This window comes from Mesorhizobium sp. CNPSo 4688, assembly GCF_057784295.1.
Window position 1 is genome coordinate 275,749 of sequence record NZ_JBWLUY010000010.1, and the last position, 44,149, is coordinate 319,897.

The window sequence follows — 44,149 nt, forward strand, 5'->3', positions numbered from 1 at the left end:
CGAGAAATTCGCCCAGGTCGACGGCTCGTCGACGCGCCGCCATGAAGGCACGGGCCTCGGCCTTGCCATTGCCGCCCGCCTCGTCGACCTGATGGGCGGCAAGATCGGCGTCGAAAGCGAGATCGGCCGCGGCTCGGTGTTCTGGTTCGCCGTGCCGCTGCCGGCGCATCAGCAGGATACACGCGACGAGATCGTGCCGGTCGACGTCACCGGCGCCCGCGTGCTGGTCATCGACGACAATCCGGTCAACCGCGAGATCCTGCTGGAACAGCTCAGAAGCTGGAGCTTCGACTGCGCGGCCGCCGAAAGCGGCGCGGTCGGCCTCGCCTTCCTCGACCGGGCCAGCCAGCTGGGTGCGGGGGTTGATTGCATCATCCTCGACTACCAGATGCCCGGCATGAACGGCGCCGACGTCGCCAAGGCGATTGCCGCCGATAGCCGTCTCTCCGCCATACCGATGGTGCTGCTGACTTCGGTCGACCAGGTCGATTTCGGCAAGATGGTCATCGATTTCGGTATTGCCGCGCACCTGACCAAGCCGGCGCGCTCGGCCATCCTGCTCGGCACCGTCATCTCGGTCATCCAGAAGGCGCGGGCCCAGATCGGCAAGGCCCACTTCGTTCGCGAGCCGGTTGTTGCGCAGGCGGCACCCGTGGCACCACCGGCCTTCACCGTCATTCGCGGCCCGGTGATGCCTGCGGCCACCGTGCCCGAATCGATGACCACGCCGAACGGCCCGATCGATATCCTGATTGCCGAGGACAATGACGTGAACCAGCTGGTGTTCGGCCAGATCCTCAATGGGCTTGGCCTAAGCTACCGCATCGCCGGCAATGGCCGCACTGCCGTCGAGATGTACCGGGCGCTGCGGCCGAAGCTGATCCTGATGGACGTCTCCATGCCGGAGATGAACGGCTACGAGGCGACCCGCGCCATTCGGGCAGCGGAGGCGGGGACCGGCAACCATACGCCGATCATCGGCGTCACCGCGCACGCGCTGAAGGGTGACCGCGACAAATGCATCGAGGCCGGCATGGACGACTATCTGCCCAAGCCCGTTTCGCCCGACCGCCTCGGCAGCAAGATCGGCACCTGGCTCAGCGAGACTGTGGCGGCGAAGACGGCTTAGACGGCCGCGTCCAGGCGAAAGCGCCGCATCCAGTCGAGACTGGTTTCGTCCGAGAGCCTGGCTACGCCAGGCTTTACATCGCCGGCATTGGGCGATGGGACGCCCAGGGCCTCGCAGATGGCCGCCAACGTGGCGGCCGGATCGGCTGAGAGACGCTCGTAGCCGATACGCAGCGGTACGATCCCCTGCTCCGCAAACCATGTGTTCCAGGCCGCGTCATAGGCTTCGAGTTTGGCGAGCTCATGCTGGATCCGCTCGAAATCGTATCGGGGTTCCTGCGGCGGTGCGACCCTTTCGACCTCGGTTCCGTCGGGCGCGATATGCCAGAGACCGGTCTGCTCCGCCTTGATCAGCGAGACCGCCTGCGCCAGCTTGTTTTCGCGCGAAAGGTGGATGTAGAGAACGCGGCCGAAGGCCTTTTCAAAGCGCGCTTTGTCCGACGGCAGATCCGGGAAAATCCGGTCGAGGATCGCCGAGAGTTCATCCAGATTCTCCCGCATCAGACGCAGGCCGAAGACGCCTGTTCCGCCCGTTCCGGCCCGGATTGCCTCTTCGAGATAGGCGACATCGAATTCATGCGCGCTCATTGTATCGCGACTGGGCAGGCCCCACTCTTCGGCCCATTCCGCTATATTCTGCCGCCGGTAGAACGAGTGCGGATCGCCGGCTGCCTTCGTCGATGCCAACAGGCCGCACAGCAAAGTGCTTCCGGTTCTCGGCGTACCGCAGATTATGTAGCCGTCTAACATTCACTGCTCTTGTCGTTCGTCAGAGCCAAGGCAAGCCCGGCCACTTATGCGCCGGCCTATAGCTGAAATTCCTGCTGGATGCGACGGGCGCATTCGAGCGGCGTAAGTTGGCTGGTGTCGACTTCGAGGTCGTAATCCATGTGGACGCGAGGATATTGCCAGCGTGCCAGGCCGGGCAGCCTGTCGGCACGCGCGGCTTCCCGCGCTTCCAATACGTCCAACGGCGCCATAACGCCGACGACATGTAAGTCGAAAGCGGACAGCAATTCGCGATACTCCGCTATCCCGTCACTGACGATCACGTCGTCGACGATAAGATCGTTGCCTTGCCCGGCCATGGCGGCGATGGCGTGGCGCATGCCACGCATGGCGCGCGCGCCGACCGGCCCGCTCTTGATCACCACCGACGGCTTGCCGTCTTCCAGCACGGTCTCAAAAGAAAACCCGTCGGCATGATCCTGAAGCGCCTCCGGCAGCATGTCGATGAAGGCATCCATCTGGACATGCAGGAAGGGCGTGGAGGTGATCGTCTGCAGGGCCTTGGCGATCGAGCTCTTGCCGGCGCTGCCGACACCATTGAGCAGGACAATCCTGGCTATCATGTCGCACACCTTCCAAAGAGCCGCCGCGTCTCGCGCATACCTACCGGTTGCGCACGACGATACAGGCGCCGCCGATGCTCTGCAGCTTTTGGCAGATGACATTGGCCGCAGCGCGGTCGTCGACACCGATCCTGACCGCATAAATGCCCCGCCGGCCGATCGGCGTACGCACCCGGCTGACCACCGGATCACGACCGGAAAGCAGCGCCGGAAACCGGCTCCTGACCCGCAGCCACTGATTGATCGCAGCACCGCGGCGGAAATTGCCGGCCACCTGCACGCCCCATGGCTTCACATTGATCGAGGCCATGGCGACGGTTCTCGACATGATCACCGGCAGCTTGCGGCAGGCGACGGCAAAGCTTGTCTTGGCATCGAGCGGCTCGACCGTTCCGGCGTAGGCGCTGTCGGAGAACTTGTCGACCGGCTCGCCCATGACGTCGAAGACGTAAGATTCGGTTTCCATCGGCAGGAAGCCGCCGGAGCCGAGCCAACGCGACACCCGGTTCTCGCCGGCATTGTAGGCGGCGGCCGCGAGGCCGAGATTACCGTAGCTGACCTTCATCTCACCGAGATACTTTGCCGAGGCCGGGATTGCTTGGTCGATGTCGAAGGGGTCGGCCAGCCCGCGCATCTTGGCCGTGCCCGGCATGAACTGGGCGATGCCTTCGGCGCCGACAGGGCTCACCGCATTGGGGTCGAAGCGGCTTTCCTTCCAGATCAGCCTGGCGAAGTAGTCCTTGGGCAGGCCGTTTTGCTCGGCATGCGCCTCGATCAGGTCGCAAACGCGGCCGATCAATCGTTTCGCCGCCGAGCGCGATTGCGGTGGATCGGCGAGTGCCTGTCCGGCAGAGCCCAGCCCGCAGAGCAGGATCACACCGGCTTTGAGAAACGCGCGCATCGGCCTATTCGGCCGCGGCCTTGCCGTGCTGTCCAAACCGCTGCTCGATATAGTCGGCGACCATCTTCTCGAAATCGGCGGCGATGGACGGGCCGCGCAACGTCGCCGACTTCTTGCCGTCGACGAAGACGGGCGCCGTCGGCGTCTCGCCGGTGCCGGGCAGCGATATGCCGATATCGGCATGCTTGGATTCGCCGGGGCCGTTGACGATGCAGCCCATCACCGCGACCTTGAGGTTCTCGACGCCCGGGTATCTCTCGCGCCACACCGGCATGTTCTTGCGCAAATCGGCCTGGATGTTCTGCGCCAGTTCCTGGAACACGGTCGATGTGGTACGGCCGCAGCCGGGGCAAGCGGCGACGATCGGCACGAACTGGCGAAAGCCCATGGTCTGCAAGAGCTCCTGCGACACCTGCACCTCGCGCGTGCGGTCGCCATTCGGCTCCGGCGTCAGTGAAATGCGGATGGTGTCGCCAATGCCTTGCTGCAACAGAATGCCCATCGCGGCCGACGAGGCGACAATGCCCTTGGAGCCCATGCCGGCTTCGGTGAGGCCGAGATGCAGCGCATGGTTGGAGCGCGTCGCAAGCTCGGTGTAGACGGCAATCAAATCCTGCACGCCGCTGACCTTGGCCGACAGGATGATCTTTTCGCGGGCCAAGCCGATTTCTTCGGCCATTTCGGCCGACAGGATCGCCGACTGCACGATCGCCTCGCGGGTGACCTCCTGCGCCGTCAGCGGAAAGCCTTGGCGCTGGTTCTCGTCCATCAGCCGGGTCAAAAGCTCCTGGTCGAGCGAACCCCAGTTGACGCCGATGCGCACCGGCTTGTCGTGCTTGATCGCCATTTCGACGATCGCCGCGAACTGGCGGTCCTTCTTGTCCTTGAAGCCGACATTGCCGGGATTGATGCGGTATTTGGCCAGCGCCTCGGCGCAAGCCGGATGATCGGCGAGCAGCTTGTGGCCGATATAGTGGAAATCGCCGACCAGCGGCACATTGATGCCGAGCCGTTCGAGCCGCTCGCGGATGCGCGGCACGGCGGCAGCGCTCTCGTCGCGGTCGACGGTGATGCGCACGATCTCGGAGCCGGCGCGGTGAAGGGCTGCAACTTGCGCCACGGTCTGGTCGATATCGGCTGTGTCGGTGTTGGTCATCGACTGCACGACGACCGGCGCGCCACCGCCGACGATCACGCCGCCGACATCGACACCGACCGAAGCCCGGCGCGGAAAGGGGGAGGAAAAATATCCGGTCATGCCGGCAGCCTCTTGAGCTCCTGAGCGACCTGCGTTTGCTTTGACGCGCAAACCTACGCTCAAACAGTTATCAGCGCATTGCGCTGAGGTTCGGGCATGAGGTGGAGGAGCAAAGATGGCTTGTCAATGGCGACAGCCGGGTAGAGCCGCCAAATCGCAACGGCGCGGCGACCCGTCACAGACGGTGTCGACCGTTCAATAGTGTCGGAAACAGTAACAACAACTATCCTCCGGCGGCCTGTCGCCACCGGAGCGATGGATAGGCGCCGGAGCGGCGCGTCTAATCTAGGAAGGGCGTCAGTGTGTCGTCGGTTTCGCCTTCAGTTTTTCAATCTCGTCCTTGAGTGCCAGCTTGCGTCGCTTGAGATTCACGATTTCGAGGTCGTCTACCGATGGATGGTTCATCGCATCATCGATTTCGCGTTCGATATCACCGTGTTTCCGCTGCAACTCATCAAGATGGGATGCAAGAGACATGATTGGTTCTCCCTTTCATGGTTTCCTCGATTGCAGCCGTCAAAGGCACGTCCACCGCAGGTCGTTCTGTGACGGCACAATGACACTCTGCCACCATCCAACTGAGATGTCGAATGCTGCGTGGTAGCATTCCACGACAATGTGAAATGTGGTATGGGCTGCGCGCCGGCTACAAAACCCCGCCGGTCCCGCCCAATCAGGCCCATCATTGGGCGCCGCAGACGTGCAGACGGTAGATAATGTCCGAACAGGAACAGGCTGATATCCGCCTCGAATTTTCTCGGCTGAAACAAGAGCATGCCGATTTCGACGCGGCCATCAATGCGATGATAGCCATGGGTTGTGATCCCTTGCAGATCCAGCGCATGAAGAAGAAAAAACTGTTCCTCAAGGACCGGCTGATGGCGCTGGAAGACAAGATCATTCCGGACATCATCGCCTGAGCGGTAGCCTCGGAGCCTGACCCCTTATCCCGGAATCGAAAGCCTTGCGGCGCGTTCACGCAACAGCGCGATAAGCTCGTCGGTCTTTTCCTTCGCGGTGTCGATCGGAACCACCAGGCACATCGTTGCCTCGACCTTGCCCGTGACGGAAAAGACCGGAGCGGCCAGGCATTTGGTATAGGCGTCGACCAGCCCCGAAGTGATGCAATAGCCGGTCGTCCTGGCCGTCGCGATATCGGCGATGAAATCGTCGAGCTGCAGCCTGCGGCCATCCGGCAGCACAAGGTCGTCGTCCGACACCATGTCCTGGATGGCGGCCCTTTCCAACCCGGCCAGAAGCAGTCGCCCTGATGCCGTCCATGGCAGCGGGATCTGCAGGCCGGTGGCCGAGCTGATGCGGAACGGCCTGGTGCCGGGGCTGGAATGGACGATGGTGTAGCGGCCGCTTTGCAGCATGCACAATTCGGAGGTCTCGCCGGTCTCGCGCGACAGATTGTCGACCTCCTGGCGGCCTCGCCTGAGCAGGTCGTTGCCCCGGACGTAGTCCATTCCGTAGAGGTAGAGTTTCTTGCCGAAATAGACGCGGTTGCCGTCACCCTCCATCTCCAGCAGCCCGGCATCGACCAGCGAACGCACCAGCGTGTAGGTGGTCGAGCGCGGTGCATTCACCCCCTTGGCGAGGTCGCCAATGCCGATGGCGCGCTGCGTGACATGCAGGAACTCCAAGATCTCCAGCACCCGGTTGAGACCCTTCTCGCGCGAGCCTGAGGTCTTGTCCGCCACTGGGCCAAGAACTGGCTGATCGGTGATCCCATTGCTGTCTTGCATAACTGATTCCTGATGTTAGTATCTGTCTTGTATAGGATACATGTGTCTTTTGTAAGAGACAATTCGTGGAAGCGACACATGTGCCTGTAAGGGGAACTCAAACGAACAGGAGGTCGCAGTGAACGACACATCCAAGCGAGATTTTCTGAAACTGGGCATGGCCGGGCTGGCAACGGCCGGCGTTATGACCGCGGTCAGCGCCGAGAAGGCGGCAGCACAAGCCGCATCCGACAGCGTGCTGCGCACCGCGCTCGACCGCGGCAAGCTGATCGTCGGCACCGGCAGCACCAATGCGCCGTGGCATTTCGAGAACGATGCCGGCGAGCTGGTCGGCATGGACATCACCATGGGCCGCATCCTGGCCAAGGGCCTGTTCGACGACCCGAGCAAGGTCGAGTTCGTCATGCAGGATCCGGCGCAGCGCATCCCCAATGTCACCACCAACAAGGTCGACATCACCATCCAGTTCATGACCATGACCGCGCAGCGCTCGCAGCTGATCCACTTCTCCAGGCCATACTATGTCGAGGGTGTCGCCCTGCTGACGCTGCCGACGGCGGAAAACAAGACCTTCGACAAGCTGCTCGCTGGCGGTTCGGCGACGCGCGTCTCGATCCTGCAGAATGTCGATGCCGAAAGCTCGGTCCATTTCGCGTTGCCGGAGGCGCAGGTGTTGCAAATCGACACCCAGGCCAACGTGCTGCAAGCGCTGGAATCGAAGCGCGCCGATGCTGCCGCCGTCGATCTTTCGACCGTGCGCTGGCTGGCCTCGCGCAACCCCGACAAATATTTCGATGCCGGCAAAAGCTGGTACTCGATGCTTTACGGCGCGGCGGTCAGGCAGGGCGACCTCGACTGGCTGACCTACGTCAACCAGACCTTCACCATCGCCATGTTCGGCCACGAGACGGCGCTCTACGACGCCGCCTTCAAGGACTATTTCGGCCAGGAGCCGCCGGCCCGTCACCCCGGTTTCCCGGTTGTATGATAACAAGCTGACATTAGTCGGTGGAAGGGTGCCGGCGCCCTTCCACTCCTTGCCTTGTTTGCGGCCTCTTTGGCCATTGCGGGAGACGCATGGGCTATACGCTCAATTTCAACCTGATCTGGCGGCATTTCGACAAGCTCTGGGGCGGCCTGCTGCTGAGCCTCGAGCTTGCCGTGATCTCGATTGCCATCGGCATCGTCATCGGCCTGGTGCTGGCGGTCTGGTATGTCTCGGCCGGTCGCGTGGTACGAGCCATCATCGCGGCCTACGTCGAATTCATCCGCAACGTACCGCTGATCCTGCTGGTCTATCTCGTCTTCTACGGCGTGCCGACGGTGGTCGATCTCGCCTACAGCGCGCCGACCTCCTTCGTGCTGACGCTGTCGGTCTATAGCGGCGCCTATCTGGTCGAGGTTTTCCGTTCGGGGCTCGAAGCCGTGCCGCGCGGCCAGCTCGATGCCGGCAAGGCGATCGGGCTCACGCCATGGCAAAGGCTGGTTCACGTGCGGCTGCCGACCATGCTGCGCATCACTCTGCCGGCGCTGTCCAACACCTTCATCTCGCTGTTCAAGGATACGTCCATCGCCTCGGTCATATCCGTGCCCGAACTGACCTACGGCGCCCAGTGGATCAACTTCAACACCTTCCGCATCGTCGAGGTCTATCTGGTGACGACGGCGATGTATCTGCTGACCGGCTATGCGCTGCTGTTCGGGCTGCGGCTGGTCGAGCGCCGGTTCAGGGCGGCGCGCTGACATGCTGAGCCAGATCCTCTACGCCCTGCCGTTCCTTGCCCAGGGCTTCGCCATCACTCTGTGGGTGTCGCTGCTGGTCGTGGTGCTGTCGCTGATTGCCGGCGTCGCGCTGGGCGTCGGCCTCGTCTATGGCCCGGCGCCGCTGCGCTGGGCAGTGCGCATCTTCTCCGACACCATCCGCGGCATCCCGATCCTGGTGCTGATGTTCTTCGTCTATTACGGCCTGCCCGCCGCCGGGCTGCACCTGCAGTCCTTCTGGGCCGCCGTGCTGGCGCTGACCTTGTTCAAGACGGCGCAGGTCGTCGAATATGTGCGCGGCGCAGTCGGCTCCATTCCCAAAGGCCAGTCCGAGGCGGCGATGGCGATCGGCCTGACCTTTCGCCAACGGCTCACCTCCGTCATCTTTCCGCAGGCCTTCCGCCGCTTCCTGCCACCCTGGATCAACGGCGTGACCGATGCGGTCAAGGGTAGCGCGCTGGTCTCGCTGCTCGGCATCACCGACCTGATGCAGGCGATCAACCAGGTCATCGGCCGCACCTATGAGGCGATGCCGCTCTATCTCCTCGGCGCCTTGATCTATTTCGCCGTCAACTATGCGCTTTCCTACGCCAGCCGGCGGCTGGAACGGCGCTTCGCCTTCATCCGGGACTAGCACGATGGCCACAAGCTCGAACGACACTACAGCCCTTCTCGACATTGCCGGGGTCTCGAAAGCCTTCGGTTCGGTCGAGGTGCTGCGTTCGGTCAGCCTCAAGGTTGAGAAGGGCGAGGTGGTCACCGTCATCGGGCCTTCGGGCAGCGGCAAGACGACCCTTTTGCGCTGCGTCAACTTCCTCGAAAGCTACGACTCGGGCTCGATCCGGATCGACGGCAAGGAGGTCGGTTTTCGCGAAGCCGGCACCCGCCAGCGGCGTAGCGAGCGCGATCTGGCCGCCATGCGCGCCGAAACCGGCATGGTGTTCCAGAGCTTCAACCTGTTTCCGCACCTCACCGCCGCCGGCAACATCATGCTCGGCCTCACCAAGGTGCGCGGCAAGAGCAAGGCCGAGGCGCGCCAGATCGCCGAGCATTGGCTGAGCCGCGTTGGTCTCGCCCACAAGGCCGACAGCCTGCCCGCGGAACTCTCCGGCGGCCAGCAGCAGCGCGTCGGCATAGCGCGGGCCGTCGCCATGGAGCCGAAGATCCTGCTGCTCGACGAGATCACCTCCGCGCTCGACCCCGAACTGGTCGGCGAGGTGCTGGCCGTTGTCCGCAGCCTGGCCGAAGACGGCATGACCATGGTGATGGTAACCCACGAGATGGCCTTTGCCCGCGACGCTTCGAGCCGCATCGTCTTCATGGCCGATGGCGGTGTCAGCGCTGTCGGTCCGCCGAAGGAGATCCTCGCCCAGGAGACCACCAATGAGCGTCTGCGCTCTTTCCTGGCGCGGTTCCGCGCCTCGCATTTCTGACATGGGCGGCCCAAGGCAATTCCAGGAAAAGTGTAAGCGGTTTTCCCGGGAAAAGCGCGAAGCGCTTTCCCTTGGGAATTGCGTAAAACAACAGGCCGCCCCAAGGAGAATTCTTTTATGACGCCTTACATCCGGCTCGCCGAACTCGGCCTGACGCTGCCCGAGCCGCCGACGCCGATCGCCAATTTCGTCACCCATGCCGAAAGCGGCCGGTTGATCTTTCTCTCGGGCCAGGGGCCGTTGCGCGCCGACGGCACGCTGTGCACCGGTAAGGTCGGTGAGGACGTCACCGTCGAGCAGGCCTATGAGCATGCGCGCCTCACCGGCCTAAATCTGCTGGCCGTCATGCATGCCGCCGCCGGCGATCTCGGCCGCATCGTGCGCGTCGTCAAATTGCTCGGCTTCGTCAACGCGACGCCGACTTTCAGCGACCACCCGAAAGTGGTCAACGGCTGCTCGGACCTGTTCGCCAACGTCTTCGACAAGATCGGCGGCCATGCCCGCTCGGCGATCGGCGTCGGCTCGCTGCCTGGAAACATCACCGTCGAAATCGAAGCGGTCGTCGAGATCGCCGCCTGACAGCCAAGGGATTTGCTGAACATGAAAACCTATTCCGACACCGGCTCCAACACCACGATCCGGGAACGGCTCGGACTGAGGCCGATTATCAACGTCTCCGGCACGATGACGACACTCGGCGCCTCGATCATCGTTCCCGAGGCGATCAGCGCCATGGCCGAGATCGCCTCCCAATGGGTTGAGATGGACGATCTGCAGCGCGCCGCAAGCGTGATCACCGCCCGCCTTACCGGCGGCGAGGCCGGCTTCATCACCGCTTGCTGCGCCTCGGGCATCACCATGGCGATCGCCGGGGCGATGACCGGCACCAATTTGCTGGCGATCGAACGGCTGCCCGATGACACCGAAGGCCTGAAGTCCGAAGTCGTCATTCAGCTTGGCCATATCGTCAATTACGGCGCACCGATCGACCAGTCGATCCGCGTCGCCGGCGCCAAGGTCATACCGGCGGGCACTGTCAGCGTCACCCAGGATTATCACGTGCGCGAAGCGATCAACGAGCGCACCGCGGCGGCACTCTACGTCGTGGCGCACCACACCGTGCAATACGGCATGCTGTCCCTCGAGGAATTCAGCGAGATCTGCCACGCCAGGGGCGTGCCGGTGATCGTCGACGCGGCTTCCGAATATGATCTGCGCAGTTTCCTGACGCGCGGCGCCGACATCGTCGTCTACAGCGGCCATAAATTCCTCTCGGGGCCGACCAGCGGCATCGTCACCGGCCGCAAGGATCTTGTCCGCGCCGCCTATCTGCAAAACCGCGGCGTCGCCCGCGCCATGAAGGTCGGCAAGGAAAGCATCGCCGGAACCATGGCGGCACTGGAAGCTTGGGAAAAGCGCGACCATGCCGGCATCCGCCGGCGCGAGGAAGCGGCGCTCAATCTGTGGAGAGATTCGCTGCAAGGCATTCCCGGTATCGCCGCCCACATCATTCCCGACCCGACCGCCAATCCGCTCGACCGGCTGCAGATATTCGTCTCGCCCGAAAGCCGCTTCACCGCCGCCGGCCTTGCCTCGGCACTTGCCGCAGGCTCGCCGCCGATCATCGTGCGCAACCATGAGGTCGAACGCGGCCATTTCTTCCTCGACCCGTGCAATCTGCACCCCGGCGAGGCCGAGATCGTCGCCGAGCGCCTGCGCGTCGTGCTGACGGCGGCCGAGCGGCCGGCGGATGCGATGAAACAGCCGCGAAAGGATTCGTCCGGCGCCTTGCGCTGGCCGGATTGAGCACCAACCAGGTCAGACAAAGCTGATGCAACCGGCTGATCACGCGACTGTGAACAGCCGGATTTGCACGCTGCGGGAATAAATCCCGGCCGCGACAGGTCTTCTCGGCATACGCCATCGCTGGCGTTGAGGAGACGGATATGCCGCATCGACACGAGGACAGCCACCATGGCCACGGCATCAGCCGTCGTCATGCACTGGACCGCATGAGCGTCACCAGTCCCCTTTCCATGGCGCTTGACACTGGTGACGCAGATGAATTCACTTTCGCTACTGCAGGCGGCTTTGCCTGTTTCTGCGGGGTTCGCCCGCACACGCAGGGCGAGACCGGCACTGGCTGAGAGCGCAAGGCCTGTTCGTCCTGGAGTGTCCGATCATGGTGCTGCTTTGAGCGAGAAGGCTCTGGCCGAACGCTTCAACGAAGTGGTGCTGCCGCATCTCGGCGACGCGCTTGCGCTTGCCCGTTGGCTGACCGGCAATGCCGCCGACGCCGAGGATGTCGTGCAGGATGCCTGCATCAAGGCGCATGCCGGGATGGCGGGCTATGCTGGTGGTAACCCACGCGCGTGGCTGCTGACCATCGTGCGCAACACCGCCTACACCTGGATATCACGCAACCGGCCGCGCGCCATGATGGCCGTCGGCGACCTCGGCGATCTCGACGAAATGGCCGCTGCACACGGCACGAGTGTGCCGGACGAGGACGGCCCGGAGGCGAGCCTGATCGCCAAGGCCGATACGGCGGCGCTGGAAGCCGCGATCGCCGCGCTGCCGCAGCCGTTCCGCGAGACGCTGGTGCTGCGCGACGTCAATGGTCTCAGCTACCGCGACATATCGGTCATGCTCAGCGCGCCCATCGGCACGGTGATGTCACGGCTGGCGCGGGCTCGCGGCCTGCTTGCGTCCGAACTGGGGAGAGCGCCATGACCGCCCATGATGACGGACTGCCCAACGATCCCGAAGGCATCAGACTGATGATCCACGCTCTGGTTGATGGCGAACTCGATGCAGCGGCCGCACTCGCGGTGGAACGCCGCATCGCCGCTGATCCGGCGCTTGCCGCCGAACACGCCCGCATCCTTGCCTTGCAAGGCGCGGTCGGCCGCTTGCCGCGTCCCGATGTCAGCGATCCATTTCGGGCCCGCATCGCAGCGATTGGTACGGCATCGTCAGAACAGAAGGCGCAAGACGAGGAGCCGCAGCGGGGCGCACCGTCGGCGCTGCCAGGATTGATCGCTGGTGCCGGCGCAGGGCAGCGGCGAGCGACCGATACGCGGCCTGCCCAGGCGCGGCCCAGGGCGCGCCGCTTCGGCTCATTCGACTGGCGCGCCATGGCGGCGTCGATCGTCATGACCGCAGTGCTGGCCAGTGGCGCCACGCAATGGGTGATGTTCAATGCCGCATCGGACAGCGTCGCAGCAGAGATCGCCGGCGACCATCGCCGCAGCCTGCTCGCCGCCAGCCCGATCGACATCGTCTCGTCCGACCGCCACACGGTAAAGCCGTGGCTCGACGCCCGCATCGGCGTGTCGCCGCCGGCGCCCGATCTTGCCACGGATGGCTTCGCGCTGATCGGCGGTCGGGTCGAGGTGGTCTCGGGCCGTCCCGTGCCGGCGCTGGTCTACCGCCACCGCGAGCATCTGATTACGCTGGTCGCGGAGCCACAGCAAGGCGGCCGCGTTACCGAACCGAAGGACGTTTCCTCGGGCGGCTTCTCTATGGTGCACTGGAGCGACGGCGCCTTCTCCTACTGGGCGATCTCCGACATGGAGCGCCCCGAACTCGACGATTTCGTCGCCCGCTTCCGCAAGGCTGCGGTGTAAGGAGTCCAGTCTCGTCACTGATCCCGCCGCCACCCTGACAGGTTCTCCAGCCTGCAGCGGCAATCAAGAAATAGCCGGTTCCCGGCGCGCATTTGCGCGGCTCAACCTGGCCGGGATACGGCCTGGCCGCTGCTCGCAGCTCTTTAAAACGATAACTTTACAAATATTTATGTTTATGTGAAGTTATGAGTCTTGAAGGGTCAATCATGACAGCCAATCGTTTTGCTACGCGCCTGAACTCCTTTGCCTCACGGCCGCAGGCCGAATGGCCCGATCTTTCGGGCAAGCCGTCGCTAATGCAGATGGCGGCGCGCGCCGCCAAGGTTGCAGGGCTGACTGATCTTGATCTCAATTTCCCCGACCATGTCGGCGAAAGGCCAACTGAAATTGCCCGCAAGCTTGGTGATCTCGGGCTTTCCATCAATGGCTTCGCCATGCGCTACTACTCCAATCCGGCCTTCAAGCTCGGCGCCTTCACCAATCCGGACCCGGTGGTACGCCGCGAAGCCATCGACCTAACCAAGGCTGGTATCGACGCCGTGCGCGAGGCCGGCGCCAGCCTGATGACGCTGTGGCTTGGTCAGGATGGCTTCGACTATGCCTTCCAGGCCGACTATGCGACGCTCTGGCAACACGAAATCGATGGGATTCGTGAAGTTGCCACGCATGATCCCGGCTGTCAGATCAGCCTGGAATACAAGCCCAACGAGCCGCGCTCCTACAGCCTGATGCCCGATGCGGCGACCACCTTGCTGGCGATCCGCGATGTCGATCTCCCCAATCTTGGCGTCACCCTGGATTTCGCCCATGTGCTTTACGCCGACGAACAGCCGGCCTTCGCCGCGGCGCTGATCGCCCGCCACAGCAAGCTGCTCGGCGTGCATCTCAACGATGGTTACGCCAAGCGCGACGACGGCCTGATGGTCGGCGCGGTGCACACGCTGCAGACCATCGAACTGCTGCGCCAGATCCGCCGCGACGGCTACGCCGGCGCCATCTACTTCGACACCTTCCCCGACATGACCGGTCTCGATCCGGTGCACGAATGCGAAGTCAACATCGCCACCGTCAAGCGCATGCTCCGCGTCGTCGACCGGCTGGAAAAGGACAACCGGCTGTCCGCCGCGATGGGCAGCCAGGACGCCGTGACATCGCAGGCCATCGTCCAGGAAGCCATGCTCGGACCGGACACGCCACGAGATACCTGAAGCGCCCGGCGTCGCCACACGCCGTTTCACTAGGGAGGAATGACCATGAAACTTCTGCTTGCCACTGCTGCCGCTGCCCTGATGGCCCTGTCCATCGGTTCGGCATTCTCGGCCGACCTCGCGCCGCTGAATTCCGACACCGAGAAGGACCGCATCGACTGGTCGCAACTGGAAGCCAAGTTCGGGGCGTTCCCCAAATTGCCCGACGGCACCAAGGCGGGTGCCGTCTCCAAGACGCTGACCAACGAATACTGGCGCTCGCTGGGTGAGGGCTACAAGTCCTTCGGCGATCGCGTCGGCGTGCCCGTCGTCTATCAGGCGGCGCAGAGCGAGGGCGACCAGTTGGGACAACTGACCATCGCTGAAGGCCTGGTCACGCAAGGCTACAACGTGCTGCTCGTCTCGCCGCAGACCGACTCCAATCTGCAGCCGATCATCGAACAGGCCAAGGCCGCCAACGTGCCGGTCGTCAACGTCAATGACGCCGTCATCCCGCAGGCCGAGCACTATGTCGGCAACGTCCAGCGCGACAATGGCGTGCGCGTCGCCAAATGGTTCATCAAGAACCGGCCGGATGGCGGCAAGGTCGCCATCGTCGAAGGCCAGGCCGGCGTCTATGCCGCCGTGCAGCGCACCGACGGTTTCAAGACCACGATTACCGAGGCCGGCAAGTTCGAGGTCGTCGCCAGCGTTCCCGGCAACTGGGACCGCCAGACCTCCTACGACGCGGCCACCAACATCCTGCAGCAGCACCCCGACCTGATCGGTTTCTATGCCAACAATGACGGCATGGCGCTGGGCATCGTCGAAGCGGTCAAGGCCGCCGGCGTGCAGGACAAGGTCGCCGTCTTCGGCACCGACGGCATCTCCGACGCCTATGCCTCGATCCGCGCCGGCGAGCTGACCGGCACCGTCGATAGTTTTCCGGTGCTGACCGGCGAGGTGGCGCTGGAATCGGCGCTGCGGCTCGTCGCCGGGCAGAAGCTGCCGCGTGTCGTCGCCACGCCGCAGGCGCTGATCACCAAGGACAATGCCGACCGCTATTCCGGCGCGGGCGATGCCGTGCGCAAGGCGCTGCTCGAAGACGCTGCGGCGGGCCAGTAAGGCCGAAAAGGCGGGTGCCGGCCTGAGCATTCAGCTCGGTCGGCCGGCACCTTCGCCCGGAGAAAGACAATGTCACCCCGGCTTCAATTCGCTGGCATTTCCAAGCTGTTTCCGGCCGTGCGGGCGCTCGACGACGTGTCCTTCTCGGTCGGCGCCGGTGAAATCCACGGCCTGCTCGGCGAGAACGGCGCCGGCAAGTCGACGCTGCTGCGCATCCTGTCGGGGGTTTACCGGCCGACCGCGGGAAGCGTGCTGATCGACGGCTGGCCGGTGACGCTGAACAATCCGGTCGCGGCACGCGCCGCCGGTGTCGCCATGATCCATCAGGAATTGCAGCAGGTGCCGCGGCTCAGCGTCGCCCAGAACATGTTTCTCGGCCATCCGCTGACGCGTGGCGGTGTCTTCGTCGCCCGGCGCGAGCAGGAGCGCCGCGCCGCTGAAGCCCTTGCGGCAATAGATCCGTCCGTCGATCCGGCGGCCCCGCTCGGCAGCCTGAAGGTGGCGCAGCGGCAGATCGTCGAGATCGCCCGGGCGCTGCTCGACCGTGCGAAAATCGTCGCCATGGACGAGCCGACGTCCAGCCTGACGCCGAGCGAGTTCGAGCGGCTGGCTGAAGTCATTGCCGGGCTCGCCCGCGACGGGGTCGCCGTCGTCTATGTCTCGCACAAGCTGGACGAGGTGTTCGGCATCTGCCAGCGCGCCACCATCATGCGCGACGGCGTCGTCGTCGATTCAGTCGATCTGGCAAACATATCGGAAAAAGCTGTCGTCGCCATGATGGTCGGCCGCGAACTGGCGCAGGAACAACACCGTTCGCACGCGACCGGCGATGTCCGGATGCGCGTGCGCGGTCTCGCCTCGGCGACCAAGGTTCGCGACGTCTCGTTCGACCTGCATCGCGGCGAGGTGCTGGGCATTGCCGGCCTGGTCGGGTCCGGCCGCACCGAGCTGTTGAGGCTGCTGGCCGGCGCCGACCGCACCTCGGCAGGCACGGTCGAGATCGACGGCAAGGCGATAAAATTGTCCAGTCCGCGCGATGCCATCGCCGCCGGCATCGGCCTTGTGCCGGAAGAGCGCAAGCGCGAAGGCATCGTGCCGCTGCGCTCGATCTCCAGCAACATGGCGCTGGCGTCGATGGGCGTGTTCGCGCCGCGTGGCGTGATAGACCATCGACGGCTGAAGAAGGTCGCAGCCGAGAAGATGAGCCGCGTCAATCTGCGCCCGTTCCTGCTCGACCGGCCGATCCGCCTGTTCAGCGGCGGCAACCAGCAGAAGGCGATCATCGGCCGCTGGCTGGCGGCGGGCACGCGCATCCTTTTGTTCGACGAGCCGACACGCGGCATCGATGTGGGCGCCAAGGCGGAGATCTACCACCTGATCGAGGAGCTCGCCGCCGAGGGCCATTGCGTCATCGTCGTCTCGTCGGAGCTGCCCGAAGTGATCCGGCTGGCCGACAGCGTGCTGGTCATGCGTGACGGCACGATCGCCGCCGAACTCGGCCGGGAAAACCTCAGTGAACAGGCGATCGCGGCGCACGCCATCCCGCAAACGACAATGCAGGCCGGCAAAACCGGATCGCAGGCAAGGCAATGATGACGGACGTTTCTGAAAATGCGACAGTGAGCTCAGGGGCAAATTTCCTGCACCGCTTTTCCATGCGCGACGCCGGCACGCTGATTGGCCTTGTCGTCATCCTGGCCGTCTTCGGCGCGCTCGTGCCGGGCTTCTTTGCCGAACGCAATCTGATCAACATCCTGCAGCAGTCGAGCATCAATGCCTGCCTGGCGCTGGGCATGACGCTGGTCATCATCTCCGGCGGCATCGATCTTTCCGTCGGACCGACGGCAGCCCTTTCGGCCGTCATCTCGGCCTCGATGCTGGTCGCCGGCGTGCCGTTTTTGCTAGCCATCGCCGCCGGCTTCGCCATCGGCCTTTTGTGCGGGCTGCTCAATGGCGTGCTGGTCGCCTATGTCGGGCTGCAGCCCTTCATCGTCACGCTGGGAACGCTCAGCACCTACCGCGCGCTGGCGCTGGTCTACACCGGTGGCAATCCGGTGCTGGGACTGCCGGCAAGCTTTCGCGCCATCTTCAACGGCTCGCTGTTCGGGCTGCCATTGTCGGTCGTCATCGTCGCCTTCGTCGCGCTGATCGCATGGATCATCCTCAAGAAGACGCCGTTCGGCGAATATCTGCTTGCCGTCGGCGGCAATGAGGAGGCGGCCTATATCGCCGGCGTGCCGATCGCCCGCACCAAGATCGCCGCCTACATGATCTCAGGCCTGCTGGCCGCGCTTGCCGCGCAGATCCTGATGGGCCGGCTGGGGGCGGCCGAACCCATTCTCGGCAATCTGTGGGAGCTCGACGCCATCGCTGCCGCGGCCATCGGCGGCGCTTCGCTGATGGGTGGCAAGGGCAGCGTAGTCGGCACCATTCTGGGCGCCGTCATCCTCGGCACTATGCGCAACGGCCTGACGCTGATGAATGTCCAGTCCTTCTATCAGCTCTTGGCAACTGGTCTTATAATCCTCGCCGCGATGCTTATCGATCGCGTGACGAGGGGACGTGGATGACCTTGAGCAATCTCGATATGAAAGCCGTGGGGCCGCGCATCCGCATGATGATGCCGCATCTCACCCCGCTCGAGGCCAAGGTGGTGGAAACCGTTTTTGGCCGGCGCGGTTTCGACGAGACGATTCCGCTGAAGCAGATCGCCGAGGAAGCCGGCGTGTCGGAGGCGATGGTGGTCAAGATCGCCAAGAAGCTTGGCTTCTCCGGCTATCGCGACTTTCGCACCGCCGTCTATGAGTACAGCCGCCTGCCGACCGCCGAAATGCACCAGGAACTGTCGGTCGACGACAGTTCGGCCGAGATCGTGCAAAAGGTGTTTCGCACCTCCATCCAGGCGCTGGAGGAAACCCTCGCCATCCTCGACATCGAGGATTTCGACCGCGCCGCCGATCTGCTCTACCGCGCTTCAAATCGCGACTTCTACGGCGTCGGCGGTTCGGCGCAGATCGCACGCGACGTTTCGCACAAATTCCTGCGGATCGGCATCCGCGCATCGGTCTATGACGATTCGCACATGATGCTGATGTCGGCCTCGCTGCTCGGCGCCGACGACATCGCCGTCGGCTTCTCGCATTCCGGCAACACGTCGGCCGTCATCGATGCCATTCAGCTGGCCCGCAAGAATGGCGCGCGCACGCTCGCCATCACCAACTACGACAGTTCTCCACTCGCTGGGCTAGCCGACATCGTGCTGTGTTCGACCGCACAGGGCTCGCCATTAATGGGCGAGAATGCGGCGGCACGCATTGCACAGCTCAATATTCTCGATGCGCTGTTCGTGGCGGTGGCGCAGCGCGATTACCAGGCGGCGGAGCGCAATCTTGGCCGCACCATGTCGGCGGTGAAATCAAAACGAAAAGACCGCGGCTCATGAGCAATCCGCCACTGGTCACCGTGTTTGGCAGCTTGCACTACGACATCATGGTCGATGCGCCTGACCGGCCACGCAAGGGCGAGACGGTAACCGGTCACGCCTGGCACCCGAAATGCGGCGGCAAGGGCGGCAATCAAGCGATCTCGGCGGCGCGCGCCGGCGTGCGTGCGGCGATGATCGGAGCCGTCGGCGACGATGATTTCGGCACGGCTCTGCTGGCCAATCTCACGCGCGCCGGCGTCAACCACAGCTGTGTGCGTGTGGCGCGAAACACAGGCTCCGGCATAAGCGTCGCGATCTTCGACGCGGAAGGCGATTACGGCGCAGTGATCGTCTCTGGCAGCAACCTCACTTTGGGTGGGGCCGACATTGCCTCTGCTTCCGAAGTGGTGGCCCAGACGGCGGTGTTGCTGCTGCAGAACGAAGTGCCTGAGGCCGCCAACATCGCCGCCGCGCGCGCGGTGAAAACGAGGGGCGGCCGGGTCGTGCTCAACGCGGCTCCGGCCCGCAAACTCTCCGATGATCTGATCGCGCTGGTCGACATCCTCATCGTCAACGCCATCGAGGCCGAGTTCCTGGCCGGCATGGCGGTGGTCGAAACGCTCGACGGTGCGGCGCAGGCCGCGCGACGCCTTGTCGATCTCTGCCCCACGGCAATTGTCACGGCGGGCGGCGAAGGTGTCGCCTGTTGTGACCGGAGCGGCGAAGCCTTCGCGCTCCCTGCCATTCCGGTCAAGGTTGTCAGCACGCATGGCGCGGGCGACGAATTCGTCGGCGCGCTGGCCGCAGCCCTTGCCAGGGGACAGGCCCTGCGGCCGGCCCTCGCCGTCGCCAACGCCGCTTCGGCCATGCTGGTCTCGACACCGGAGGCCGAACGTTCCGGTATCTAGAAGCCGGTTTTGATATCATCAAAAGACACCAAGCGCCGCGCATCCTTGCCGTCGATGCCGAATTCCGCTAAGGCGCGCCTTTGCCGCCGGGAGCATGCGCTTGACCGATCACCGCGCCGACGTCGCCATCATCATGGGCAGCCAGTCCGACTGGGCGACGATGCGCCACGCCGCCGAAACGCTGGAGGCGCTGGGCATCCCGCACAAGCGGCTGATCGTCTCCGCCCACCGAACCCCGGACCGGCTCTATGATTTCGCCAAGGGCGCCAAGGCGGCCGGCTACAAGGTGATCATCGCCGGAGCCGGCGGTGCCGCGCACCTGCCCGGCATGACGGCAGCGATGACACCGCTGCCGGTGTTCGGCGTGCCGGTCGAATCGAAGGCGCTGTCCGGCCAGGATTCGCTGCTCTCCATCGTCCAGATGCCGGCCGGCATTCCGGTCGGCACGCTGGCCATCGGCAAGGCCGGTGCCGTCAACGCCGCCCTCCTGGCAGCCGCTGTGCTGGCGCTCAACGACGACCGGCTCGCCGCCCGGCTGGATGCCTGGCGCGCCGCCCAGACCGCCAAGGTCGCCGCCGAACCGACGGACGCGCCGTGAGCCTGCCCGCGGGATCGACCATCGGGATCATCGGCGGCGGCCAGCTCGGCCGTATGCTGGCTGTTGCCGCAGCGCGCCTCGGCTACCACACAATCATCCTCGAACCGCAGGCCGATTGCCCGGCGGCTCAGGTCGCTAACCGCCAGATCACCGCCGCCTATGACGATGCGGACGCTCTTGCCGAGCTTGCAGCAGCCAGCGCCGTCGTCACATATGAATTCGAGAACGTACCGGTGGCGGCTGCCAGCGCGCTTGCCGCCAAGGTGCCGGTCTATCCGCCGCCCCGTGCGCTGGAAGTGGCGCAGGACCGGGTGGCGGAGAAGCAATTTCTCAACGGCATTGGCATCAAGACCGCCGATTTCCGCGCCGTCGACAATGACGACGAGCTGACGGCGGCGCTGAGAGCGTTCTCGGGCAGCGGCATCTTGAAGACCCGCCGCATGGGCTATGACGGCAAGGGTCAGCGCGTCTTCCGCAACATGGAGACGGGCGGCTTTGCCGGCACCTGCGAGGCCATGAGCAATGTGCCGCTGATCCTGGAATCCTTCGTCGCTTTCGAGCGTGAGATCTCGGTGATCGCCGCGCGCGGGTTGGACGGCGCGGTCGCCGCCTACGATCCGGCCGAGAATGTCCACCGCGACGGCATCTTACATACCTCGACCCTGCCGGCCCAAATCAGGTTGGAAACGGCAGCGGCGGCACAAGCGGCGGCCGCAAAAATCCTGTCGGCCCTCGACTATGTCGGCGTCATCGGCGTCGAGTTCTTCGTTCTTGCTGATGGCTCCCTGCTGGCCAACGAGATGGCGCCGCGGGTGCACAATTCCGGCCACTGGACGGAAGCCGCCTGCATCGTCTCGCAGTTCGAGCAGCATATCCGCGCCATTGCCGGCCTGCCGCTGGGCAACCCCGGCCGGCATTCCAACTGCGTCATGGAGAATTTGATCGGCGACGACGTCCTGCGCGTACCCGCTCTGTTCACAGAGCCCGATCTGATGCTGCATCTCTACGGCAAGGCGGAAGCCCGCCCAGGCCGCAAGATGGGCCATTTCACGCGCATCAGCCGGCGTAGCTGAGCAATTAAAGCGCGCAGCGCTTTGCCTGAGGGGCGTGCACCCTATTGCAGCTCGTTGTTCAGATCCCCGTCTTCGTCGGGGCTGGCGCAACTCGCGTCGCCTTCCTGGCAATTGGCGCCGGACGTCAGCTGCTTGGTGCGCTGCTCCGTCAGTTCGGTCAGGCATTGCGAAACCTCCATCGGATGGATGGAGCCGCCTTCGCTGTCTGTCGTGGTATAGGCGCATTCGGCGTCGCGGAAGGCGATCCAGGCGCGTTGCGCGACCTGCAGCAGCTTCCTGCTCTTGTCGTCGTTGCGGCCGAAGAGATCCTTGTAGGCCTGGTTGAGCTTAGCATCGGCTGCCTGATGGTCCTCGCCGGCACAGATATTCATCATCTGCTGGCTGTCGTCGTTGCGGTCGCATTCCTGCGCCTGTGCACTAGAGGCTGCTGCCAGAACGGCAAGGCAGGCGGACACAAACAACAGGCGCATGGACCTCTCCAAATCAGCTTGCGGGCGCCGCACCATTCCAGCCCGCCTTCGGCGGCGCAATGGCGTCGAGCCGAGATGGCGGATATTTGATGGCCAAAGCCGTTCTCAGCCTCTATGCAGCACGCTTGCGGTTGACACGGGCAAGGCTCCTCGTTTATGAGCCACGCAAGTTCAAAGGCGCGTCTTCTGGCGCGCCTTAATAATTCGGCCCAGACAGGGCCCAGACCGACGGGCAAGACCATGAAGATCAAGAATTCGCTCAAGGCGTTGAAGGCGCGTCACCGCGACAACCAGCTGGTTCGCCGCAAGGGCCGCATCTACATCATCAACAAGACCGCTCCGCGCTACAAGGCGCGCCAGGGCTGAGTTTTCGGCCGGAGGCTCGTTGCCTCCGTCCCTGTGATGTTATTTGCCGGAGATCCGGCACTTTCACGCTAATTTCAGTTTGACGATCCGCCGTCCGGGGTTAGATTCGGGCGATGCGGATTCTTTTTGCATTTTTCGCGGCCCTCTTCCTGTTCAGCGCCACAGCAGTGCGAGCGGATGATCCACCGGCCGCCACGACGCCGCCGGTTGCCGTGACCAAGGAAGCCCGGCTCGACCAGCTGTTTGCCGACCTGAAGCGCGAACGCAACGAAAAGGCTGCCGAGCGCATCGCCGGGCGCATCTGGGGCGAATGGTTCCAGTCCGGCAGCGCCTCGATCGATCTGATGATGCAATGGTCGCAAAAGGCGATGGATGACCAGAAGTTCGACGTCGCCCTCGACTTCCTCGACCAGGTCGTCACCCTGCAGCCCAAATATGCCGAGGGCTGGAACCGGCGCGCCACCGTGCACTACATGATGAGAAATTTCGGGAAATCGATGTCCGACATCGACCAGACGCTGCAGCTGGAACCACGCCATTTCGGCGCGCTTTCCGGCTTGGCGCAGATCATGGCCGCCACCGGCCACAAGCAATCGGCGCTCGAAGCCTGGCAGAAGGTGCTGGCCATCTACCCGATGATGCGCAGCGCCCAGGACCAGGTCGCGACGCTGTCGGAAGAGCTTGCTGGCGAAGGCATTTAAGTTAGGGGAATAAGGCAGTAGGGCAGTAAGGCAGTATGTGAAGTGCCGGGAATGGCTCACCTTACTGCCTTACTGCCTTACTGCCTTACTGCCTTACTGCCTTACTGCCTTACTGCCTTACTGCCTTACTGCCTTACTGCCTTACTGCCTTACTGCCTTACTGCCTTACTGCCTTACTGCCTTACTGCCGTACTGCCTTACTGCCCTACTCCCTCAAAACTTATCCCCCTCCACCCCCGTACCTCTCCTCATGAACCTCATCTACGCCGCCTGTGCCTTCCTCCTCGCGCTCGTCTTTGCCCTTGCCGGCGTCACCCGCGCCGGCGCATGGCTGATCGAGTGGCGCAATCCGCCTGCCGGCGAATTTGCCGACATTGACGGCGCCCGCATCCACTATGTCCACGTGCCGGCGCCACGAAATGCCGAGCTGCCGGCGATGGTCTTCATCCATGGCGCCAGCGCCAACCTCAGGGATCAGATGCTGCCGATCAGGCCTTTGCTCGAGGGCCGCGCCGAGATGATCTTCCTCGACCGGCCGGGGTTCGGCTGGTCGGAACGTGGCCCCGGCAACAATGAAAGCCCGTCGGCGCAGGCCGACACCATCGCCGAACTGATGGACCGTCTCGGCATCCACAAGGCGATCGTCGTCGGCCATTCCTTCGGCGGCGTGATCACCGCCGCCTTTGGCCGCGACCACCCCGACAAGACGCTCGGCCTGGTCTTCCTGTCGCCGGTCAGCCACCCCTGGCCGGGCGGCGCGACCGCCTGGTACTACAAGCTGACCGCCACCCCCATCATTGGCTGGCTGTTCTCGGAGACATTGGCCTATCCGGCCGGCACACTGCAGATGAGCGGCGCCACGGCTTGCGTGTTTTCTCCCAACAAGGTGCCGGACTTCTATGTCGGCAACGCCTCGATCCCGCTGGTGCTGCGTCCCGGTGCTTTTCGCGCCAACGCCATCGATGTAGCCGGCCTCTACGACTATGCGCTCAGGGCCGCGCCGCATTACCGCGACATCAGGGCGCCGACGATCGTCATCTCGGGTGATCGTGACAAGGTGGTCTATGCCTCGATCCATTCGGTCGGCCTGGTCAGGGACATTCCGGGCGCCGAGCTGATCTGGGTCCACAATCTCGGCCACAAGCCGGACTGGATAGCACCAGACCTCGTCGTCGGCGCCATCGAAAAAGTCGCCGGCAAGGACGTCGACCTGCAGGCGCTGGCGAAAACCGTGGAGACGCGGATCGCCGGCGACGCCTACAATGAGGGGCAATGCCCCGATATCACAGTGCCCGACGCGGAACTCGCCCCGACCTGATCGCCGCATGTATGTCCTGAAGCACGGCATCAAGAAAAACCCGGAGAAGCGATGAGCATTGCCGGACCGAATCTTCTTCGGTCATGGCGGCTGCGCCATCCTCGCCGGCGCCTTTCTCGAGCACCCCCCTCTCGAGGGATTTTATGGCGAACGGATCATTCCGGGCGAGGGCTTTTCCGGAAACCATATCTATGTGACCAACGGCGTGATCGCGTTCGACTACCATGGTTATTCAGCCCGTCAGCGGCTGCTGGAACACCATGGAAGGAGCTGGGCATCGCACAGCCCCGGATGGCACTGCGCGCTGGAGAGAGTCGATTTCGATCTGCTCGACACAGTCGAACTCAACCAGCGAAAGATGCTGGGTCCGGACCAGTACCTGCACGACCCCGTTCCCCGGGCTCGCCGGTTCCTTCGGCGCATCGATCACGCCGAAGCCGCGGCAAGAGCGCTGCGAACTGTGACGCGTTGAAGCCTTCTCTCAGCCTATGTTGCGGCTGACCTGCGCGTCCGATCCGACATAGGCGATGCGCAGCATGTTGGTCGAACCCGGCGTCCTCAGCGGCACGCCTGCCGTGATGATGACGCGGTCGCCCGGCTGGCCAAACCCCTCTTCGAAAGCGATGCGGCAGGCGCGGTCGACCATGTCGTCGAGGTCGATGGCATCGGGCGAGACGACGCAATGCGTGCCCCACAAGAGCGACAGCCGTCGCGCCGTGTTGAGGATCGGCGACAGTGCGATGATCGGCACTTGCGGGCGCTCGCGCGCGGCGCGCAGGCCGGTGGTGCCCGACGCCGTATAGGTGATGATCGCCGACAGTTTCAGCGTCTCGGCGATCTCGCGTGCGGCGAGCGAAATGGCGTCGGCGCCGGTCGCTTCCGGTTCCGAACGCTGCGCGTTGATGATGCCGGCATAGGTCGGGTCGGTTTCGACCTTGGTGGCGATGCGGTTCATCATCGCCACCGCCTCGACCGGATAGGCGCCGGCCGCCGACTCGGCCGAAAGCATGATGGCGTCGGCGCCCTCGAACACGGCAATCGATACGTCGGACACTTCGGCGCGGGTCGGCACTGGCGCGGTGATCATCGATTCCAGCATCTGCGTGGCGACAACCACCGGCTTGCCCGCGCGGCGCGCGGCGCGCGTGATCTGCTTCTGGATGCCGGGCACGGCTTCCAGCGGCATTTCGACACCGAGATCGCCGCGGGCGACCATCAGCGCGTCGGACAATTCGATGATTTCGGCCAGCCGGGCGACGGCCTGCGGCTTTTCGATCTTGGCCATGATCAGCGCCCGGCCGCGCGCGATCTTGCGGGCTTCGGCCAGATCTTCCGGCCGCTGCACGAAGGACAGCGCCACCCAGTCGACGCTTGCCGCCAGCACCGCATCGAGGTCCTTGCGGTCCTTCTCGGTCAGCGCACCGACCGGCAGGTCGGTGTCGGGCAGGCTGACGCCCTTCTTGTCGGAAATCGTCGTGCCGGCGACCACCCTGCAGGTGATCGACTTGCCGTCGCTCTTCAGAGCCTTCAGCTCCAGCTTGCCGTCGTCGATCAACAGACGGTGGCCGGCCTCGACCGAGCTCAGGATTTCGGGATGCGGCAGATAGACCCTGGTCGAATTGCCGGGCTCGGGATTGTTGTCGAGCGTGAAGGTCTGGCCAGCCGTCAGCGCCTCCTTGCCGTTGGCGAACTTGCCGACGCGCAGCTTCGGCCCCTGCAAATCGGCCAGGATGCCGATCGGACGGCCGACCTTTTCCTCGACGGCGCGGATGCGGCCGACCAGCGTGCGCATCAGCTCATGGTCGGTGTGGCTCATATTGATGCGGAAGACATCGGCGCCGGCTTCGAACAGCTTCTGCAGCATCTCCTCGGACGAGGAGGCCGGACCGATGGTGGCGAGGATCTTGACCTTGCGGCTACGTCTCATTGACTGTTTGTTCCCGGGGCGGCTGGTGCGCCTCCCGTTGTGGACTCATCGGTCAGCTGGACCATCCAGCTTGCCTGCTCGCCCGTGTCATATTCCTGGAATCCGGCGCGCTGGAAGCCCCGGGCGACGCAATCGGTAACGCCGGCGATCTTGAACTCTTTTTCGGCCACGCACATGTTGATCGGGCCATCCCAACGCCCGCCACGCTCGGCGTCTTCTGCATAAAGATAGTAAAACCTTGATGACAGCGGCCCTTCGATCAGCGTCTTGCAGCTCGATCCTTCGATGTGCCACCACCCCTCGGTGATCCAGCCGGCCTTGGCGCGGTAGCCGATGCCGACGCCGACCAGGTTCTGGGTGGCGTTGCAGACGCGGAAATCAGCCCGGGCGGGCGAGGCCGCGACCAGCGCGGCAAGCCCCACCGTCAAGGTCAGGAGCGGCACGGCAAAGGCGCTGCGCGCGCGCGGCCTGCCGGCGGAACCCATCCCGAAACCCCTCAACAACGTCATCTGCATCTCTCAACGCCCCTTTTCGGAAAAGTCCGGGCGCATGTCAACGCGCCGTTCTGTCCAATTCCAATCGATTTAGAAAGGCCCCTGACACGCAATTTGCCGCGCGTGACCGGATTTTCGCAGAAACCGTGGCCAAACAACGGCATTGCGCCAGCGTCCTCTTCGTGGAATGACGATACCACCCTCCCCGGAAGCCAGCGAACAGACCTTTTCAGCCAATGACTCGATCCACAGTTTTCGCGCCTTTCGATCTTGTCGAGGGCGACCGTAAGCGAGGCATCGTGCTTGTCGCCGACCATGCCCGGCGCGATCTGCCGGAGGAGTATGGCAGCCTCGGCCTGCCGGCGGCGGAGTTCGAGCGTCACATCGCTTACGACATCGGCGTCGAGACGGTGACGCGCGAACTGGCGGCAGCGCTCGACGTGCCGGCGGTGATCGCTAATTATTCGCGCCTGCTGATCGATCCCAATCGCGGTGAGGACGACCCGACGCTCATCCGTCAGCTCTATGACGGCACCGTGGTGCCGGGAAACTACCCGATTGCACCGGCAGAACGCGAAAGGCGGCTCGACGGCTTCTACCGGCCCTATCACGACGCGGTCGGCGCCATGATCGCCTCGGTGGCGCAGGCTTCAGGCAAAGCGCCTTTCATCTTCTCCGTGCACTCCTTCACCCCGGCCATGCAAGGCATTGCGAGGCCCTGGCATGTCGGCATCCTGTGGGACCTCGACGACCGCGTGGCGCGGCCGCTGATCGACATGCTGGCGCAGGATAAAAACCTCGTCGTCGGCGACAACGAACCCTATGATGGCGCGCTGCGCGGCGACACCATGTTCAAACACGCCATCGTTAACGGCTTTGCCCATGCGCTGATCGAGATCCGTCAGGACCTGATCGCCGATCAGAAGGGTGCGATCGCGTGGGCTGAACGGCTTGCGCCGATCGTTGACGCCATCGATCGTCGTCCCGATATACATGACGTGAAGATGTTCGGCTCGCGCACCGGGCCGCTGTGAGGATCAAGACATGACCGAGCTCAGCGACGAACAGAAACGCGATTTCGAGGCCGCCGCCTTCCGCCGGCTGGTCGACCATCTGCGCGAGCGCAGCGATGTGCAGAACATCGACTTGATGAACCTCGCCGGCTTCTGCCGCAACTGCCTGTCGAACTGGTACCGCGAGGCGGCTGAGGCCGAGGGCGTCGACCTCGGCAAGGATCAGTCGCGCGAAATCGTCTACGGCATGCCTTACGCCGAATGGCAGGCGCTGAACCAGACAGAGGCTTCGGACGCCAAGAAGGCCGAGTTCGAGGCGAGGCGGCCGAGGGATCATTAGCGCCCGGCGGGCAACGCTAATAGGCGTCCACGCGCCCGCGATTGGCGGAGCCCTACGCGACTTCGTCATCCTAGGGTGGAGCAGTCGCGCAGCGACGTCGCGGGAACCCTAGGATCCATGCCGCGACGGCCGGCACGGACACAGCGGCTCAGAATGATGGTCGCGCTCACCAGGCCTGATTCTGCGCCGTAGCATCGCACAGAGGGCACGGAATGGATCCTCGGGTCTGCGCCGCGTCGCTACGCTCCTTGCTCCGCCCGTGGATGACGAAGGGATGGGGCGTTTTCGCCAATCTCCAACGTCTGATGGTCCACCGAACGGCACCGACTCCATTGGCCCTTTGGTCCAAGCATTTCCTCAACCACAGCGCTTGACTGAAAGTTGAATCGATCTAATTTCCCGCGCAAAGCCATTTTTGACCGGATTCGAACCCATGGATGCGCAAAACACCATGCAGGGCGCCATCCCCGGGCGATGGGCCGTAGCAAGCATCTTCCTCGCCAACGGCTTCCTGACCGGCAGCTGGGCACCGCAGATTCCGGTGTTCCTGACCCGGCTCGACATCACAAAATTCATGCTCGGTTTGCTGATCCTTCTGTTCGGCGTCGGCGCGGTCGGCGCCATGAGCTGGTGCGGCCACCTGATCTCCAAACATGGCTCGCGCATCGTGCTGCGCTGGTTCGGCCTGTGCGGCAGTCTCGGCCTGCTGGTCGTGGCGCTGGCGCCCAACGTGCCGCTGGCGGCCATCGCCATGGTCATCTTCGGCGGCTCGATCGGCGGCATGGATGTCGCCATGAACGCCAATGCCGTGGTGGTGGAGCGCCGGCTGTCCCGCGCCATCATGTCGTCCTCGCACGGTTTCTGGAGCCTTGGCGGTTTCGCCGGTGGCGGTTTGGGCGGTTACGCCATCCAGACCTACGGCCACCTCGCCCATGCGGCTGTCGTCACGGTCATCGCTTTTGCCGTCATCGCGGTGGCGGTCGGCTACCTCATCGCCGAAGACAAGCCGCAGGCCGCCGAGCACAACAAATTCGCGCTGCCCTCCAACCCGCTGGTCTATCTCGTCGGGCTGATGGCGCTGCTGACGATGATTTCCGAGGGCGCCGTGCTTGACTGGGCAGCGCTCTATCTCCGCCAAGAGCTTGGCGCCGACCTTGCTATTGCCGGTCTCGCCTATGCCGCCTTTTCCGGCGTCATGGCGGTCATACGCTTCTTCGGCGACGGCGTGCGCAACCGCTTCGGCGCGGTGGCGACGCTGCGCGGCTCGGCCATCGTCGCCGCCGCCGGCATGCTGGTGGCCGGCCTGTCGCCTTCGCCCTGGATCGCCATCGCGGCTTTTGCCCTCTGCGGCTTCGGCATCGCCAACATGGTGCCGATCATCTTCTCGGCCGGCGGCAACCAGGAAGGCATGTCGTCGGGCACCGGCATGAGCGTCGTCACCACCATGGGCTATTCCGGCATATTGGTGGCGCCGTCGGCGATCGGCTTCGTCGCCGAGCATTCCAGCTTCGGGCCGATCTTCGTCGCCATGTCGGGGCTGCTGATCGTCGTGCTGTTGATGGCCGGGCTCGCTCACCGCGCCGAATTCGCGGCCGCCCCCGCCGAATAACGCTTCAGCTCCTCGTAGAGGAAATCGGCGACGCGGCGGATGCGTACGCTGGTGCGCACGTCGCGATGCATGGCCAGCCATACCGGCAGGCTGGGCAACGGCATGCCGGGCAGCAGTTTCTCCAGCAACGGATCGCTGTCGGCCAGCGGCTCCTGGCCGACGCCGATGCCGTTTCCCGCCCGCAGCGCCTCCCACAGAACGATCTGGTTGTCGGTCCTGAAACGAAAATTGCTGCGGGTGACCGGGATGCCGAACTGGGTAAAGCCGCGGATCATCTCATCGCTGCGGTCGAAGCCGATCAACGGGTGATCGACAAGGTCGGCGGCCTTGAGCGGACGACCGTGCCGGTCGAGATAGGATTTGGCCGCACAGCAGCAGAGCGGAATATCGCAGACCTTGCGCGCCGTCAGCTCGTTCTGTGCCGGCTTGACCATGCGGATGGCGATGTCGGCATCGCGCCTTAGCAGGTTCTCGACCTGGTTCGAGGCGACGATCTCGACCTCGATGCCCGGCTCCTCAATCCCGAGCCGCGCCGTCATCTTCGGCAGCACATAGGCCGCCACCACTTCGCTGGCGGCAATGCGCACCGTGCCTTCGATCGCCTCGACCGAGCCCAGCGCTAGCAGCGAAAAGGCGCTCGCCTGCTCGCTCACCGCCTTGCCACGCTCGAACAGCGTGGCGCCGGCTTCGGTCAGCGCATAGCCGCGTCGCCCGCGCCGAAACAATGTGACGCCGAGCGCCTGTTCGAGCTCGCCAATGTGGCGGCCAAGCGTCGGCTGACTGGCCGACAGCTTTCGCGCGGCGGCCGACAGGCTGCCTGTTTCCGCCACGGTGACGAAGCTCTTGATCAGGTTCCAGTCGATCTCTGTCATTCATTTATGAATATCAAAACTGCATCCGTAGTCAATTTTCATTCGAATGTGGAGGCATCATATTCGGCCTGCAAACACAAACACGGAGAAGAAAAATGACCAAGATCGCCATTCTGGGCGCCAATGGCCGGCTCGGCCGCGTGGTTGGCAAGGCCTTCATCGACGCCGGCTTCGACGTCCGCGCCGTCACCCGCACCGGCAAGGTGCCGGCCGAACTCAACGGCGCCACTTCTGTCGCTGGCGACGCCATGGACCGCCAGTCGCTGATCCGCGCCACGCAAGGCGTCGACATCATCTTCAACGGCCTCAACCCGATCTACACCGACTGGGGCAAATGCCTACCGATGGCGGAGAACGTCATGGCCGCCTGCGATGCCAATGGCGCGCTGCATCTCTTCCCCGGCACCGTTTATAACTACGGCTCGCCGATGCCGCAGGTCGTTACCGAGGACACGCCGTTCCGTCCGACGACTGAAAAGGGTCGCATCCGCTGCGCCATGGAAGCGCTGTTTCGCCGCGAGGCGGATGCCGGCCGCGTGCGCACCATCATTCTGCGGGCCGGCGATTTCTTCGGCGGCACCGGCAGCGGGTCATGGTTCGACCTGGTCGTCGCCGCCAAGATGAACAAGGGCGTCTATACCGCGCCCGGCCCGGCCAACCTCGTGCATGAATGGGCGTATTTGCCGGACTTCGCCGTGGCCTTCGTCGGGCTCGCGCGCAATCAGGGCAAGCTCGGTTTCTACGAGGCGCTCAACTTCCCCGGCCATGCCGTCACCGACATGGACATCAAGGCCACGGCCGAGAAGGCGCTGGGCCGTCCGCTGAAGCTGACCTTCATGCCCTGGTGGGTGCTGCGCGCCGGCAGCCCGTTCGTGGCGATGTGGCGCGAGATCGTCGCGATGTCCTATCTGCGCTTCGAACCGCACCGGCTCGTTTCCGACCGGCTGGAAGGCATCATCGGCGAGATTCCGCACACACCGCTGGACCAGGCTCTGGTAGAGGCGCTCGATGATATCGGCATCACCGCCCCTCGTGCAAAAGATGCAGCGTAGGCATACAGTGTAGGGCGTCAGCCACGCCTGGTATGGAACCCAACTCGCACCTGGCCCAATCGCGGAAATGAGCAACCGGATGGTCATTGTGAGGAGACTGTTTATAACGGTCGGCGAGATCACGATGACCAAGGGGAGACGATGCGTTACATACGTCCGCTTTCAATCGAAGATGCCGTTGGCCTGCTGGCCGGCGCTTCCGGCACATCAGCCATTCTTGCCGGAGGCAGCGACCTCCTGGTGAGGATGAAGGGCGGCTTCGTCGAGCCCGACCTGATCGTCGACATCAAGGCAATCGAAGGCTTGAGCGAGATCAGGGAAACCGCCGACGGCTTCAGCATCGGCGCCACCGTCCCCTGCGCCGTCCTTGGCGAGAGTTCGGTTTTGAAGAACGCATGGCCCGGCGTCGTCGAAGCGGCGAAGCTGATCGGCTCGAAGCAGGTGCAAGGCCGCTGCACCATAACGGGCAATCTCTGCAACGCGTCGCCGGCCGCCGACAGCGTGCCGGCTTTGGTGGCCGCCGGCGCCAGGGCAGTGATTGTTGGTCCCTCGGGCAAGCGCACTATTGCCGTGGAGGCCGTGCCGATCGGGCCGGGCAAGACCTCGCTCGCCAAGGGCGAGATCATCGAGGCGATCCTGCTCGACAAACGCGCGCCACGTTCGGGCGATGCCTATCTCCGCTTCATTCCGCGCACCGAGATGGACATCGCCGTGGTCAGCGCCGGCGTGAACCTGATGCTCGACGCGCATGGCGTCATCACGGCCGCCCGCGTGGCGCTGGGCGCCGCGGCCCCGACCGTGCTTCTGGTCGAAGAGGCCGCCGAGGCTCTCATCGGCAGGAAGCTCGACGAAGCAGCGCTCGAGCGGCTCGCCAAGGTCTGCGCTGGGGCCTGCCGGCCCATCGACGACAAGCGCGGCACAATCGAGTTCAGACGGAAAGTTGCGGGCGTGCTGGCTACGAGAGCCGCGACGACCGCCTATGCACGTGCAGGAGGCAAATGATGGCCGGTGTAGCAGTTTCAACGACAATCAACGGCGATCACGTCGAGTACCTTTGCCAACCCGACGAGACATTGCTCGACGTCCTGCGCGACCGGCTCGGGCTGACCGGCGCCAAGGAAGGCTGCGGCACCGGCGACTGCGGCGCCTGCAGCATCATCCTCGACAACCGGCTGGTCTGCTCGTGCCTGGTGCTTGGCGCGGAAGCAGAGGGCCGACAGGTCGAGACTGTCGAGGGCATGGCGCATGGCGAGAAGCTGCACACACTGCAGCAGAAATTCCTCGAACATGCCGCCCTGCAATGCGGCATCTGCACGCCGGGTTTTTTGATCGCGGCGAAGGACCTGCTGGCGAAAAACCCAGATCCGACCGAAGAGGAAATCCGCTTCGGCCTGGCCGGCAATCTCTGCCGCTGCACCGGCTACGACAAGATCGTGCGCGCCGTCCAGGACGCGGCCATCGTGATGAAGGGAGCCTAAGCCATGAATTTCGATCCGCGCTTTTCGGGCCGCAAATTTGCATCCGTCGGCACCCGCCCCATCCGCCCTGACGGCGTCGACAAGGTGACGGGCCGCGCCCGCTACGGCGCCGACTTCAACATGGCGGGACAGCTGGTCGGGCTTGTTCTGCGCAGCCCGCATGCCCACGCAAAGATCCTGAAGATCGACACTTCGAAGGCGGAAAAGCTGGCCGGCGTGAAAGCGGTGATCACCGCCGCCGACCTGCCGGATCTCACCGATGGCGATGCCGCCATGTACGACGTCCTCGACAATTGCATGGCGCGCAGCAAGGCGCTCTATGACGGCCATGCCGTGGCCGCGGTTGCCGCCGTCGATGCCCGCACGGCCAGACAGGCGCTGAAGCTCATCCAGGTCGACTATGAGCTGTTGCCGCATGTCACCGATGTCGATGAGGCGATGAAGCACACAGCCCCCTTGATCAACGACACGATCTTCACCGAAGGCCTCGAGGAAAAGCCGAAAAAACCGTCCAATGTCACCAAGCGCAGCCAGTTCGGCCATGGCGATGTCCATCAGGGTTTCGGCCATGCCGATTTCATCGTCGAGCGCTCGTTCAAGACCGAGCAGACGCATCAGGGCTATATCGAGCCGCATGCCTGCGTGGCGAGCGTCAGCTCCGACGGCACCGCGGACCTGTGGGTCTGCACGCAAGGCCATTTCGTCTACCGCCAGCACTGCGCACAACTGCTCGGGCTGGAAGCCTCGAAGCTGCGCGTCACCTCGTCGGAGATCGGCGGCGGCTTTGGCGGCAAGACCCATGTCTGGGCAGAACCGGTGGCGCTCGCGCTGTCGCGCAAGGCCGGCCGGCCGGTAAAACTCGTCATGACGCGCGACGAGGTGTTCCGGGCCTCGGGCCCGACCAGTGCCACCTCGATCGACGTCAAGATCGGCGCCCGCAAGGACGGCACCATCACCGCCGCAGAGGCGACGCTGCGCTATTCCAGCGGCCCCTATGCCGGCACCTGGGCCGAGATCGGCGCCATGACGGCGTTCGCTTGCTACAAGCTCGATAACGTCAAGACCGTCGGCTTCGAAGTGCTGGTCAACCGGCCGAAGACCGCGGCCTACCGCGCGCCCTCCGCACCCATGGCGGCGTTCGCGGTGGAAAGCGCGGTCGACGAACTCGCCAAGGAGCTCGGCATGGATCCGGTCGAGTTCCGCATCAAGAACGCCGCGCAGGAAGGCACAAGGTCATCTTACGGCCCGGTCTACGGCCCGATCGGCATCGGCCCGACGCTGGAGGCGGCGAAGACCCATCCGCACATGAAGGCGCCGCTCAAGCAAAACCAGGGCCGCGGCATGGCCTGCGGCTTCTGGTTCAACTTCGGCGGCCAGACCTGCGTGGACTTGAACATCGGCATGGATGGCTCGGTGTCGCTCGCCGTCGGCACGGTGGACGTCGGCGGTTCGCGCGCCTCGCTGTCGCTGGTGGCGGCGGAGGAGCTCGGCATAGACTATGCCCAGCTCAAAGCTGTGGTCGCCGACACGTCCTCGCTCGGCTACAACGACATGACCGACGGCAGCCGCGGAACCTTCTCGTCCTCGATGGCGACCATCTCGGCCGCCCGCAACGCGATCAAGATCCTGCGCGACCGCGCCGCCCAGATGTGGGACATCCCGGTCGATGACGTGATCTGGGAAAACGGCCACGCCATCGCCAGGGGCGAGAAGTACGGCAACCTTGCAGCACTCTCGCTGAAGGAGATCGCCGCCGCGTCCGGCAAGACCGGCGGACCGATCGCCGGCCACAGCGAGCTCGTCGCCGACGGCGCCGGCGTCTCCTTCGCCACCCATATCTGTGACATCGAGGTCGATCCCGAGACGGGTGCCGCGCGCGTGATCCGCTACACGGTGATCCAGGATGCCGGCAAGGCGGTGCACCCGACCTATGTCGAGGGCCAGTACCAGGGCGGTGCGGCACAAGGCATCGGCTGGGCGCTCAACGAGGAGTATATCTACGGCAAGGACGGGCGTCTCCAGAACGCCGGCTTCCTCGACTACCGCATCCCGGTCTGCTCGGACCTGCCGATGATCGACACGCAGATCCTCGAGATACCCAACCCCAACCACCCCTATGGCGTGCGCGGCGTCGGCGAAACCTCGATCGTGCCGCCGCTGGCGGCGATCGCCAATGCGATGTCAAATGCCGCCGGCGTGCGCATGACCCACATCCCGATGTCGCCGCCCCGCGTCCTCGCCGCGATCGAGGCGGAACGCGAAGGCAGGGCATGATGCCGAAAAGTGCGCAGCGGTTTTCGGATAACATCATGCTCGGTCAAGAATAGCGAGGTCTGGCAATGGTCGAAGTCACCCTCTGGGGCGCCCTCGGCCAGCTCGCCGGCGGCCAGAGCAAGGTCGAGGTCGAGGCCAAGGACATCAGGGAGCTGTTCAGGAAACTGGCTGAACAGTATCCCGGCATCGAGCCCTGGATCGAGAAGGGCATCGCGGTGGCCATCGACGGCACGATCTATCGCGATACCTGGTCGAAGGAATTGCCGCAGGGCGCGGAGATTTTTCTGCTGCCGCGGTTGGCTGGGGGGTGACGGGACCGCCCCGCCATCGGCTGGCATCAAGGCCTCGAACGTCGTGGTTGGGCCGGAAGTTGACAGTCCGCTTTCGGACGGGTTTGTCAGAAGGCAACCGTTCCGTTTACGATCCGATTTTGTCAATCGAGCCGCCGGTGACGTTGTGGTCTCGCCGGCCAGAGCCGACTCAGCGCCTACTTTTCAGAACGAGAGCGCCAGCCGGCGCGGACAAGCAAGGCTATGCCAGCCTCGAGGACGGCGTCGACTTACACTGGGGCGAATTCTTCAAGGCAGCGGTTGAAGCGATGCTCAAGGGGACAGCTCCGCCTGAGGCTGTCCTAGTGACTTACCCTAAGCGGAGCACCAGTTCCGGCAACAAGCTGGCTGGCAAGATCATCGATCAATTCTGGCTGTGCGCGGAATGTCCGGTTTGCGCGGGATGATCGCCGTCGACCCACTGGACGATCATCCGGAACTGCACTTTCGCTTCCGAATACGTGCGATAGAAGTCGAGAAGTTCTCTCGTGGGTTCAGACAAGCGTTGGAAGCCCGAAATGAAGGCGACGACCGTGCCGATCGTCGTCTGCCCGCGGATCACAAGATAGCCGCCGACGATCAGGACCATCAGGGATCCCACCGCGTTGGCTATATTCAGCAACGTTTTCAGCCCGAATTTTAACAAATAGAATTCAATGCGATTGCTGAAGATCCTGCGTATGGTGCGAAAGGCTGCTCGGCGCTTCGGCGAGTGGCTGGCGAAGGAATTGACTGCTTGATTGCCAAGCTTTCGGACCAGCGCGACCTGCCGTTCCACGAGTGTGTTCAGGTCCTTCTGCATGTAAAGCGCAAGTAGGATCTGCGGCAGGAGTGACACGCCGCTGACCAGAGCGATCACCGGCTGCATGTAGATCATGTATGACGGAGATCATCATCGTGACGTTGACTACGCATTCAGAGATGCTGGTGCCGACAAATCCGCCAACATAGTCGATCTCGTTGCCAATGATGCTGGCGGTCTGACCACTCCTTGCGTGCTCGCGCGCGGACCTTTGCGTGGCGACGAGAGCGAGTTGGTCGCGGGCCGTCTTCACCACGCTCTCTCCGACCCAGCCCTGATAGACGATCAGTGCGTATTTCAGCCCCGCATGCAGGAGTATAGCCGGAAGATACAGGCCGCCGAGCATCAGGAGCGCCCGTACGTTCTTGTCGGCAATCGCCACATCGACGACCCGTCTCTGCAGGTCGATGGGGACAAAGTTGGCCAAGGCAACCGAAATTGCGATCACGCTGATATAGACCTGATGCGTGCCGCTGGCGCGCCGGACAAAACTGGGAAACTTCTCGCCAGGGCGCATCGCGTCGGCCATCGGCTCAAACGGGGTGAAGCGCCCTGCAATTGTTGCGAAAATTCCGCTCACCTTCGGTGCGCCTCCGTCGCCTCCAATTGCGGTCCACCCGATAAGGGCAACGCACCCTGTCGGTGACCGGCTGAACAGGCATCCTCAATCAGGCCCCGGACTGTCGGTCGGCCATGCCTTGCGCGCAGGCGTGGTCCCGGGTTGTGCCGGTCGTGCTCGAAGAGGAGCCTCGTCGACCATTCCGAGACCAGGGCACAGGCGATCGTGATGCGCTGCTTCAAAGCGTCGACCGCGCGAGACGCGCTGTATTCCTGGCTGAAGCCGAGACCGCAACTCGCTGGGATGATTGCTCCGATGATGACGGCCTCGCGGCCTTCACCGACAACACAGGAAACGATCGCCGCGACGATCCGGATCAGAACCAGCGGATTGCAAAGCTGCCGCAACAGGACCGGCAGCGCTTGTTCTCGCCGATGATCGGCGAACGTGTTTGGCCCGTGGCGCGATAGCCCGTTGCGCGCCTCGGTCGAAGTCAGCCCGGTGGGCCGAGAGCGGCATTCCTGCGGCACCTCGATATCCGGTCGCGGCCAGTAGGGCTCGCCCACGCCGTGCCACGTTGGGGAGGCTGAGTTCTCAATCATCATGGCTTGATAGCGAAGAGGGCCGCGAGCCCCCTTGATCGACATCAAGGCTGGGAGAATTTACGATCCGAGCTGAAGCCGGCTGCGCGATAGATGCGCTGTGGAGCTCAGAGCGTTGCGTGGCTTCGAGGCTCGGAAGGCCAGAAGCGGACCTTTAAGCGCCGTGCGTATATCGACGTGACCTGACCAGTTGCTGACCTGGTTATGGTTCGCTGCCATACGCTCCGATGACGATTAGGCCCTGCAAGGGTTCTCAATAACCCTCGGGCGGTCAATACGTGGCGTCCCACGGGGGCTCTTTCGCCAAGTTGTACGTCACGTGCGCACTTCACAAGCCACCTCGGCCATAGCGCCAATGCCAAGCATGCACTAACATTCCAATTCGACCCCGTTGGGGCTGGCCAGTGATCTGTTCAAAGGGAAGTACCCATGACCAATCATTGCTGTGGACCGGGCTATGCTTCTCCAGCCGAGGCGATGACGGCACCTCGCGAAAAGCTGCTCTATACGATTGCCATCTACACCGGCACGGGCATTCAGAAGCCGGACTATCTGTGCACTATCGATGTCGACCCGGAGAGTTCGACCTACAGCCAGGTGATTTCGCGTTTGCAAATGCCGGGCATTGGCGATGAGCTTCATCACTCGGGCTGGAATGCCTGTTCGTCGTGCCATGGCGATGCGAGCATGGAGCGAAAATATCTGATCGTGCCAGGTGTGCGCTCGTCAAATCTGCATATTGTCGATTGCGGTACCGATCCGCGCAGCCCGACACTGTTCAAGGTGATAGACGGCGCTGAAATCAAAGCTAGGACCAACCTGTCGGCGCCACACACGGTGCATTGCCTCGGCTCAGACATCATCGTTTCCATGCTTGGTGACGCCCAGGGCAATGCCCCCGGCGGCTATTTGCAACTCAGCAAGGAGTTCGAGGTTGTCGGCCGCTGGGAAAATTCCATGGGCAGTATCAAGTTTGGTTATGATTTCTGGTACCAGCCGCGACACAACGTAATGGTCAGCTCGGAATGGGCCGCGCCCAATACCTTCATGCCTGGCTTTGACCTGGAAGAGGTTGGTCATCTGAAATATGGCCGAGAGATCCATTTCTGGGATTTTGAAAAGAAGGAGCCAAAGCAAACATTCTATCTCGGTGAAGATGGCTTAATCCCACTGGAAGTGCGATTCCATCATAACCCCGACAGCAGTCACGGCTTTGTTGGCGCGGCCCTTTCTGCAAATATCATCCATTGGTGGAAGGACGCGGCGGGTGACTGGCAATGGGAAAAAATTGTCGATGTCGGCAATGAGCCGCATCCCGAATGGCCGATACCAGTACCGGGCGTGATCTCGGTCATTCTGCTCAGCATGGACGATAAATACCTCTATCTGTGCAACTGGTTGCATGGCGACATTCGTCAATACGACATTTCGGACCCTCACAACGCCAAGCTTACCGGACAAGTGTGGATGGGCGGACTTCTCGGCCGTGCGCCTGAGGTCAATGGCGTGAAAGTGACTGGTGGGCCTCAGATGATACAGCTCAGCCTCGACGGCAAGCGCCTCTATGTGACGACCTCACTCTTCTCAACCTGGGATAATCAGTTCTATCCGGAAATCCGCACCAATGGCGGATGCATGCTAATGGTCAATTGCGATACGGAAAACGGCGGCATGGAAATCGATCCGTTATTCGTTGTTGATTTTGGTAAGGAACCAAATGGACCAAGCCGCTGCCACGAAACTCGTTATCCCGGCGGTGATTGCACGAGTGACATCTGGGTATGACCAGCTTCACCATCACTCTCGTCAATCAAGGCGGTGCGGCCTTTGAGGTCGATCACCGCAAGCCCCTCTTGCAAAGCTTGCGCGAGCATGGTGTGGACCTGCCCTACGGGTGCAAGTATGGCGGCTGTATCACCTGTGCGGCCAAGATAATCAGCGGCAAAGTCGATCAAAAGGCGCAGCGGGCGCTGAACAACCGCCAGATCAACAATGGCTATATAATCCTCTGCGTCGCCCGCCCGATGAGCGACTGCACGCTGGAGGTCGGCGTTGAGAGCCACGACAAGCTCTATCGCAACCCCTTCCTTGACCCGCTGGCCGCTCATGAATTGAAAGCCGATATTGCGACCCCGCTGGACGACAAGAAATGACCCATATGAATCATGATGAGCCCTATTCGGAGGCTTATCTGCAAGACATTCTGAAATCGGTCAAAACCATCGCGATGGTTGGGGCCAGCCCCGACAAGACCAAGTTTTCCTATGGTGTTCTCAGGGTGCTGCACGAAACCGGCTATGACATGATCCCAGTCAACCCTAGTCCCGGTCTGGATGAAATTCGAGGGCTTAAGGTGTACGCGTCACTAGCGGCCATCGACCGGCCTGTGGATATGGTTGAGGTTTTTCGCCGCTCCGAAGATCTGCTGGAAGTTGCACAGGAGGCTATCGCCATCAATGCCAAGGTTCTGTGGGGTCAGATTGGGGTGCGCGATGACGCCGCCGCCCGGTTGGCGGAGGAAGCGGGCCTGAAAGTGGTGATGAACCGCTGTCCCAAGATCGAGTTGTTCCGTCCCTTCTGGAAGCCGAAGTTGCACTTGGGAATATGATTGCAGGGGGCAGAATTCGGGGTTGTCACGGCAACCAACCTGTCCCCTCTGAGGTCTCAGACGTTGATTCTGCTAGCAGACTGAATTTTGCCCGAGGTACGATGCCAGATGATCGCTGAGATCACGCGCGTCGTCGCCAGCGCCGTCGATCAGAGCAGACTTGCGGCGGCGCAGAAATTGCGTCCCCATCAGGTACAGGCCCGGATGTTCCACTACACCGCCGTCGTGACGGACGTGGCCCTTGCGGTCGAGGACCGGCAGCTCCAGCCAGGAGTAGTCCGGCCGGTAGCCGGTGGCCCAGATGATCGTCCTGATCGCGCCTCCGGCGAGGTCGAGGCCGAGCGGCGGGCTGTCCTCGACACGGGTCGGCGGCAGGCGATCCGGCGGCCCGACCGTCGCGTCTAGGCCGTTGGCGCGCGCCCATTCGTCGATAAGGTCGAGCAGCCGCGCCATCTTGAGATCGGAAAGCGCGCACATGTTGCGCAACGACCCCGCAAACTGGGCCTTGCCTTCTTCGGTGACGCCGGCGAGGCGGCCGACGAGCCGGACGCCGATGTCGACCAGCGCATTGAGGTCGAGGGTGGTGCGGTCGGGCGTGCCGGCAAGCTGGAGCGAAGGAACCCGTCGCGCCCGCCTGATGTCGTCGACCTCGTCGTAGCGCTCGTCGAGCACGCCGGCGGCGTCCATCCACCATTCCAGGTCCTTGCCGCGATAGACGCGGGGCGCCCGGATGTGCTCGCCCACCGACAGGGTCACTTGACGCCCCGAGCGCTGCAGCTCCAGTGCGATCTGGGTGCCGCTGGCCGACGCGCCCACCACCATCACGCCGCCGTCGGCGACCTGACCCGGATTGCGGTAGGACTGCGCCGTCAGCATGGCGACCGACGGCGGCACGCGGACGGCGAAATCGGGCAGGCGCGCGACGTTGCACGCGCCCGACGCCAGCACCACGGTCCGGCACCGCCACTCGCCGCGGTCGGTGCGGACGAGATATCCCGCCCCGTCGCTGCGAACCGAGGTAACGGTCGTGTGGGTTCTGACCGGAGCCGAGATCGCCTTGGCATAGTTCCCGAGGAAGTCGATCACTTCAGGCATCGTCCGGTAGCCGTCGGGGTCGTCGCCGTGATAGCGGAAGCCCGGCAGCCGACTCTGCCAGTTCGGGGTGAGCAGCCGCAGCGAATCCCATCGCTCGGTGCGCCAGGTGTGGGCAATCTCGCCACGCTCCAGCAGCACATGGTCGATAGAGCGCCCCGCGAGGCAGCGGCTCATCGCGAGCCCCGCGTGCCCTGCGCCAACGATCACGGTGGTGACGGAACTAATCGCGCCCTCACATCAGGAAAGTCTACGGCTCGAAGCGCCTTTCAATTCACCACGACCGTGACGTTCGTCGGATTGGTGACAATGTCATAGACCGCCGATCGCTTCTGCGACTGAGCGACGAGAGCCTCGATGTCCTCTTGCTTGGCGTCGGCGTCGATGTTGTACTTCACCGTGATGCCGCTGAAGCCGTTGCGGACGTCGCTGTCGATACCAAGTATCCCCGCGATATCCATGTCGCCTTCGATGGTCGCCTTCACCGACTTCAACTGGATGTTCCGGTTCTGGGCAACCGCAGCGATGCCGGCGGTCAGGCAACTCGCCAGCCCGACCAGCACGTATTCGACAGGCGTGGCGCCCTGATCCAGGGAAGCGAAGACCTCCGGATGATCGGCGTCGAATGCAAAGGTGGTCTTGCGATGCTGGTCCTGGCCGAGACCGTAGAAGCTCTCGACCGTCGAGTGGCTATGGGTACCATCCTTCCATTCGCAGGCCGCGCGCCACTTGAACTGCGCTGCCTCCGGGGCGTTGGTAAGCGCTTCTTTTGCGGCGAGCAGCGCCGCTACGTTAACGCCATTGTTTGCCTGTACTTCGGAAGCCATAATTACTATCCTCCCTACCTTGCACTGGCTCAAAAACCCGACCGATTTCGCTGACCTCCCGATCAGATTTCACCATGGCGCGGCATGCTATGGGTCGCGAAGCGTTTCTTCAAGTTGTTTCCGCCGCGGAATGTTCGCCCTCGTGTACCGAGTTGCGCCTTTGCAGGCTCTGGCACGACCACGACCTTCAGCGTGGTCAATTGCAGTGTCTGCTTCCGGGCGCGGCGAGATTTGCCTCTATGGCCGACATGCGGCGCAAAGCTGACAGGCCCTCTAGTACCGTTTGCTGCCATTCGCGATGCGAACAATGAGGTCATCGTTGTCGTCGAACTTTGCCTTTCGGAGCGATTTGGGTTTTGCGGCGAGAGCGGCCGTGAGAATGGATATCGGCCGGGTGCGCACTTGAAATGAGTTGTGGAGTGACGAGGCCCACCAGTTAGCTGTGGGATCGTCTGCCCGAGAAGGTGCAGCGTTCGTGGGGCGCCATCTAGTGTAAAAGCGGTGCCCTCCGTGCTATAAATGGATTGTCGACGCCGTCCTAGGCCGACCGCCATTTCAGCATGCCCAAGGACGTATGTGCCGCAACATGGGCTCAAGCCACCCGCCCGCACATCTGTTGTCGATTGGCCCGCGAGGAGGGATCAGCATGTCAGAACGTCTCGACATAGGCCCGCTGCAACTTGGCGATACGGCGCCCAATTTCGTGCTCGACGCGATTACTCGCGAGGGCAAGATAGCTATCGACGATTTCCGCGGCGAGAAGCCAGTGCTGGTCGGATTGTATCGAGGTCTCCATTGTCCTTTTTGCAGGCGTCATATCGCGACGGTTTCGCTGCTCACACCAGCCCTTAACGCGAAGGGCATCGAAACCCTGACGGTGGTGAACACGCCCATCGAACGGGCACGCCTTTATCTCCGTTATCATCCGATGCCGGCTCTGCTCGCGGCGTCTGATCCTGAGCGGGCTTCTCACCGCGCTTTTGGGCTCCCCAATATGCAGATCACCGAGGGCGAGAGCGCATGGCCGCACAAGGTCTCAATGAGCGATGTGAAGGCGATGCGGCTCAACGTGCCGGGCGAAATGCCTGAGCCGATGGATCCGTTTGCCACGCTCGAATATCTGAACAAAAAAGACGGCTACGAAATCACTGAAGCGGACCAGCGAGTCATCGCGACCGGCGTGGGCCAGCTGGTCGGCCAATTCCTGCTCGACCGCAACGGCGTCGTTCGCTGGACGTTCTCCGAGGTTTTCGATGGCGGCTTGGGCGCCCACCCGAACTCGGAGGCGATGATGTCGGTCGCGTCGCAAATCGGAAGGTAAGGAGCAGCGCACTGCGACGTCCAGCGTGGTTGCCGCTAGTGACTGTTTTCAGGCGGCAGAGTTCGCTTCGATGGCCGATATGAAGCGCAAAGCGGCCGGCCGTACCTGCCTGACCTGAATAGCAGGCGAATGCTACTATGAGGCCGAACGGCGCACTTTGCGGAGGCCTCTACACCCCCAAGCGTCGGCTCCGTATCCACTTCCAGCGCCTCTTCCGCCTCATCCTGCCGGAGCCCCCGCCGCCCATCGCCAGACCCTCCAGATACCACCTTGGTCGAGGTCAGTCCGCGACTTCTGCTTCCAGCAAGCCCCCTTGCCTTCGGCTACTGTCAGACCGGCGAGCTGCTCGATAGCGGCCGGGCGACAGGCCGTGATGTCGATGGATCAGCTTCGAAAACGCGGCCGCGGTCTCGTAGCCGATACGGGTCGCAATCCGCGCAATCCCCTCGTCGCTTGTTTCGAGCAGAAACGCGGCCTCCGACATCCGCCGTGCGATCAGATAGCGGTACATGGACAGGCCGACGAGCTTGGTGAAGCGAGCTGAAAACGCCGAGCGGCCGAGCCCCACGC

At 63.4% G+C, this 44,149-nt stretch carries 51 protein-coding genes (1 of these 51 cut by a window edge); 35 read left to right on the top strand and 16 right to left on the bottom strand.

What is annotated here, in order from left to right:
- Window positions 1–1,129: the 3' portion of a response regulator gene (locus AC04SH_RS21140; protein ID WP_488576488.1), read on the top strand. It extends 1,214 nt beyond the left edge of the window; 1,129 of the gene's 2,343 nt are visible here — the last part of the coding sequence; its start codon lies off the left edge, out of view; the stop codon is at window positions 1,127–1,129.
- Here AC04SH_RS21140 and AC04SH_RS21145 read toward each other — a convergent pair.
- From AC04SH_RS21145 to AC04SH_RS21165, 5 genes are all read right to left on the bottom strand, one after another.
- A complete protein-coding gene (locus AC04SH_RS21145; protein ID WP_488576489.1) occupies window positions 1,126–1,878 on the bottom strand; it encodes a Stf0 family sulfotransferase in 753 nt (250 codons plus the stop codon). The genes AC04SH_RS21140 and AC04SH_RS21145 overlap by 4 nt on opposite strands.
- Before the next feature lie 56 nt (window positions 1,879–1,934).
- Window positions 1,935–2,480 carry a chloramphenicol phosphotransferase CPT family protein gene (locus AC04SH_RS21150; RefSeq protein ID WP_488576490.1) on the bottom strand — a complete coding sequence of 182 codons (546 nt, stop codon included), beginning with the start codon at window positions 2,478–2,480 and terminating at the stop codon, window positions 1,935–1,937.
- A 40-nt stretch (window positions 2,481–2,520) separates the two neighbouring features.
- Window positions 2,521–3,381 (bottom strand): transglycosylase SLT domain-containing protein, encoded by an 861-nt coding sequence (locus tag AC04SH_RS21155; protein WP_488576491.1) that lies wholly within the window; start codon window positions 3,379–3,381, stop codon window positions 2,521–2,523.
- Window positions 3,382–3,385: 4 nt separating this feature from the next.
- The gene (ispG, locus tag AC04SH_RS21160) at window positions 3,386–4,639 is read right to left on the bottom strand and encodes a flavodoxin-dependent (E)-4-hydroxy-3-methylbut-2-enyl-diphosphate synthase (RefSeq protein WP_488576492.1); all 1,254 of its coding nucleotides are present in this window, start codon (window positions 4,637–4,639) and stop codon (window positions 3,386–3,388) included.
- Window positions 4,640–4,936: 297 nt separating this feature from the next.
- The gene (locus AC04SH_RS21165) at window positions 4,937–5,116 is read right to left on the bottom strand and encodes a YdcH family protein (protein ID WP_095487303.1); all 180 of its coding nucleotides are present in this window, start codon (window positions 5,114–5,116) and stop codon (window positions 4,937–4,939) included.
- Window positions 5,117–5,355: 239 nt separating this feature from the next.
- Between AC04SH_RS21165 and AC04SH_RS21170 the strand changes: the two genes are divergently transcribed.
- Window positions 5,356–5,559 (top strand): YdcH family protein, encoded by a 204-nt coding sequence (locus tag AC04SH_RS21170; protein WP_112559568.1) that lies wholly within the window; start codon window positions 5,356–5,358, stop codon window positions 5,557–5,559.
- Between the two features lie 24 nt (window positions 5,560–5,583).
- Here AC04SH_RS21170 and AC04SH_RS21175 read toward each other — a convergent pair whose 3' ends face one another.
- Window positions 5,584–6,387: an IclR family transcriptional regulator gene (locus AC04SH_RS21175; RefSeq protein WP_488576493.1), complete on the bottom strand. Its 804-nt coding sequence runs from the start codon at window positions 6,385–6,387 to the stop codon at window positions 5,584–5,586.
- A gap of 118 nt (window positions 6,388–6,505) precedes the next feature.
- Here AC04SH_RS21175 and AC04SH_RS21180 point away from each other — a divergent pair, with 118 nt between their 5' ends.
- The 17 genes from AC04SH_RS21180 (at window position 6,506) to AC04SH_RS21260 (ending at window position 21,525) form a co-directional block, all read left to right on the top strand.
- Window positions 6,506–7,375, top strand: coding sequence for a transporter substrate-binding protein (locus AC04SH_RS21180; RefSeq protein ID WP_488576494.1), 870 nt, complete (start codon window positions 6,506–6,508; stop codon window positions 7,373–7,375).
- An 89-nt stretch (window positions 7,376–7,464) separates the two neighbouring features.
- The gene (locus AC04SH_RS21185) at window positions 7,465–8,130 is read left to right on the top strand and encodes an amino acid ABC transporter permease (protein ID WP_488576495.1); all 666 of its coding nucleotides are present in this window, start codon (window positions 7,465–7,467) and stop codon (window positions 8,128–8,130) included.
- A 1-nt stretch (window position 8,131) separates the two neighbouring features.
- Window positions 8,132–8,782, top strand: a complete 651-nt coding sequence (locus AC04SH_RS21190) for an amino acid ABC transporter permease (RefSeq protein WP_488576496.1) — start codon at window positions 8,132–8,134, stop codon at window positions 8,780–8,782.
- A gap of 4 nt (window positions 8,783–8,786) precedes the next feature.
- Window positions 8,787–9,581 (top strand): amino acid ABC transporter ATP-binding protein, encoded by a 795-nt coding sequence (locus tag AC04SH_RS21195; RefSeq protein ID WP_488576497.1) that lies wholly within the window; start codon window positions 8,787–8,789, stop codon window positions 9,579–9,581.
- Window positions 9,582–9,698: 117 nt separating this feature from the next.
- Window positions 9,699–10,160, top strand: a complete 462-nt coding sequence (locus AC04SH_RS21200) for a RidA family protein (RefSeq protein WP_284278181.1) — start codon at window positions 9,699–9,701, stop codon at window positions 10,158–10,160.
- 21 nt (window positions 10,161–10,181) lie between these two features.
- Entirely contained in the window at window positions 10,182–11,387 is a 1,206-nt protein-coding gene (locus AC04SH_RS21205; RefSeq protein ID WP_488576498.1) for an aminotransferase class V-fold PLP-dependent enzyme, read from the top strand.
- 140 nt (window positions 11,388–11,527) lie between these two features.
- Window positions 11,528–11,728, top strand: a complete 201-nt coding sequence (locus AC04SH_RS21210) for a hypothetical protein (RefSeq protein ID WP_477235701.1) — start codon at window positions 11,528–11,530, stop codon at window positions 11,726–11,728.
- Window positions 11,729–11,774: 46 nt separating this feature from the next.
- Window positions 11,775–12,314 carry a sigma-70 family RNA polymerase sigma factor gene (locus AC04SH_RS21215; protein WP_488576499.1) on the top strand — a complete coding sequence of 180 codons (540 nt, stop codon included), beginning with the start codon at window positions 11,775–11,777 and terminating at the stop codon, window positions 12,312–12,314.
- On the top strand, window positions 12,311–13,210 hold the full coding sequence (locus tag AC04SH_RS21220; protein WP_488576500.1) for an anti-sigma factor family protein: 900 nt from the start codon (window positions 12,311–12,313) through the stop codon (window positions 13,208–13,210). Before AC04SH_RS21215 ends, AC04SH_RS21220 begins: the two co-directional genes overlap by 4 nt.
- A gap of 206 nt (window positions 13,211–13,416) precedes the next feature.
- Window positions 13,417–14,418 (top strand): sugar phosphate isomerase/epimerase family protein, encoded by a 1,002-nt coding sequence (locus AC04SH_RS21225; protein WP_488576501.1) that lies wholly within the window; start codon window positions 13,417–13,419, stop codon window positions 14,416–14,418.
- A 45-nt stretch (window positions 14,419–14,463) separates the two neighbouring features.
- Window positions 14,464–15,522: a sugar ABC transporter substrate-binding protein gene (locus tag AC04SH_RS21230; RefSeq protein ID WP_488576502.1), complete on the top strand. Its 1,059-nt coding sequence runs from the start codon at window positions 14,464–14,466 to the stop codon at window positions 15,520–15,522.
- Window positions 15,523–15,591: 69 nt separating this feature from the next.
- Window positions 15,592–17,115, top strand: a complete 1,524-nt coding sequence (locus tag AC04SH_RS21235) for a sugar ABC transporter ATP-binding protein (protein ID WP_488576503.1) — start codon at window positions 15,592–15,594, stop codon at window positions 17,113–17,115.
- Window positions 17,115–18,092, top strand: a complete 978-nt coding sequence (locus tag AC04SH_RS21240; RefSeq protein ID WP_488576504.1) for an ABC transporter permease — start codon at window positions 17,115–17,117, stop codon at window positions 18,090–18,092. Before AC04SH_RS21235 ends, AC04SH_RS21240 begins: the two co-directional genes overlap by 1 nt.
- On the top strand, window positions 18,089–18,964 hold the full coding sequence (locus AC04SH_RS21245; RefSeq protein WP_488576505.1) for a MurR/RpiR family transcriptional regulator: 876 nt from the start codon (window positions 18,089–18,091) through the stop codon (window positions 18,962–18,964). The genes AC04SH_RS21240 and AC04SH_RS21245 overlap by 4 nt, the downstream gene beginning before the upstream one ends.
- A complete protein-coding gene (locus AC04SH_RS21250; RefSeq protein ID WP_488576506.1) occupies window positions 18,961–19,854 on the top strand; it encodes a ribokinase in 894 nt (297 codons plus the stop codon). The genes AC04SH_RS21245 and AC04SH_RS21250 overlap by 4 nt, the downstream gene beginning before the upstream one ends.
- Window positions 19,855–19,954: 100 nt before the next feature.
- Complete coding sequence (gene purE / locus AC04SH_RS21255) at window positions 19,955–20,452, top strand: 5-(carboxyamino)imidazole ribonucleotide mutase (RefSeq protein WP_488576507.1); 498 nt, start codon at window positions 19,955–19,957, stop codon at window positions 20,450–20,452.
- The gene (locus AC04SH_RS21260; RefSeq protein WP_488576508.1) at window positions 20,449–21,525 is read left to right on the top strand and encodes a 5-(carboxyamino)imidazole ribonucleotide synthase; all 1,077 of its coding nucleotides are present in this window, start codon (window positions 20,449–20,451) and stop codon (window positions 21,523–21,525) included. The genes purE and AC04SH_RS21260 overlap by 4 nt, the downstream gene beginning before the upstream one ends.
- Before the next feature lie 41 nt (window positions 21,526–21,566).
- Here the strand turns inward: AC04SH_RS21260 and AC04SH_RS21265 are convergent, their stop codons facing one another.
- Entirely contained in the window at window positions 21,567–21,995 is a 429-nt protein-coding gene (locus AC04SH_RS21265) for a lysozyme inhibitor LprI family protein (protein WP_488576536.1), read from the bottom strand.
- Window positions 21,996–22,235: 240 nt separating this feature from the next.
- Here AC04SH_RS21265 and ykgO point away from each other — a divergent pair, with 240 nt between their 5' ends.
- The 4 genes from ykgO to AC04SH_RS21285 all read left to right on the top strand — a co-directional run bounded on the left by ykgO (window position 22,236) and on the right by AC04SH_RS21285 (window position 24,852).
- Window positions 22,236–22,361, top strand: coding sequence for a type B 50S ribosomal protein L36 (gene ykgO, locus AC04SH_RS21270; protein WP_006203764.1), 126 nt, complete (start codon window positions 22,236–22,238; stop codon window positions 22,359–22,361).
- Window positions 22,362–22,474: 113 nt separating this feature from the next.
- Window positions 22,475–23,062, top strand: a complete 588-nt coding sequence (locus AC04SH_RS21275) for a tetratricopeptide repeat protein (protein WP_488576509.1) — start codon at window positions 22,475–22,477, stop codon at window positions 23,060–23,062.
- A gap of 250 nt (window positions 23,063–23,312) precedes the next feature.
- Window positions 23,313–24,380, top strand: a complete 1,068-nt coding sequence (locus tag AC04SH_RS21280) for an alpha/beta fold hydrolase (RefSeq protein WP_488576510.1) — start codon at window positions 23,313–23,315, stop codon at window positions 24,378–24,380.
- Window positions 24,381–24,438: 58 nt separating this feature from the next.
- Window positions 24,439–24,852 (top strand): hypothetical protein, encoded by a 414-nt coding sequence (locus AC04SH_RS21285; protein WP_488576511.1) that lies wholly within the window; start codon window positions 24,439–24,441, stop codon window positions 24,850–24,852.
- A gap of 9 nt (window positions 24,853–24,861) precedes the next feature.
- Here the strand turns inward: AC04SH_RS21285 and pyk are convergent, their stop codons facing one another.
- Both pyk and AC04SH_RS21295 read right to left on the bottom strand, forming a co-directional pair.
- Window positions 24,862–26,307: a pyruvate kinase gene (gene pyk / locus AC04SH_RS21290; RefSeq protein WP_488576512.1), complete on the bottom strand. Its 1,446-nt coding sequence runs from the start codon at window positions 26,305–26,307 to the stop codon at window positions 24,862–24,864.
- Complete coding sequence (locus tag AC04SH_RS21295) at window positions 26,304–26,792, bottom strand: DUF1036 domain-containing protein (protein WP_477236131.1); 489 nt, start codon at window positions 26,790–26,792, stop codon at window positions 26,304–26,306. Before AC04SH_RS21295 ends, pyk begins: the two co-directional genes overlap by 4 nt.
- A 245-nt stretch (window positions 26,793–27,037) precedes the next feature.
- Here AC04SH_RS21295 and AC04SH_RS21300 point away from each other — a divergent pair, with 245 nt between their 5' ends.
- The 3 genes from AC04SH_RS21300 (at window position 27,038) to AC04SH_RS21310 (ending at window position 29,763) form a co-directional block, all read left to right on the top strand.
- Complete coding sequence (locus AC04SH_RS21300) at window positions 27,038–27,835, top strand: N-formylglutamate amidohydrolase (RefSeq protein WP_488576513.1); 798 nt, start codon at window positions 27,038–27,040, stop codon at window positions 27,833–27,835.
- A 10-nt stretch (window positions 27,836–27,845) separates the two neighbouring features.
- Window positions 27,846–28,154 (top strand): DUF1244 domain-containing protein, encoded by a 309-nt coding sequence (locus AC04SH_RS21305; protein WP_477235669.1) that lies wholly within the window; start codon window positions 27,846–27,848, stop codon window positions 28,152–28,154.
- A gap of 433 nt (window positions 28,155–28,587) precedes the next feature.
- Window positions 28,588–29,763, top strand: coding sequence for an MFS transporter (locus AC04SH_RS21310; RefSeq protein ID WP_488576514.1), 1,176 nt, complete (start codon window positions 28,588–28,590; stop codon window positions 29,761–29,763).
- On the opposite strand, the gene AC04SH_RS21315 is transcribed toward AC04SH_RS21310, so the two are convergent.
- Window positions 29,727–30,635 carry a LysR family transcriptional regulator gene (locus tag AC04SH_RS21315; protein WP_488576515.1) on the bottom strand — a complete coding sequence of 303 codons (909 nt, stop codon included), beginning with the start codon at window positions 30,633–30,635 and terminating at the stop codon, window positions 29,727–29,729. The two genes, AC04SH_RS21310 and AC04SH_RS21315, sit on opposite strands and share 37 nt — an antisense overlap.
- A 95-nt stretch (window positions 30,636–30,730) precedes the next feature.
- Between AC04SH_RS21315 and AC04SH_RS21320 the strand changes: the two genes are divergently transcribed.
- From AC04SH_RS21320 to AC04SH_RS21340, 5 genes are all read left to right on the top strand, one after another.
- Window positions 30,731–31,687 (top strand): SDR family oxidoreductase, encoded by a 957-nt coding sequence (locus AC04SH_RS21320; protein WP_488576516.1) that lies wholly within the window; start codon window positions 30,731–30,733, stop codon window positions 31,685–31,687.
- Between the two features lie 141 nt (window positions 31,688–31,828).
- Window positions 31,829–32,689, top strand: a complete 861-nt coding sequence (locus tag AC04SH_RS21325) for an FAD binding domain-containing protein (protein ID WP_488576517.1) — start codon at window positions 31,829–31,831, stop codon at window positions 32,687–32,689.
- Window positions 32,689–33,165, top strand: coding sequence for a (2Fe-2S)-binding protein (locus tag AC04SH_RS21330; protein WP_477235659.1), 477 nt, complete (start codon window positions 32,689–32,691; stop codon window positions 33,163–33,165). Before AC04SH_RS21325 ends, AC04SH_RS21330 begins: the two co-directional genes overlap by 1 nt.
- Before the next feature lie 3 nt (window positions 33,166–33,168).
- Window positions 33,169–35,439 (top strand): xanthine dehydrogenase family protein molybdopterin-binding subunit, encoded by a 2,271-nt coding sequence (locus tag AC04SH_RS21335; protein ID WP_488576518.1) that lies wholly within the window; start codon window positions 33,169–33,171, stop codon window positions 35,437–35,439.
- Window positions 35,440–35,504: 65 nt separating this feature from the next.
- The gene (locus AC04SH_RS21340) at window positions 35,505–35,750 is read left to right on the top strand and encodes a MoaD/ThiS family protein (RefSeq protein WP_023712829.1); all 246 of its coding nucleotides are present in this window, start codon (window positions 35,505–35,507) and stop codon (window positions 35,748–35,750) included.
- 382 nt (window positions 35,751–36,132) lie between these two features.
- On the opposite strand, the gene AC04SH_RS21345 is transcribed toward AC04SH_RS21340, so the two are convergent.
- The 3 genes from AC04SH_RS21345 to AC04SH_RS21355 all read right to left on the bottom strand — a co-directional run bounded on the left by AC04SH_RS21345 (window position 36,133) and on the right by AC04SH_RS21355 (window position 37,695).
- Window positions 36,133–36,357 (bottom strand): hypothetical protein, encoded by a 225-nt coding sequence (locus AC04SH_RS21345; RefSeq protein WP_488576519.1) that lies wholly within the window; start codon window positions 36,355–36,357, stop codon window positions 36,133–36,135.
- A 64-nt stretch (window positions 36,358–36,421) separates the two neighbouring features.
- Window positions 36,422–37,150 carry a hypothetical protein gene (locus AC04SH_RS21350; RefSeq protein ID WP_488576520.1) on the bottom strand — a complete coding sequence of 243 codons (729 nt, stop codon included), beginning with the start codon at window positions 37,148–37,150 and terminating at the stop codon, window positions 36,422–36,424.
- Window positions 37,147–37,695, bottom strand: a complete 549-nt coding sequence (locus AC04SH_RS21355; protein WP_488576521.1) for a cation-transporting P-type ATPase — start codon at window positions 37,693–37,695, stop codon at window positions 37,147–37,149. The genes AC04SH_RS21350 and AC04SH_RS21355 overlap by 4 nt, the downstream gene beginning before the upstream one ends.
- A 465-nt stretch (window positions 37,696–38,160) precedes the next feature.
- Here AC04SH_RS21355 and AC04SH_RS21360 point away from each other — a divergent pair, with 465 nt between their 5' ends.
- From AC04SH_RS21360 to AC04SH_RS21370, 3 genes are read left to right on the top strand one after another with little or no spacing between them, the layout of a single operon-like run.
- The gene (locus AC04SH_RS21360; RefSeq protein ID WP_488576522.1) at window positions 38,161–39,516 is read left to right on the top strand and encodes a selenium-binding family protein; all 1,356 of its coding nucleotides are present in this window, start codon (window positions 38,161–38,163) and stop codon (window positions 39,514–39,516) included.
- Window positions 39,513–39,884: a 2Fe-2S iron-sulfur cluster-binding protein gene (locus tag AC04SH_RS21365; RefSeq protein WP_488576523.1), complete on the top strand. Its 372-nt coding sequence runs from the start codon at window positions 39,513–39,515 to the stop codon at window positions 39,882–39,884. The genes AC04SH_RS21360 and AC04SH_RS21365 overlap by 4 nt, the downstream gene beginning before the upstream one ends.
- Window positions 39,885–39,889: 5 nt before the next feature.
- Window positions 39,890–40,339 (top strand): CoA-binding protein, encoded by a 450-nt coding sequence (locus AC04SH_RS21370; RefSeq protein ID WP_185970445.1) that lies wholly within the window; start codon window positions 39,890–39,892, stop codon window positions 40,337–40,339.
- 72 nt (window positions 40,340–40,411) lie between these two features.
- Here AC04SH_RS21370 and AC04SH_RS21375 read toward each other — a convergent pair whose 3' ends face one another.
- Window positions 40,412–41,641 (bottom strand): NAD(P)-binding domain-containing protein, encoded by a 1,230-nt coding sequence (locus tag AC04SH_RS21375; protein ID WP_488576524.1) that lies wholly within the window; start codon window positions 41,639–41,641, stop codon window positions 40,412–40,414.
- Between the two features lie 59 nt (window positions 41,642–41,700).
- A complete protein-coding gene (locus AC04SH_RS21380; RefSeq protein ID WP_488576525.1) occupies window positions 41,701–42,258 on the bottom strand; it encodes an OsmC family protein in 558 nt (185 codons plus the stop codon).
- Window positions 42,259–42,904: 646 nt separating this feature from the next.
- On the opposite strand from AC04SH_RS21380, the gene AC04SH_RS21385 reads away from it, so the two are divergent.
- Window positions 42,905–43,579: a peroxiredoxin-like family protein gene (locus AC04SH_RS21385; RefSeq protein ID WP_488576526.1), complete on the top strand. Its 675-nt coding sequence runs from the start codon at window positions 42,905–42,907 to the stop codon at window positions 43,577–43,579.
- A gap of 280 nt (window positions 43,580–43,859) precedes the next feature.
- Here the strand turns inward: AC04SH_RS21385 and AC04SH_RS21390 are convergent.
- The coding region (locus AC04SH_RS21390) for a helix-turn-helix transcriptional regulator (protein ID WP_488576527.1) at window positions 43,860–44,149 on the bottom strand (290 nt) is incomplete at its 5' end.

Coding starts and splice junctions, on each gene's coding strand:
- AC04SH_RS21370 (WP_185970445.1), top strand. CDS start 39,890: ATGAATCATGATGAGCCCTATTCGGAGGCTTATCTGCAAGACATTCTG.
- AC04SH_RS21380 (WP_488576525.1), bottom strand. CDS start 42,258: ATGGCTTCCGAAGTACAGGCAAACAATGGCGTTAACGTAGCGGCGCTG.
- AC04SH_RS21210 (WP_477235701.1), top strand. CDS start 11,528: ATGCCGCATCGACACGAGGACAGCCACCATGGCCACGGCATCAGCCGT.
- AC04SH_RS21240 (WP_488576504.1), top strand. CDS start 17,115: ATGACGGACGTTTCTGAAAATGCGACAGTGAGCTCAGGGGCAAATTTC.
- AC04SH_RS21330 (WP_477235659.1), top strand. CDS start 32,689: ATGGCCGGTGTAGCAGTTTCAACGACAATCAACGGCGATCACGTCGAG.
- AC04SH_RS21155 (WP_488576491.1), bottom strand. CDS start 3,381: ATGCGCGCGTTTCTCAAAGCCGGTGTGATCCTGCTCTGCGGGCTGGGC.
- ykgO (WP_006203764.1), top strand. CDS start 22,236: ATGAAGATCAAGAATTCGCTCAAGGCGTTGAAGGCGCGTCACCGCGAC.
- AC04SH_RS21340 (WP_023712829.1), top strand. CDS start 35,505: ATGGTCGAAGTCACCCTCTGGGGCGCCCTCGGCCAGCTCGCCGGCGGC.
- AC04SH_RS21245 (WP_488576505.1), top strand. CDS start 18,089: ATGACCTTGAGCAATCTCGATATGAAAGCCGTGGGGCCGCGCATCCGC.
- AC04SH_RS21320 (WP_488576516.1), top strand. CDS start 30,731: ATGACCAAGATCGCCATTCTGGGCGCCAATGGCCGGCTCGGCCGCGTG.
- AC04SH_RS21190 (WP_488576496.1), top strand. CDS start 8,132: ATGCTGAGCCAGATCCTCTACGCCCTGCCGTTCCTTGCCCAGGGCTTC.
- AC04SH_RS21365 (WP_488576523.1), top strand. CDS start 39,513: ATGACCAGCTTCACCATCACTCTCGTCAATCAAGGCGGTGCGGCCTTT.
- AC04SH_RS21385 (WP_488576526.1), top strand. CDS start 42,905: ATGTCAGAACGTCTCGACATAGGCCCGCTGCAACTTGGCGATACGGCG.
- AC04SH_RS21300 (WP_488576513.1), top strand. CDS start 27,038: ATGACTCGATCCACAGTTTTCGCGCCTTTCGATCTTGTCGAGGGCGAC.
- AC04SH_RS21195 (WP_488576497.1), top strand. CDS start 8,787: ATGGCCACAAGCTCGAACGACACTACAGCCCTTCTCGACATTGCCGGG.
- AC04SH_RS21165 (WP_095487303.1), bottom strand. CDS start 5,116: ATGTCTCTTGCATCCCATCTTGATGAGTTGCAGCGGAAACACGGTGAT.
- AC04SH_RS21205 (WP_488576498.1), top strand. CDS start 10,182: ATGAAAACCTATTCCGACACCGGCTCCAACACCACGATCCGGGAACGG.
- AC04SH_RS21185 (WP_488576495.1), top strand. CDS start 7,465: ATGGGCTATACGCTCAATTTCAACCTGATCTGGCGGCATTTCGACAAG.
- AC04SH_RS21315 (WP_488576515.1), bottom strand. CDS start 30,635: ATGACAGAGATCGACTGGAACCTGATCAAGAGCTTCGTCACCGTGGCG.
- AC04SH_RS21360 (WP_488576522.1), top strand. CDS start 38,161: ATGACCAATCATTGCTGTGGACCGGGCTATGCTTCTCCAGCCGAGGCG.
- AC04SH_RS21305 (WP_477235669.1), top strand. CDS start 27,846: ATGACCGAGCTCAGCGACGAACAGAAACGCGATTTCGAGGCCGCCGCC.
- AC04SH_RS21230 (WP_488576502.1), top strand. CDS start 14,464: ATGAAACTTCTGCTTGCCACTGCTGCCGCTGCCCTGATGGCCCTGTCC.
- AC04SH_RS21235 (WP_488576503.1), top strand. CDS start 15,592: ATGTCACCCCGGCTTCAATTCGCTGGCATTTCCAAGCTGTTTCCGGCC.
- AC04SH_RS21225 (WP_488576501.1), top strand. CDS start 13,417: ATGACAGCCAATCGTTTTGCTACGCGCCTGAACTCCTTTGCCTCACGG.
- AC04SH_RS21295 (WP_477236131.1), bottom strand. CDS start 26,792: ATGGGTTCCGCCGGCAGGCCGCGCGCGCGCAGCGCCTTTGCCGTGCCG.
- AC04SH_RS21335 (WP_488576518.1), top strand. CDS start 33,169: ATGAATTTCGATCCGCGCTTTTCGGGCCGCAAATTTGCATCCGTCGGC.
- AC04SH_RS21150 (WP_488576490.1), bottom strand. CDS start 2,480: ATGATAGCCAGGATTGTCCTGCTCAATGGTGTCGGCAGCGCCGGCAAG.
- AC04SH_RS21220 (WP_488576500.1), top strand. CDS start 12,311: ATGACCGCCCATGATGACGGACTGCCCAACGATCCCGAAGGCATCAGA.
- AC04SH_RS21200 (WP_284278181.1), top strand. CDS start 9,699: ATGACGCCTTACATCCGGCTCGCCGAACTCGGCCTGACGCTGCCCGAG.
- AC04SH_RS21175 (WP_488576493.1), bottom strand. CDS start 6,387: ATGCAAGACAGCAATGGGATCACCGATCAGCCAGTTCTTGGCCCAGTG.
- AC04SH_RS21310 (WP_488576514.1), top strand. CDS start 28,588: ATGGATGCGCAAAACACCATGCAGGGCGCCATCCCCGGGCGATGGGCC.
- AC04SH_RS21250 (WP_488576506.1), top strand. CDS start 18,961: ATGAGCAATCCGCCACTGGTCACCGTGTTTGGCAGCTTGCACTACGAC.
- AC04SH_RS21275 (WP_488576509.1), top strand. CDS start 22,475: ATGCGGATTCTTTTTGCATTTTTCGCGGCCCTCTTCCTGTTCAGCGCC.
- AC04SH_RS21145 (WP_488576489.1), bottom strand. CDS start 1,878: ATGTTAGACGGCTACATAATCTGCGGTACGCCGAGAACCGGAAGCACT.
- AC04SH_RS21265 (WP_488576536.1), bottom strand. CDS start 21,995: ATGCGCCTGTTGTTTGTGTCCGCCTGCCTTGCCGTTCTGGCAGCAGCC.
- pyk (WP_488576512.1), bottom strand. CDS start 26,307: ATGAGACGTAGCCGCAAGGTCAAGATCCTCGCCACCATCGGTCCGGCC.
- AC04SH_RS21170 (WP_112559568.1), top strand. CDS start 5,356: ATGTCCGAACAGGAACAGGCTGATATCCGCCTCGAATTTTCTCGGCTG.
- AC04SH_RS21325 (WP_488576517.1), top strand. CDS start 31,829: ATGCGTTACATACGTCCGCTTTCAATCGAAGATGCCGTTGGCCTGCTG.
- AC04SH_RS21345 (WP_488576519.1), bottom strand. CDS start 36,357: ATGGTCCTGATCGTCGGCGGCTATCTTGTGATCCGCGGGCAGACGACG.
- ispG (WP_488576492.1), bottom strand. CDS start 4,639: ATGACCGGATATTTTTCCTCCCCCTTTCCGCGCCGGGCTTCGGTCGGT.
- AC04SH_RS21280 (WP_488576510.1), top strand. CDS start 23,313: ATGAACCTCATCTACGCCGCCTGTGCCTTCCTCCTCGCGCTCGTCTTT.